Annotated in this window: 57 protein-coding genes, 2 pseudogenes and 1 riboswitch; of the genes and pseudogenes, 42 read left to right on the top strand and 17 right to left on the bottom strand. The window is 38.0% G+C overall.

What is annotated here, in order from left to right:
- Nucleotides 1-75: 75 nt before the first annotated feature.
- From KSHG_RS14405 to gatB, 11 genes and pseudogenes are all read left to right on the top strand, one after another.
- On the top strand, nt 76-399 hold the full coding sequence (locus tag KSHG_RS14405) for a YerC/YecD family TrpR-related protein (protein ID WP_010308579.1): 324 nt from the start codon (nt 76-78) through the stop codon (nt 397-399).
- A 125-nt stretch (nt 400-524) separates the two neighbouring features.
- The gene (gene pcrB, locus KSHG_RS14400) at nt 525-1,214 is read left to right on the top strand and encodes a heptaprenylglyceryl phosphate synthase (protein ID WP_010308577.1); all 690 of its coding nucleotides are present in this window, start codon (nt 525-527) and stop codon (nt 1,212-1,214) included.
- 36 nt (nt 1,215-1,250) lie between these two features.
- Nucleotides 1,251-3,503: a DNA helicase PcrA gene (gene pcrA / locus KSHG_RS14395; protein WP_010308575.1), complete on the top strand. Its 2,253-nt coding sequence runs from the start codon at nt 1,251-1,253 to the stop codon at nt 3,501-3,503.
- A 9-nt stretch (nt 3,504-3,512) separates the two neighbouring features.
- Entirely contained in the window at nt 3,513-5,519 is a 2,007-nt protein-coding gene (ligA, locus tag KSHG_RS14390) for an NAD-dependent DNA ligase LigA (protein ID WP_010308573.1), read from the top strand.
- Nucleotides 5,520-5,535: 16 nt separating this feature from the next.
- Entirely contained in the window at nt 5,536-6,687 is a 1,152-nt protein-coding gene (locus tag KSHG_RS14385; RefSeq protein WP_010308571.1) for a CamS family sex pheromone protein, read from the top strand.
- 231 nt (nt 6,688-6,918) lie between these two features.
- Nucleotides 6,919-8,409 (top strand): DUF6056 family protein, encoded by a 1,491-nt coding sequence (locus KSHG_RS14380; protein WP_010308569.1) that lies wholly within the window; start codon nt 6,919-6,921, stop codon nt 8,407-8,409.
- A 29-nt stretch (nt 8,410-8,438) separates the two neighbouring features.
- On the top strand, nt 8,439-9,434 hold the full coding sequence (locus KSHG_RS14375; RefSeq protein WP_010308567.1) for a glycosyltransferase family 2 protein: 996 nt from the start codon (nt 8,439-8,441) through the stop codon (nt 9,432-9,434).
- Nucleotides 9,427-9,807, top strand: a complete 381-nt coding sequence (locus KSHG_RS14370; protein WP_010308565.1) for a GtrA family protein — start codon at nt 9,427-9,429, stop codon at nt 9,805-9,807. Before KSHG_RS14375 ends, KSHG_RS14370 begins: the two co-directional genes overlap by 8 nt.
- Nucleotides 9,808-9,999: 192 nt before the next feature.
- Nucleotides 10,000-10,293, top strand: a complete 294-nt coding sequence (gene gatC / locus KSHG_RS14365) for an Asp-tRNA(Asn)/Glu-tRNA(Gln) amidotransferase subunit GatC (protein WP_010308561.1) — start codon at nt 10,000-10,002, stop codon at nt 10,291-10,293.
- A 21-nt stretch (nt 10,294-10,314) separates the two neighbouring features.
- A pseudogene (gene gatA / locus KSHG_RS17135) lies at nt 10,315-11,776 on the top strand (Asp-tRNA(Asn)/Glu-tRNA(Gln) amidotransferase subunit GatA).
- A gap of 1 nt (nt 11,777) precedes the next feature.
- Complete coding sequence (gatB, locus tag KSHG_RS14355; RefSeq protein ID WP_010308549.1) at nt 11,778-13,214, top strand: Asp-tRNA(Asn)/Glu-tRNA(Gln) amidotransferase subunit GatB; 1,437 nt, start codon at nt 11,778-11,780, stop codon at nt 13,212-13,214.
- A gap of 361 nt (nt 13,215-13,575) precedes the next feature.
- Here gatB and KSHG_RS14350 read toward each other — a convergent pair whose 3' ends face one another.
- On the bottom strand, nt 13,576-14,733 hold the full coding sequence (locus KSHG_RS14350; RefSeq protein ID WP_042232261.1) for an MFS transporter: 1,158 nt from the start codon (nt 14,731-14,733) through the stop codon (nt 13,576-13,578).
- Between the two features lie 109 nt (nt 14,734-14,842).
- Between KSHG_RS14350 and KSHG_RS14345 the strand changes: the two genes are divergently transcribed.
- The 4 genes from KSHG_RS14345 (at nt 14,843) to KSHG_RS14330 (ending at nt 18,539) form a co-directional block, all read left to right on the top strand.
- The gene (locus KSHG_RS14345; protein ID WP_010308542.1) at nt 14,843-15,403 is read left to right on the top strand and encodes a thioredoxin family protein; all 561 of its coding nucleotides are present in this window, start codon (nt 14,843-14,845) and stop codon (nt 15,401-15,403) included.
- Between the two features lie 142 nt (nt 15,404-15,545).
- The gene (locus KSHG_RS14340; RefSeq protein ID WP_010308537.1) at nt 15,546-16,469 is read left to right on the top strand and encodes a diacylglycerol kinase; all 924 of its coding nucleotides are present in this window, start codon (nt 15,546-15,548) and stop codon (nt 16,467-16,469) included.
- 86 nt (nt 16,470-16,555) lie between these two features.
- Nucleotides 16,556-17,917, top strand: a complete 1,362-nt coding sequence (gene rlmD, locus KSHG_RS14335; RefSeq protein WP_010308533.1) for a 23S rRNA (uracil(1939)-C(5))-methyltransferase RlmD — start codon at nt 16,556-16,558, stop codon at nt 17,915-17,917.
- 106 nt (nt 17,918-18,023) lie between these two features.
- Nucleotides 18,024-18,539, top strand: coding sequence for a YfiT family bacillithiol transferase (locus KSHG_RS14330; protein ID WP_010308529.1), 516 nt, complete (start codon nt 18,024-18,026; stop codon nt 18,537-18,539).
- 452 nt (nt 18,540-18,991) lie between these two features.
- On the opposite strand, the gene KSHG_RS17130 is transcribed toward KSHG_RS14330, so the two are convergent.
- Nucleotides 18,992-19,174 (bottom strand): transposase, encoded by a 183-nt coding sequence (locus KSHG_RS17130; RefSeq protein WP_147630558.1) that lies wholly within the window; start codon nt 19,172-19,174, stop codon nt 18,992-18,994.
- 191 nt (nt 19,175-19,365) lie between these two features.
- Nucleotides 19,366-19,773, bottom strand: coding sequence for a response regulator transcription factor (locus tag KSHG_RS17655; RefSeq protein ID WP_026022623.1), 408 nt, complete (start codon nt 19,771-19,773; stop codon nt 19,366-19,368).
- Between KSHG_RS17655 and KSHG_RS14315 the strand changes: the two genes are divergently transcribed.
- The 7 genes and pseudogenes from KSHG_RS14315 to KSHG_RS14290 all read left to right on the top strand — a co-directional run bounded on the left by KSHG_RS14315 (nt 19,756) and on the right by KSHG_RS14290 (nt 26,432).
- The gene (locus KSHG_RS14315; RefSeq protein ID WP_010308519.1) at nt 19,756-20,121 is read left to right on the top strand and encodes a hypothetical protein; all 366 of its coding nucleotides are present in this window, start codon (nt 19,756-19,758) and stop codon (nt 20,119-20,121) included. The two genes, KSHG_RS17655 and KSHG_RS14315, sit on opposite strands and share 18 nt — an antisense overlap.
- A gap of 259 nt (nt 20,122-20,380) precedes the next feature.
- Complete coding sequence (locus KSHG_RS14310; RefSeq protein ID WP_010308515.1) at nt 20,381-20,734, top strand: hypothetical protein; 354 nt, start codon at nt 20,381-20,383, stop codon at nt 20,732-20,734.
- 136 nt (nt 20,735-20,870) lie between these two features.
- Nucleotides 20,871-21,356 (top strand): YehS family protein, encoded by a 486-nt coding sequence (locus KSHG_RS14305; protein ID WP_010308512.1) that lies wholly within the window; start codon nt 20,871-20,873, stop codon nt 21,354-21,356.
- Between the two features lie 186 nt (nt 21,357-21,542).
- Nucleotides 21,543-23,300, top strand: coding sequence for a protoglobin domain-containing protein (locus tag KSHG_RS19165; protein ID WP_010308506.1), 1,758 nt, complete (start codon nt 21,543-21,545; stop codon nt 23,298-23,300).
- Between the two features lie 125 nt (nt 23,301-23,425).
- Nucleotides 23,426-23,695, top strand: a complete 270-nt coding sequence (fbpA, locus tag KSHG_RS19300; protein ID WP_083844908.1) for a Fur-regulated basic protein FbpA — start codon at nt 23,426-23,428, stop codon at nt 23,693-23,695.
- Nucleotides 23,696-23,811: 116 nt separating this feature from the next.
- Nucleotides 23,812-24,924, top strand: a pseudogene (locus KSHG_RS14295) (DEAD/DEAH box helicase); the annotation flags it as partial.
- Nucleotides 24,925-25,202: 278 nt separating this feature from the next.
- A complete protein-coding gene (locus KSHG_RS14290; RefSeq protein WP_010308498.1) occupies nt 25,203-26,432 on the top strand; it encodes an aminopeptidase in 1,230 nt (409 codons plus the stop codon).
- 241 nt (nt 26,433-26,673) lie between these two features.
- On the opposite strand, the gene KSHG_RS14280 is transcribed toward KSHG_RS14290, so the two are convergent.
- Nucleotides 26,674-27,021, bottom strand: a complete 348-nt coding sequence (locus KSHG_RS14280) for a DUF4870 domain-containing protein (RefSeq protein WP_010308495.1) — start codon at nt 27,019-27,021, stop codon at nt 26,674-26,676.
- A gap of 111 nt (nt 27,022-27,132) precedes the next feature.
- Nucleotides 27,133-27,237, top strand: a riboswitch (TPP riboswitch).
- 103 nt (nt 27,238-27,340) lie between these two features.
- Here KSHG_RS14280 and thiT point away from each other — a divergent pair.
- Nucleotides 27,341-27,895 carry an energy-coupled thiamine transporter ThiT gene (gene thiT / locus KSHG_RS14275; protein ID WP_010308492.1) on the top strand — a complete coding sequence of 185 codons (555 nt, stop codon included), beginning with the start codon at nt 27,341-27,343 and terminating at the stop codon, nt 27,893-27,895.
- Nucleotides 27,896-27,997: 102 nt separating this feature from the next.
- On the top strand, nt 27,998-28,750 hold the full coding sequence (gene map, locus KSHG_RS14270) for a type I methionyl aminopeptidase (protein ID WP_010308488.1): 753 nt from the start codon (nt 27,998-28,000) through the stop codon (nt 28,748-28,750).
- Between the two features lie 57 nt (nt 28,751-28,807).
- Here the strand turns inward: map and KSHG_RS14265 are convergent, their stop codons facing one another.
- Nucleotides 28,808-29,554, bottom strand: coding sequence for a hypothetical protein (locus KSHG_RS14265; RefSeq protein WP_026022622.1), 747 nt, complete (start codon nt 29,552-29,554; stop codon nt 28,808-28,810).
- Between the two features lie 189 nt (nt 29,555-29,743).
- Between KSHG_RS14265 and KSHG_RS14260 the strand changes: the two genes are divergently transcribed.
- Both KSHG_RS14260 and KSHG_RS14255 read left to right on the top strand, forming a co-directional pair.
- Nucleotides 29,744-30,514 (top strand): polyphosphate kinase 2 family protein, encoded by a 771-nt coding sequence (locus KSHG_RS14260; RefSeq protein ID WP_010308480.1) that lies wholly within the window; start codon nt 29,744-29,746, stop codon nt 30,512-30,514.
- A 25-nt stretch (nt 30,515-30,539) separates the two neighbouring features.
- Nucleotides 30,540-31,085, top strand: coding sequence for a GNAT family N-acetyltransferase (locus KSHG_RS14255; RefSeq protein WP_010308475.1), 546 nt, complete (start codon nt 30,540-30,542; stop codon nt 31,083-31,085).
- 135 nt (nt 31,086-31,220) lie between these two features.
- On the opposite strand, the gene KSHG_RS14250 is transcribed toward KSHG_RS14255, so the two are convergent.
- From KSHG_RS14250 to KSHG_RS14240, 3 genes are all read right to left on the bottom strand, one after another.
- The gene (locus tag KSHG_RS14250) at nt 31,221-31,784 is read right to left on the bottom strand and encodes a beta-class carbonic anhydrase (protein WP_010308474.1); all 564 of its coding nucleotides are present in this window, start codon (nt 31,782-31,784) and stop codon (nt 31,221-31,223) included.
- 142 nt (nt 31,785-31,926) lie between these two features.
- Entirely contained in the window at nt 31,927-32,928 is a 1,002-nt protein-coding gene (gene mreBH, locus KSHG_RS14245; protein ID WP_010308471.1) for a rod-share determining protein MreBH, read from the bottom strand.
- 294 nt (nt 32,929-33,222) lie between these two features.
- Nucleotides 33,223-34,455 (bottom strand): aminopeptidase, encoded by a 1,233-nt coding sequence (locus tag KSHG_RS14240; RefSeq protein WP_010308468.1) that lies wholly within the window; start codon nt 34,453-34,455, stop codon nt 33,223-33,225.
- 213 nt (nt 34,456-34,668) lie between these two features.
- Here KSHG_RS14240 and motA point away from each other — a divergent pair, with 213 nt between their 5' ends.
- Entirely contained in the window at nt 34,669-35,472 is an 804-nt protein-coding gene (gene motA / locus KSHG_RS14235; RefSeq protein ID WP_010308466.1) for a flagellar motor stator protein MotA, read from the top strand.
- Nucleotides 35,456-36,226 (top strand): flagellar motor protein MotB, encoded by a 771-nt coding sequence (motB, locus tag KSHG_RS14230; protein WP_010308463.1) that lies wholly within the window; start codon nt 35,456-35,458, stop codon nt 36,224-36,226. Before motA ends, motB begins: the two co-directional genes overlap by 17 nt.
- A gap of 47 nt (nt 36,227-36,273) precedes the next feature.
- Here motB and KSHG_RS14225 read toward each other — a convergent pair whose 3' ends face one another.
- Nucleotides 36,274-36,495, bottom strand: a complete 222-nt coding sequence (locus KSHG_RS14225; protein ID WP_010308458.1) for a DUF1128 domain-containing protein — start codon at nt 36,493-36,495, stop codon at nt 36,274-36,276.
- A gap of 185 nt (nt 36,496-36,680) precedes the next feature.
- On the opposite strand from KSHG_RS14225, the gene KSHG_RS14220 reads away from it, so the two are divergent.
- A complete protein-coding gene (locus KSHG_RS14220; protein ID WP_235728388.1) occupies nt 36,681-37,052 on the top strand; it encodes a YtxH domain-containing protein in 372 nt (123 codons plus the stop codon).
- Nucleotides 37,053-37,152: 100 nt separating this feature from the next.
- On the top strand, nt 37,153-38,058 hold the full coding sequence (locus KSHG_RS14215; RefSeq protein ID WP_042232272.1) for a YihY/virulence factor BrkB family protein: 906 nt from the start codon (nt 37,153-37,155) through the stop codon (nt 38,056-38,058).
- Between the two features lie 92 nt (nt 38,059-38,150).
- Here KSHG_RS14215 and KSHG_RS14210 read toward each other — a convergent pair whose 3' ends face one another.
- The 3 genes from KSHG_RS14210 to KSHG_RS18560 form a co-directional block, all read right to left on the bottom strand.
- Nucleotides 38,151-40,046, bottom strand: coding sequence for a heavy metal translocating P-type ATPase (locus KSHG_RS14210; RefSeq protein ID WP_010308443.1), 1,896 nt, complete (start codon nt 40,044-40,046; stop codon nt 38,151-38,153).
- A 311-nt stretch (nt 40,047-40,357) separates the two neighbouring features.
- A complete protein-coding gene (locus KSHG_RS14205) occupies nt 40,358-41,893 on the bottom strand; it encodes a fumarate hydratase (protein WP_010308439.1) in 1,536 nt (511 codons plus the stop codon).
- A gap of 128 nt (nt 41,894-42,021) precedes the next feature.
- Nucleotides 42,022-42,198, bottom strand: coding sequence for an SE1561 family protein (locus KSHG_RS18560; protein ID WP_010308436.1), 177 nt, complete (start codon nt 42,196-42,198; stop codon nt 42,022-42,024).
- A gap of 527 nt (nt 42,199-42,725) precedes the next feature.
- On the opposite strand from KSHG_RS18560, the gene KSHG_RS14195 reads away from it, so the two are divergent.
- Nucleotides 42,726-43,907: an MFS transporter gene (locus KSHG_RS14195; RefSeq protein ID WP_010308433.1), complete on the top strand. Its 1,182-nt coding sequence runs from the start codon at nt 42,726-42,728 to the stop codon at nt 43,905-43,907.
- A 339-nt stretch (nt 43,908-44,246) separates the two neighbouring features.
- Here the strand turns inward: KSHG_RS14195 and rlmD (KSHG_RS14190) are convergent, their stop codons facing one another.
- From rlmD (KSHG_RS14190) to KSHG_RS19160, 3 genes are all read right to left on the bottom strand, one after another.
- Complete coding sequence (gene rlmD, locus KSHG_RS14190) at nt 44,247-45,629, bottom strand: 23S rRNA (uracil(1939)-C(5))-methyltransferase RlmD (protein WP_010308429.1); 1,383 nt, start codon at nt 45,627-45,629, stop codon at nt 44,247-44,249.
- Between the two features lie 92 nt (nt 45,630-45,721).
- Nucleotides 45,722-46,429, bottom strand: coding sequence for a TIGR01777 family oxidoreductase (locus tag KSHG_RS14185; protein ID WP_315970539.1), 708 nt, complete (start codon nt 46,427-46,429; stop codon nt 45,722-45,724).
- On the bottom strand, nt 46,425-46,619 hold the full coding sequence (locus KSHG_RS19160; protein ID WP_010308423.1) for an NAD-dependent epimerase/dehydratase family protein: 195 nt from the start codon (nt 46,617-46,619) through the stop codon (nt 46,425-46,427). Before KSHG_RS19160 ends, KSHG_RS14185 begins: the two co-directional genes overlap by 5 nt.
- A 122-nt stretch (nt 46,620-46,741) precedes the next feature.
- Here KSHG_RS19160 and KSHG_RS19155 point away from each other — a divergent pair, with 122 nt between their 5' ends.
- Genes KSHG_RS19155 through KSHG_RS14165 form a run of 4 tightly spaced genes read left to right on the top strand, consistent with a single transcriptional unit; the run spans nt 46,742 to nt 48,135 of the window.
- A complete protein-coding gene (locus KSHG_RS19155; protein WP_010308420.1) occupies nt 46,742-47,116 on the top strand; it encodes a regulatory protein RecX in 375 nt (124 codons plus the stop codon).
- Nucleotides 47,113-47,556 (top strand): RecX family transcriptional regulator, encoded by a 444-nt coding sequence (locus tag KSHG_RS19150; protein WP_010308417.1) that lies wholly within the window; start codon nt 47,113-47,115, stop codon nt 47,554-47,556. The genes KSHG_RS19155 and KSHG_RS19150 overlap by 4 nt, the downstream gene beginning before the upstream one ends.
- Entirely contained in the window at nt 47,543-47,866 is a 324-nt protein-coding gene (locus KSHG_RS14170) for a YfhH family protein (RefSeq protein WP_010308413.1), read from the top strand. The genes KSHG_RS19150 and KSHG_RS14170 overlap by 14 nt, the downstream gene beginning before the upstream one ends.
- Nucleotides 47,866-48,135 (top strand): YfhJ family protein, encoded by a 270-nt coding sequence (locus KSHG_RS14165; protein WP_010308408.1) that lies wholly within the window; start codon nt 47,866-47,868, stop codon nt 48,133-48,135. Before KSHG_RS14170 ends, KSHG_RS14165 begins: the two co-directional genes overlap by 1 nt.
- A 56-nt stretch (nt 48,136-48,191) precedes the next feature.
- Here KSHG_RS14165 and KSHG_RS14160 read toward each other — a convergent pair whose 3' ends face one another.
- Entirely contained in the window at nt 48,192-49,163 is a 972-nt protein-coding gene (locus KSHG_RS14160; protein WP_010308405.1) for a metal-dependent hydrolase, read from the bottom strand.
- Nucleotides 49,164-49,262: 99 nt separating this feature from the next.
- On the opposite strand from KSHG_RS14160, the gene mutY reads away from it, so the two are divergent.
- The 3 genes from mutY to KSHG_RS14145 all read left to right on the top strand — a co-directional run bounded on the left by mutY (nt 49,263) and on the right by KSHG_RS14145 (nt 52,969).
- Entirely contained in the window at nt 49,263-50,318 is a 1,056-nt protein-coding gene (gene mutY, locus KSHG_RS14155; protein ID WP_010308402.1) for an A/G-specific adenine glycosylase, read from the top strand.
- A 112-nt stretch (nt 50,319-50,430) separates the two neighbouring features.
- Complete coding sequence (ntdP, locus tag KSHG_RS14150; protein WP_026022619.1) at nt 50,431-50,991, top strand: nucleoside tri-diphosphate phosphatase; 561 nt, start codon at nt 50,431-50,433, stop codon at nt 50,989-50,991.
- 229 nt (nt 50,992-51,220) lie between these two features.
- Entirely contained in the window at nt 51,221-52,969 is a 1,749-nt protein-coding gene (locus KSHG_RS14145; RefSeq protein WP_010308396.1) for an ABC transporter ATP-binding protein, read from the top strand.
- Between the two features lie 313 nt (nt 52,970-53,282).
- Here the strand turns inward: KSHG_RS14145 and KSHG_RS14140 are convergent, their stop codons facing one another.
- The gene (locus KSHG_RS14140) at nt 53,283-54,377 is read right to left on the bottom strand and encodes an FUSC family protein (protein ID WP_010308391.1); all 1,095 of its coding nucleotides are present in this window, start codon (nt 54,375-54,377) and stop codon (nt 53,283-53,285) included.
- A 108-nt stretch (nt 54,378-54,485) separates the two neighbouring features.
- Between KSHG_RS14140 and bcp the strand changes: the two genes are divergently transcribed.
- From bcp to KSHG_RS14120, 4 genes are all read left to right on the top strand, one after another.
- Nucleotides 54,486-54,956, top strand: coding sequence for a thioredoxin-dependent thiol peroxidase (gene bcp, locus KSHG_RS14135; RefSeq protein WP_010308388.1), 471 nt, complete (start codon nt 54,486-54,488; stop codon nt 54,954-54,956).
- On the top strand, nt 54,957-55,901 hold the full coding sequence (locus tag KSHG_RS14130; protein ID WP_010308383.1) for a D-2-hydroxyacid dehydrogenase: 945 nt from the start codon (nt 54,957-54,959) through the stop codon (nt 55,899-55,901).
- 154 nt (nt 55,902-56,055) lie between these two features.
- On the top strand, nt 56,056-56,490 hold the full coding sequence (gene perR, locus KSHG_RS14125; protein WP_010308380.1) for a peroxide-responsive transcriptional repressor PerR: 435 nt from the start codon (nt 56,056-56,058) through the stop codon (nt 56,488-56,490).
- Nucleotides 56,491-56,619: 129 nt separating this feature from the next.
- Nucleotides 56,620-57,483, top strand: a complete 864-nt coding sequence (locus KSHG_RS14120; protein WP_010308377.1) for a nucleotidyltransferase-like protein — start codon at nt 56,620-56,622, stop codon at nt 57,481-57,483.
- Nucleotides 57,484-57,671 lie beyond the last annotated feature (188 nt).

The raw sequence follows: 57,671 nt of genomic DNA, 5'->3' as shown, positions 1-57,671 counted from the left end.
TTTTTAATTAACTTGAAAATGATAAAATATAATAGAATTCTTAAATCCAGATGCAATCGTTAGGGGGAATCTGACATGCAAATTGAAAAAATCCGTGGTCATCAAACGGAACAACTTTTTAAAGCGGTTTTAGAACTAAAAGACATCGATGAATGTTATAAGTTTTTTGATGATTTATGTACGATTAGCGAAATCCAATCGTTAGCGCAACGTTTTGAAGTGGCCCATTTATTACGTTTGAAAAAAACGTATGAGGCAATTAAAAACGAAACGGGTGCTTCTACTGCCACGATTTCACGTGTGCGTCGTTGCCTAGACTATGGGAACGATACATACGATGAAATGTTGGGGCGTCTTTATCCAGACGAAAAAAGTTACGAAGAAGCAAAACGTAAATAATTCCTTTTTTAAAAGGCCAGTCCAGCGATCCATATCGTACCGGATTTGGTCTTTTTCTATTCGCAGTGACTCCGATAACCATGTATACTGAAAGACAGAGAAACAGAGAATAAAGGTGGAGAACGATGGATTTTCAGACTTGGAAACACGTATTTAAATTAGATCCTGCTAAAGAAATTTCGGATGACGTGATCGAACAGCTTTGTACGTCTGGTACAGATGCTATTATAGTCGGTGGCTCAGATGATGTGACGATGGGAGGTGTCGTCGATTTATTGACGCGCGTACGTCGTTTTTCCGTACCGATTGTATTGGAAATATCCAACTTAGAATCCATTACACTTGGGTTTGATTATTATTTTATTCCGAGTGTCTTAAATAGTACGAATGCTTCTTTTTTCAAAGACTTGCATCATACGGCATTAAAGGAATACGGTGCGATGATGAACTGGGACCAAATGATTGTAGAAGGTTATTGCGTTTTGAACGAACAGTGCAAAGTGGCGCAATTAACGAGTGCAAATACGAAATTGGATGAGGACGATGTTGTCGCTTATGCACAAATGGCGGAGCATTTATTCCACATGCCGATTTTTTATATGGAATATAGTGGCACGTATGGGGATTCGGACCTCGTCTATGCAGCGAGTCGAGAATTGAACAATACGAAGCTGATTTATGGCGGTGGTATTACGACTGTCGAACAAGCACGTGAAATGGCTTATTATGCCGACATGGTCGTCATCGGCAATATTATTTACGATGATCCAGAGATGGCAGTAAAAACAGTAAAAGCTGTGCGAGAAATATGTTAAAATAGGAACAAACGTTCGAGAAAAGGATGGTGCCAAATGGACCAACTAACGAAAAACTTATTAAATGGTATGAACCCTGAACAGGCGCAAGCAGTGCAAACGACTGAAGGACCGCTCCTCATTATGGCAGGTGCAGGTTCTGGTAAAACACGCGTACTAACACATCGTATCGCGTATTTAGTTATCGAAAAAGCAGTGAATCCATGGAATATTTTAGCTTTAACATTTACGAATAAAGCAGCACGTGAAATGCGTGAGCGAATTGACGGCTTATTAGGAAATGGCACGGGGCAACAAATGTGGGTATCTACTTTCCACTCAATGTGCGTACGTATTTTACGCCGTGATATTGACCGAATCGGCTTCAATAAAAATTTCACGATTTTAGATTCAACGGACCAATTGACGGTCATTAAAAATGTTTTAAAAGAATTAAATATCGATCCGAAACAATATGATCCCCGTATGTTGTTGAATGCGGTCAGCTCGGCAAAAAATGAATGTACGACGTATCGTGAATACCGTGCTGCTTCTTCTGATGCTAATCCGTATGAAAAAACAATTGCAGACGTGTACGAAGCGTACCAACGCCGTCTTGAAAAAAATCAAAGCTTAGATTTCGACGATTTGATTATGACGACGATTCGTTTATTTAAAGAAGTACCAGAAGTGTTAGAATTTTATCAAAACAAATTCCAATACATTCATGTCGATGAGTATCAAGATACGAACCATAGCCAATATGAACTCGTACAAATGTTAGCATCGAAATTCCAAAATATTTGTGTCGTAGGGGATTCAGACCAATCAATCTACCGCTGGCGTGGAGCCGATATCGGCAATATTTTATCGTTTGAAAAAGACTATCCGACAGCGAAAACGATTATGCTAGAGCAAAACTATCGTTCGACGAAAACGATTTTAGCTGCAGCGAATAGCGTCATTAAAAACAACTCAAGCCGCTTCCCGAAAGAACTTCGTACGGACAACCAAGAAGGTAATAAAATTATTATTAACCGCGCGTACGATGAAAAAACAGAAGCGCAATTTGTCGTAAAAACGATTCAAGAATTAATGCTTTCTGAAGGCTATAAAGAAGATGACTTTGCGATTCTTTATCGTACGAATGCACAATCACGTGTGATGGAAGAAATGCTCGTTAAATCAAACATGAACTATACGATCGTCGGTGGTACGAAGTTCTACGATCGTAAAGAAATTAAAGACTTATTGGCGTACTTACGCTTAATTGCCAATAACGATGACGACTTAGCGCTTGCACGTATTATTAATGAACCGAAACGTAGCATTGGTGCGACATCATTTGATCGCATGATGCAATTCGCTATCGAACAAGACCGTACAATTTTTGATGCTTTACGCGAAGTAGATTTTATGGGGCTATCAGGTCGTGCAACGAATTCTGCGATTCATTTCCGTGCGATGATCGAGCGCTTCACACAAATGCAAGATTTCATGTCGGTGACAGAACTTGTAGAAGAAGTGCTTGAGAAATCAGGCTACCGAGAAATGTTAAAAGCAGAAAAAACGATTGAAGCGGAAAGTCGCCTTGAAAATATCAATGAATTTTTAACAGTAACACAAACATTTGAACAGGCGAGTGATGATAAATCATTAATCGCATTTTTAACAGATTTAGCGCTCGTGGCGGATATTGATAAATTAGGTGACGAGGAAGAGGAAGTATCAGGTGGCACAGTATTAATGACGATGCACTCAGCAAAAGGACTTGAATTCCCTGTCGTATTCATTATCGGAATGGAAGAAAATATTTTCCCTCACTCTCGTTCATTAATGGACAATGATGAAATGGAAGAAGAACGTCGTCTTGCATACGTAGGGATTACACGTGCAGAGAAACAATTGTATTTAAGCTGTGCGCAAATGCGTACGCTTTACGGTCGCTCAAGCTTTAACTCACCATCTCGTTTCTTAAAAGAAATCGATGCAGAATTGTTAGAAGAAACGATTGCGAAACGTTCATCTCAAAGTGGTTCATACAGTGCACCGAAACGTCGCTCAAGTTATCGCCAAGCACCTGCACAAACGAAAGGAAAATCGTTAGCAGCGAAATCGGCATTACAAGATTCGGGTGGTGATAAACTTTCTTGGAAAGTAGGCGACAAAGCAGCGCACGGTAAATGGGGCATCGGTACAGTCGTTTCAATTCGTAACGAAGGCGAAAGCATGGAATTAGATATCGCTTTCCCAGCACCGGTAGGTATTAAGCGTCTTATGGCTAAATTCGCACCGATCACGAAACAATAGGAGGTCCACATGACAGAACAACAAGCAAAAGCACGTATTGAAGAACTGCAACGCGTTCTTACACAGTACGGACATGAATATTATGATTTAGATATGCCGACAGTTCCAGACGGCGTATACGATCAATTGATGCAAGAACTTATTCAGTTAGAAGAGCAATATCCATCATATCGTCAACCGGACTCTCCGACACAACGCGTCGGTGGTGCGATTATTTCAGCATTTGAAAAAGTAGCGCATGACCACCCGATGTTAAGTCTTGGCGATACGTTTAGTCAGGAAGATTTACGTGCTTTCGATGAGCGTGTTCGACAAGGAATCGGAGAGAACTTCCGCTACGTATGTGAATTAAAAATTGATGGTTTAGCGATTTCATTAAAATATGAGAACGGTGTGTTCGTTCAAGGGGCAACACGTGGGAACGGAACAATCGGTGAAAATATTACAGAAAACTTAAAAACGGTACGCTCTGTACCGCTACGATTAACGAAGCCGTTAACGCTTGAAGCGCGTGGTGAATGTTATATGCCGAAACGTTCTTTCAATAAGTTGAATAAGGAACGTGCGGAGCGGGAAGAAAATTTATTCGCAAATCCACGTAACGCGGCGGCCGGTTCATTACGCCAATTAGATCCTAAAATCGCAGCGAGTCGTAACTTATCAACATTCATGTACGCACTCGGTACGAACGGGGAAGAATTCGGTTTAGAGCGTCATAGTGAAGCGCTCGACTTTTTACAAGAGCTCGGTTTCCGCTCAAACGATGAACGTCGTATTTGTCATAACTTAGATGAAGTATTTGCATATATTGATGAATGGACGGAAAAGCGTCCGACATTGCCATATGAAATTGACGGGATCGTCATTAAAGTAGATGATTATCATCAACAACAAGAGCTTGGTAATACGGTGAAAGTACCTCGTTGGTCAATCGCTTATAAGTTCCCTGCAGAAGAAGTCGTAACGACAGTACTCGATATTGATTTAACGGTCGGTCGTACAGGAGTCGTGACGCCAACAGCTGTATTAGAACCAGTATTAGTAGCGGGTACGACTGTACAACGTGCTTCGTTGCATAATGAAGATATTATTCGTGAAAAAGATATTCGTATTGGTGATAAAGTCATTATCCGCAAAGCAGGCGATATTATTCCAGAAGTGAAACAAGTATTATTTGACCAACGTAGCGAAGAGAGTGTCGCATATGAAATGCCGACGCATTGTCCAGCATGTGATAGCGAACTTGTTCGTTTAGAAGAAGAAGTAGCGCTACGCTGTGTGAATCCACAATGTTTCGCACAAATTGCAGAAGGACTTGCGCATTTTGTTTCTCGAAACGCGATGAATATTGAGGGTTGTGGCGAAAAAGTCGTTGCTCAATTATTACGTGAAGGGCTCGTGAAAGATGTATCGGGTTTATACGATTTGAATATGGAAGAATTAATTCAATTAGAGCGTATGGGTGAAAAATCTGCGACGAAATTATTGCAAGCAATTGAGGCATCGAAAGAAAACTCGTTAGAACGTTTATTGTTCGGACTAGGTATTCGTCATGTCGGTTCGAAAGCAGGAAAAATTTTAGCAGAACATTTTGAAACGATGGATGCGCTTATGGCTGCGACAGAAGAAGAATTGACACGTATTTTTGAAATTGGTGAAAAAATGGCAGATTCCGTCGTGACATATTTTGCGAATGAAGACGTACAATTATTGTTAGGCCGTTTACGTGAAGCGGGCGTCAATATGACATATACGGGCAAAAAAATTGATCGTACAGACATCGATAGCAACTTTAATGGCAAAACAATCGTCCTAACAGGGAAACTTGAACGATTGACACGTCAGGATGCAAAGGCGAAAATAGAAGCATTGGGTGGAAACGTAACAGGTAGTGTTAGTAAAAAAACAGACCTTGTCATCGCAGGGGCTGAAGCTGGCTCTAAACTTTCAAAGGCTGAACAACTTGGCATTGAAGTTTGGGACGAAACCCGCTTAATCGAAGAATTATCAGAGTAAAGGAGTTCACACAATTATGAATCGACGTCTTCGCTGGATTCCGGCGATTGTTGCGACGGCTCTATTAGCAGGTTGTAGCTTACCATCTTTTAATAAAGATACAGAAGTAACGACTACGAAAACAGCTAATAAAGGGGCAGAAGAATCTTCAACAATCCCGAGCATGCAAATAGATGAGCAGTATTATCGTACATTGTTACCTTATAAACAAAGTGCAACACGTGGATTAATCGTTTCGAATATATATTCTCGTTACGATATCCAAGAAGCAGAATCTGGTTTAATGCGCTTATCGTTAAACCAATTCCCAACAGATAAATATTATTTCCAAGAAGGTCAGTACTTAACAGAAGACACGGTTAAAAGCTGGTTAGCTCGTAGTAATCAATCTGATGAAGGCTTGAATCCGAGTGATAAAGGCATGTCTCCTACGAAACGTGCAAAAGAAGCACCTATTTATGTAGCACACGTGATCGAACAAAATTATTTAACAAAATCAGGTGACAAAAAAGTTAAATTAGGTGGTATTTCAATCGGTTTAGCAATGAACTCTGTTTATTACTATCAAAAAGAAGAATACGGTGCGACTTACGAAGAAGCGATTCCAGATGCAAAATTATTAGAGAATGGTAAAAAAATAGCTGAAAAAGTAGTTAATCGTTTACGTAAAATGGACGGTTTAGATAACGTACCGATTACAATCGGTTTGTACAAGCAATTAAGTCATAGAGATATTGTTCCAGGAACGTACATGGCGTATTCAACAGCTAAAGAAGGTTCTTCAAAATTAAGTTCTTGGGAAAATGTAGATGAAAATTATGTACGTTTCCCAACGGATGACACGAGCGATACGTATCGCGAAATTAACGATAACTTCGGTACATTTAAAGATGATATTAACTCATACTTTACGAATAGTACGAATGTTATAGGTCGTGGTTTTTACAAAGATGGCAAAATTAAAAAATTAACGATCGATATTCCGATTAAATTTAACGGAACAGGGGAGTTGATTGGCTTTGCACAATATACAGCAAACGCTGTCGTACAGCAATTCCCGAAAGATTTACAAATTGAAGTGAATGTGACATCATCCAAAGCGACAGAAGCATTGATTGTCAAAGAAGCAGGTGCTTCTGAACCGTACGTTCATATTTATAATGATTAATATGTCTTAATATTCTTTACTTCTATCCTGAAATCTAATAAGATTTCGGGATTTTTTTGTTAATTTTCGACTATAAAAAGTGACTTTATGCATTTGTGGAAACTTAAAAAGTATTTTATTGTAAAAAAAGTAAAATAACCATTGTTTAAAATATGCCTTTTGATGTAAAGTTGATGTTAAGATTATTTTTATTTCGTTGCATCTGATTTTAGAGGAGAGTGGATTGACAGCATGAAATATGCCGACAAAATTGAAAAAAATGGACGTTATTTTTTTTATGGGCTAATCATCGTTTATTTTGGTTGGCTTACGTGGAATACGCCACTTACGGGAGATGATTGGACTTGGCAATCATCGCTAGGTATGGATCGACTTCATACATTTTTTGCAAATTATAATGGGCGTTACGTAAGTAATATTTTAGAAATTATTTTAGTGAGGTCTGAGTGGCTACGTATTGTATTCCATGCATTTGTTACATTCGGACTTTTATATTTTATGACGAAAGTGACAACGAAAAAACCGACGAAATCGGTCTTTCTTTTAGCGTTTATTTTAGTATTTTCGATGTCGACGAAAATTTTCGCACAAACATTCGGATGGACAGCCGGATTTGTTAATTACATCGTATCAATCGTTTTAATTTTAGTATATTTAACGATTGTGAAAAGAGTATTTACACAAAATGAGCCGACCTATCATAAATGGACAGTATACGGTATGGTGGCACTTGGCTTTTTCTCACAGCTAATCGTAGAACATGGAACATTATTTTCAGTTTATACAGCGATACTCGTAGTAATCGTAACAAAATATAAGCTGAAGAAAGTATATAAAGAGCACGTAGCGTATTTGATTGCATCGATTGCCGGAGCGATTTGCATGTTTTCAAATGGAGCGTATTTAAACGTTTTATTAGGAAAAGATGATTACCGTAATTTATTAGATCAAAGCTTCACAGAAAAAGTCGTCGACATTTATACGAATCGAATGTCTGGGTACGTTTTTGAATCGAATATGTGGATTATTTTATTCATTTCGGTTGCTGCTATTTTAGTTTGGTCGCATATGAAACCAAAAACCGTCCTACTACAAGTGATTCAAATTGTTTCGATTTTTTATTTTTATGCTTATGGCATCGTCGTTACGTTATCTAGCGTACCATCGATGCATAAAATTTTTGCCGAGCATACGTATACGATGAGTATTTTAAGTTTAGTGTACTTAATCATACTTTGCCTCGTACCGTTAGCGATTGCAGATCGTCGCACGCAAGCGTATAGCTGGTATTTACTTTCAGGCGTCATTCTCATGTCGTTACCGTTCATGTTTATTTCGCCGTACGGTCCACGCTGTGCTTTTGCATCGGTTATTTTCCTCATTTTATTCGGGATGAAATTACTCGACTATTATCGTCATACGACTTCATTCAACTTCGAAAAATTATTCGTTCCTTTGACGATGCTTACATTGGTAGTCGGTGTACAACTCGGCGTACCGATTGCGGAAAATGGGCACGTTGACCGAGCTCGTTTAGAAAAAATTGCGACGGACTTAGAAGCGCATCCGAATCGTAAAACGTTGCGTGTAGAACGTATACCGAATCCGCAATATCATTGGATGCCGAATCCGAGTGAAAAAGTTTTCATGACGCAGTTTTTCAAACAGAACCATGACATTGATGAAGACGTGACAATTAAGATTGTACGTAAAATAAACTAGTTTGAGCACGTAATGGGGGAATGAGTAAAATGGTGAAAATTTCGTTAATTGTACCTTGCTACAACGAAGAAAAAAATTTACAAAAAATGTATGATGCATTGAAAGTGAATGCACAGAAGCTGGCAACTTCTAAAGGGTATAATTATGAATTTATTTTTGTGAATGATGGTAGTAAAGATCAATCTGAAATGATTTTGAACGAATTGGCAGCAGAGGATGAGCATTTTAAATTTATTTCATTTAGTCGGAATTTTGGGAAAGAAAGTGCGATGTTTGCAGGGATTCAATATGCATCTGGAGATGTTTGTGCCATTTTAGATGCGGATTTGCAACATCCTCCTGAACTTTTAGGGCAAATGATGGACCGCTACGAAGAAGGGTACGATCAAGTTATTGCGAAAAGAACACGTACAGGAGAAGCGAAGGTACGTACGTGGCTGAGTAAACGATATTATAAGTTCGTGAATAAAATTATGGATGTGGAAGTGGAAGACGGGATTGGCGATTTTCGCGTGCTGAGTCGTAAAGTGATGGATGCGATTGCAGACTTACCAGAAAATAATCGTTTTTCAAAAGGGTTATTTTCTTGGGTAGGTTTTAAGACGACGACGATTGAGTATGAAAATCAACTACGTGATGAAGGCGAAAGTAAATGGGGATTGAAAAACTTATGGAACTACGCAATTGATGGAATTGTATCATTTAACATTCGCCCGTTGCGAGCGGTTATTTATACTGGGGTCGTTGTGACGTTCGTCAGCCTCCTGTACATTATTTATATTTTTGCGAACATCTTGTTGACTGGGGTGGAAACGCCGGGGTATTTTAGTATGATTTCGGCTGTTCTTTTACTCGGAGGTATTCAGTTAATTTCAATAGGAATCGTCGGCGAATATGTCGGACGTATTTTCTTTGAAGTGAAAAAACGTCCGGTTTATTTAGTAGGCGAAACGAATATCGTCAGCAAGCCTTCCATGAATAAACAAGATCATGATTTAATTAAGATGAGAGGTACACATGAATAATTCCTTTATTCGATTTGCTGTTGTCGGAGTCATCAATACAGCAGTCTATTATTTGTTTTATTTAAGTTTTATTTTTTTAGCGATTCCATACGTTGCAAGCCATGTGATAGCATTTTTAATTAGTATGGTCGGCTCTTTCTTCTTGAATTGTTATTTTACGTATCGCACGAAACCGACGTGGAAAAAGTTTTTGGCATTTCCGTTAACGAATGTTGTAAACTTTGTCATTTCAACGGGTTCATTGTATGTGATCGTAGACTGGCTACATATGAGTAAAGAATGGGCACCTATTATTTCGATGTTTTTACCGATTCCATTTACGTATTTAACATCGAAATGGATTTTAACGAATAAAAAAGAAAAGCACGTATGAAAATAAACTTTTGTAGCGAACCGGTGAGGAAGAATCATCGGTTTTTTTAATATGTGAACAAACTAAAAACTTTTATAAATCCCTTTATTTTCAAGACGTGGGAGGCACTTTACTACACAAAAGCACCTTGCCTACTATATGATAGAAATGATATTATTATCGGTATGGTTATCGAATTTGGAGGTGTAAAAAATGGCAAAACTTTCAGTAGAAGAAGTAAAGCACGTTGCTAAATTAGCACGACTTGCAATTACCGACGAAGAAGCGGAAAAATTCGCGACTCAATTAGATGCGATTACTGACTTTGCGAACGAATTACAAGAACTTGATACGACAAATGTAGAACCAACTACACACGTTTTACCTGTTCATAACGTATTCCGTGAAGATATTCCAGTAAAAGGTTTAGATCGCGATGTAGTGATGAAAAATGTTAAAGAACATCAAGACGGTTTAGTAAAAGTACCACCAATCATCGCTCAATAATTTTTATAAGGAGGGACAATGATGTCATTGTTTGATAAAACATCAGCACAATTACAAGAAGCTCTTAAAAATAAAGAGATGACAATTGCTGATTTAACAACAGAAGCTTATGCACGCATTGACGCTTTAGACGGCGAAATTGGCGCATTTTTTAGCTTTAAATAAAGAAGCAGCAATGGAAGAAGCTGCTGCAAAAGATCAAGTACCATTCGAAGAACGTGGACCATTATTCGGTTTACCAATCGGTGTGAAAGATAATATCGTTACAGAAGGCATTGAAACAACATGTGCTTCTAAAATTTTAGAAGGCTTCAACCCAATCTACAGCGCGACTGTAGTAGAAAAATTACGTAAAGCAGGCATGGTTACTATAGGTAAAGTAAACATGGATGAATTCGCAATGGGTTCTGCCAATGAAAACTCAGCAATCAAAAAAGTTCATAACCCTTGGGACTTTGACCGTGCTCCTGGTGGTTCTTCAGGTGGTTCTGCAGCAGCAGTATCAGCAGGAGAAGTACCATTCACTTTAGGTTCTGATACAGGTGGTTCAATCCGTCAACCAGCAGCTTTCTGTGGTGTAGTCGGTATGAAACCAACGTACGGTCGTGTATCTCGTTACGGTTTAGTAGCGTTTGCATCATCTTTAGACCAAATCGGACCAATTACACGCAACGTACGCGACAACGCTTTATTACTTGAAGCAATCGCTGGCGTTGACGAACATGATTCTACTTCAGCAAACGTAGAAGTTCCTAGCTATGTAGACCAATTAACTGGCGACATTAAAGGACTTAAAGTGGCTGTTCCTAAAGAATACTTAGCAGAAGGTGTTTCTGAAGGCGTAAAAGCACAAGTTCTTGCTGCAATTGAAAAATTAAAAGAACTTGGCGCAACGGTAGATGAAGTGTCATTACCACACTCTAAATATGCATTAGCTGCATACTATATTATTTCTTCTTCAGAAGCATCTTCTAATCTTTCTCGTTTCGACGGTATCCGTTATGGCTTCCGTGCAGAGGCAGATAACTTAGAAGACTTATACTTACAAACTCGTGCGCAAGGTTTCGGGGATGAAGTAAAACGTCGTATCATGCTTGGTACGTATTCACTATCAGCAGGTACGTATGATGCTTATTACAAAAAAGCACAACAAGTACGTACATTAATTAAACAAGATTTCGATAAAGTATTCGAAGAGTACGATGTAATCGTTGGACCAACAACACCAACAACTGCATTCAAACTTGGTGAAAACTTAGACGATCCAATGACTGTTTATGCAAATGATATTTTAACTGTTCCAATTAACTTAGCTGGTGTTCCTGCGATTTCAATTCCATGTGGTTTTGATAACGAAATGCCTGTTGGTTTACAAATTATCGGTAAATACTTCGAAGAAGGCACAATTTACCGCGTAGCAGATGCGTTTGAAAAAGCTACAGATTTCCATAACGCAAAACCTCAAACTTGGGAGGTCAAATAACATGGCTTCAACGAATTACGAAACAGTCGTTGGTTTAGAAGTGCACGTTGAGTTAAAAACGAACTCTAAAATTTTCTCTCCATCACCTAACCAATTCGGCTCTGAACCAAATACAAACACATCTGTAATCGACTTAGGGTATCCAGGTGTGTTACCAGTAGTCAATAAAGAAGTAGTAAACTACGGTATGCGTGCGGCACTTGCACTTAACATGCAAATTAACCAACATACAAAATTTGACCGTAAAAACTATTTCTACCCTGATAATCCGAAAGCTTACCAAATTTCACAATTTGATAAACCAATCGGTGAAAACGGCTGGTTAGAAATCGAAGTTGACGGCGTTAAAAAACGTATCGGTATTACACGTATCCACATGGAAGAAGATGCGGGTAAATTAACACATGGTGCGAACTCATCACTTGTCGATTACAACCGTCAAGGTACACCTTTAGTTGAAATCGTATCTGAGCCAGACATCCGTACACCGGAAGAAGCTTATGCATACCTTGAAAAACTAAAAGCCATCATCCAATACACAGGCGTTTCAGACGTACGTATGGAAGAAGGTTCATTACGTTGTGATGCCAACATCTCAGTTCGTCCTTACGGTCAAGATGAATTCGGTACACGTACAGAACTTAAAAACTTAAACTCATTCAACTTTGTTCGTAAAGGTATTGAGTATGAAGCACAACGTCAAGCAGCTGTATTAAACGCTGGTGGCGAAATCAAGCAAGAAACTCGTCGTTTCGATGAGAAAACAGGTAAAACAATTCTTATGCGTGTCAAAGAAGGTACAGACGATTACCGTTACTTCCCAGAACCTGACTTAGTAGACATCGTAATCGATGACGAATGGTTAGAACATGAAAAAGCAATGATTCCTGAATTACCAGATGCTCGTAAAGCACGTTATGTAGCAGAAATGGGCTTGCCAGCATATGATGCAGGGGTTTTAACGCTTTCTAAAGAAATGGCTGATTTCTTTGAAGGTACTGTTGCAGCAGGCGCAGATGCAAAACTTGCTTCAAACTGGTTAATGGGTGAAGTTAGCGCGCACTTAAACGCTGAACAACAAGAATTACATGATACAGCTTTAACACCAGAAGGTCTTGCGAGCATGATCAAATTAATTTCTGACGGTACGATTTCTTCTAAAATTGCGAAGAAAGTATTTAAAGAATTAATTCAAAATGGTGGCGATGCGAAGAAAATCGTTGAAGAAAAAGGGTTAGTTCAAATCTCTGATGCAGGTGCACTTGTACCAATGATTACTGAAATCCTTGATAACAACGAACAATCAATCATCGACTTCAAAAACGGTAAAGACCGTGCGATTGGCTTCTTAGTTGGTCAAATTATGAAAGCTACTCGCGGTAAAGCCAACCCACAAATGGTTAATAAAATTTTATTAGAAGAAATCCAAAAACGATAATTAAGTGTTGAACACACTCTTTCAGCACTGAAGGGCATTTTGATTTCCTGACAAGTGACGTTTTTCGTCACGTTGGAAGGAAAGAAATGACCCGAAGTGTTAGTGTGTGAAACCGGATAGACTACTCAGGACGAGTAGTCGACAAGCGTTGCCGTCAGGACGACGGTGAAATTAGCTAGTATTCCTTGAAGTGTTGAACGCTACAAAGAAGAAATACGTTTACGATAAGCAATCGGCTATAAGATTCGAACCCTTTATGTCGATTGTACTTTTAATACTCGATGGCCGGAATTTTACCATCCAAATGCGTCTAAAATAAAAGAGGAAGCCTTGTTAATAAGGCTTCCTCTTTTTTATATGGTTAAATAGCTTTACGGGCATTCCGAATTAATAAAAACGTTCCGTACAATGCAGCAACGAGTGATGTAATGGCGATGGCATAGTAGAAAACATCGCCGCCAAAATCATCGTACATGAGCCCACCGATGTATGATGAAATAATACCGGATATACCGAAAAATAGTAAAGCGAGTACCGTTTGCCCAGTTGCGCGCCATTCGCGTGGCATAATACGATATAAATATTGAATGGCAGCTGTGTAATAAACAGGGAATGTTAACATTTGAAGTACTTGAATAATGACAATCATTTTTGGGTTGTCGATAAAGCCTGTAAGGAAAAAGCGTAGTGCGTAACAGAAAATCGCAAATGTAATTAACTGCAGTTCTTTGCCTTTTTTCAGCCATAAATAACTTAGCGCAAAGACGACAATCTCACTCGCACCGGAAATAAAGAATGCGATGCCGACGAGGTTGTTTTCGCCACCAAGTGATGTAATGTGAATACCTAAATAGTTATCGTTCATACGAGCAGGGATAGAGCTAATAAAAATAAGAACTAAAAATAAAATCATCTCTTTATTTTTCAGTACTTGTTTCAAGCTATCCACAGTGACAGGTGCTGTAGAAGTGGGTACTTCTGGAATTTTCCAGACGATAGCGAAGCAAATAATGCCGAGAATCGCAAAGCAAACACCGATTGCCCCCATGCCGAACCAATCGGTAATGTAGCCGATAGCTAAAGAGAGAATGGCATAGCCGAGTGAGCCGTACGTGCGGACAGAACCGTAACTAATACCTTGCGCCTCCGTCGTTGTAAACGTGAGTGACTCTGTTAATGGATCGAGTGGCATCAAAAAGAAGTAAACGAACATCGACAATAAGACGATGAGTAAGAAGCTATCAATTTGATATAAGAAAAAACCACAAATTGCGGTACTCGCTACGAGGATTAAAATGATTTTACGGACAGTTTTTAAGCGATCGCTAATCATTCCCCAAAGCGGTTGCGCGATGACCGTCACGATACCACCGAGGGCAATAATGAGGCCGATTTCTTTCGTTGCTAATCCAACTGATTGAAAATAAATAGGTAAAAAAGGGATAAAGATAGCTAATAACCCGAAAAATAAAAAGTTATAGCTTTTTAATAAAATCGTCGTTCTTTTCAAAAAAGTCATCCTTTCATATTTCTTTATTTTATAAAATAAAGCGCTGTATGTATACGGCATATGATACAATTGTCAAAATTTGATATACTAAAACAAAAGTAAATAAGGAGGGATTTATATGGCGACAGAGCAACAATATTTTGAGCAAGGAACGATTCTTTCGGAATATATGGAAAAAATGTCGAGGCTAAAAGATGATAGTTTCCGCGTATACAACGGATTTAATTTACCGGAAGATGAAGCGTTCTTTACCGCGCTAAAAGAAGCTAATTTACACGTACTCGTTATTACAGAAGACTGGTGCGGGGATGCAATGATGAACAATGCCATTTTACGAAAAGTTGCAGAGGCGACGGATTTGGACGTGCGCTGTGTATTACGCGATCAAAATTTAGAATTAATTGACGCGCATTTAACGAATGGTGGACGTGCAATTCCTGTTTATTTAATTTTAAATGCGGAGGGCGATGTTGTTGGCAAATGGGGGCCACGCGCACCCGAAGTTCAACAATATGTCATGGACAAACGTGCAACTTTACCGCCGAAAGATTCGTCTGATTTCGGTACGAAGCAGACGGAGTTATTCGTAGGGATTACGGAAGAATACGCATCGAACGATCAATTTTGGCAATACGTCTACGAAGACATTCGTCAAACGTTTGAGCAATTAATGAAATAATTCATTTATTTGCAGAATGTCACGTGTTCAGTATAGAATAATAGAGTTGTTAAATAGTCGGGCTGACTCTTCGTGTGAGGCAGCCTATTTTCATGAGCCATTAGATGAAGATAGAAATTTTAAACAGTAAGAAGGTTGAGTTATGAAAAGAGCACGCATCATTTATAACCCTACTTCGGGGAGAGAACTTTTTAAAAAGCACTTACCTGAAGTACTAGCAAAACTTGAAGTTGCAGGTTATGAAACGTCATGCCATGCAACAACATGTGCAGGCGATGCAACGGTAGCTGCAAAAATGGCAGTCGAACGTGGTTTCGATATTATTATTGCCGTCGGTGGTGACGGAACGTTGAATGAAGTTGTCGCCGGTGTAAGTGAGTTTGAAAAACGTCCGAAATTAGGATTAATTCCAATGGGGACGACGAATGACTTTGCACGTGCCGTGAAAATTCCTCGTGATATTTATGCGGCTGTTGATATTATTATTAAAGGAGATTCAATTCCTGTCGATGTCGGTCTTTCGAATGATCGTTATTTTATTAATATCGCAGCGGGCGGACGTATTACCGAATTAACATATGAAGTGCCAAGCAAACTGAAAACGATGCTTGGGCAACTCGCTTATTATTTAAAAGGAATTGAAATGTTGCCATCTGTTAAAGCAACGAAAATGCGTATTGAATATGACGGCGAAGTGTTCGACGATGAAGCGATGATGTTTTTAATCGGCTTATCGAACTCTGTCGGCGGCTTTGAAAAACTCGCACCAGACGCAAGCATTAACGATGGTAAATTCACCGTCTTTATCTTGAAAAAATGTAATGTTGCAGAATTCGTTCGTTTAGTGACGCTTGCTATTCGTGGAGATCATTTAAAAGACCCACACATCATTTATACGAAAGCTGACGAAGTGAAAGTAACTTCAGATGACCGCGTACTCATTAACTTAGATGGTGAGTACGGCGGCGATGCACCTTCTGTATTTAAAAACTTAAAACGTCATATCGAATTATTCGTACCGATTGATGATATTCGTGAACAAGATCGTATTAACGCAAACTTATAATCTTAAACCCTATGTTGAAACGCATAGGGTTATTTTGTGCACATTTCGTGATACAATAGAGAAATTGAAATGGAGGAACAAATTGAATGACAGCACCAGTGAAAAAGAATGATCAGCTTTCTGTTTATATAGAAGATTTAACACATGATGGCGCAGGCGTAGCGAAAGTCGATGGATACCCATTATTCATCCAAGGCGCATTACCTGGCGAAACATGTACAGTACACGTTTTAAAACCACTTAAAAATTACGGCTTTGCGAAAATTGTAGAGATTGAAGAAGCGTCTCCGCATCGCGTAGAACCACCTTGCCCTGTATTCAACTCTTGCGGCGGATGCCAATTACAACATTTATCTTACGAAGGTCAACTTGCTTGGAAACAAAAAATGGTCCAAGATGTGATGCAACGAATCGGTAAATTAGACGTAACAGTGCACCCGACAAAAGGGATGGAAGAGCCTTGGAATTATCGTAATAAAGCACAAATCCCATTCGGTATGAACGGTGAAGTACCGATCGCAGGTTTCTACAAAACGAAATCACATGCAATCGTTGATACGGAACGTTGTTTAATCCAAACAGATGAAGCAGATGCTATTTTATCAGGCTTAAAACCGAAGTTATGGGCACTTGGCTTACAACCATATGATGAATATACGAAACGCGGTCAATTGCGCCACGTCGTCGTTCGTAAAGCACGCGCAACGAATGAAGTAATGGTCGTATTAGTGACGAAAAAACGTAAATTCCCACAAAAAGATGCCGTTGTTGATACGATTCGCCAATTGATTCCGAATGTGAAATCAATTATGCAAAACGTGAATCCAGACAATACGAACGTTATTTTCGGGAATGAAACGGTGAACTTATGGGGAGAAACGACAATTGAAGATCATATCGGCGACGTTCGATTTGAAATTTCAGCACGTTCTTTCTACCAAGTGAACCCAATCCAAACGGAAGTACTGTACAAACAAGCACTTGATTATGCAGCACTAACAGGAAATGAAACAGTTATCGATGCGTATTGTGGAATCGGTACGATTTCATTATTCTTAGCGAAAAATGCGAAGCACGTTATGGGCGTCGAAATTGTGCCTCAAGCGATTGAAGATGCGAAGCGCAATGCGACATTAAACGGCTTCACGAACACGTATTTCGAAGCGGGTCCAGCAGAAGAAGTCATTCCACGCTGGTTCAAAGAAGGCAAAGAAGCAGACGTACTAATGGTCGATCCACCACGTAAAGGTTGCGACAATGCATTACTCGAAACGATTCTTTCAGAACGTCCGAAACGCATCGTGTACGTCTCTTGTAACCCGGCAACACTTGCGCGTGACTTACGCGTATTAGAAGACGGTGGTTACAAAACGAAAGAAGTACAACCTGTCGATATGTTCCCACACACAGCACACTGTGAAGCAGTCGCTTGGTTGGAGTTAGTATAATATATTTCTAAACAGACGACTTACTCGTAGTAGCATGAGTAGGTCGTCTATTTTTCTTTGAATAAGGGTATAACAATCGTAAACTGACTGAAATGAGGGATCAATCATGGATGTGAAATTTCCGATTGGAGAATTACGAGTACCGGACGTTGTAACGAAAAAAGATGTAGAAGGTTGGCTCGAACAAACGCGTACATATGCGTTTCGATTGCGAAAAGTTGTAGATGGATTGTCTGGTGAAGAACTAGAGAAGACGTATCGTGAAGGGGCATGGAGCGTGCGACAGCTCGTTCACCATATTGCAGATTCACAGTTAAATATGTATCAACGATTGAAGCTTGCATTGACGGATGATTGGCCGACAGTACCTGCATTTGATCAAGATGAGTGGGCATTACTTCCAGATATGAAGCTGCCTGTAGAAAGTTCAATTCGTCTATTAGAAGGATTGAATGAGCGCATTGTCGCACTTGGCGAGACGCTTGAAACGTCTGATTTCACACGTGGATTTATTCATGCGACGGACGGCAAAGTGACAGTCGGTAAAAAACTAGCGAAGCTTGCTTGGCACGAGGAACACCATCTTGCACACATTAAAATCGCTCTAAATATACGAGATTAAATAAGAAATAGAGGAGGGAATATCGAATTCGATATTCCCTCCTCTATTTTTATGCACAAATTAGGATTGTCTTTTTTTCTATAAAGAATTTTATAAAAGTATATCAGCTTCGGTCGAAACGAAGAACAACAGACAAAAAAGACATTCACAATCGGAACTGACCAACGAAAGTGAGACAGTGAAAAAGACGCTTCTTTTAAGTCGAATTTGACGGACGCTTTCCTGGGGCATGGCAGAAGCCTCCTCGCTCGCAAGCTCACTGCTGGGGTCTTCTGCTCATGCTTTTCCCATAGGAGTCGCCGTCAAATTTTTATTGAATTATCTTTTTTCGGTATTGTACTGGAGAAAGGTAATTTAACTTTGCTAAAATCTAAGTATTCGTACAGTAGTTGATATATGCTTGAACGGTTTGAACAACAACGTCATTTGTTATTCTCAAAAGCTATTCAAAATCAAACGTTTCGCACGTTAGGCATGGCATGGAACGTTTCAATTAATTTTTCTTCAAACAATCCTTTTCCGATCCGATCTTGTTTACCGAGTAGTTGTTGTAAACGATGTAACTCCCTGTTTTCATACGACTTCACCCATTGATAAAGCTGACTGTCATTTTTAATTCCACATACGTTCATCATTTCCTCTTTATCACTTTCATTTTTGTTTCGTATGAATATTTTTTTCCATCAAAAAACACTTCCAAAGATTTGATACTTTTGAAAGTGTCTTTTTCTTTTTATGTTTTCTCAAATTTTTAGGTCAGTTCCATCTTATTCAAATCGTGAATGTCTTTTCTTATTGACTAGCGTTTTGTCCTAGTCTCGATTTTTTATTGTTGGAGTAATTCTTTGTACGCTTCGGCTTTTTTTATTGCTTGCGCCCGTGAACGTACTTCTATTTTTTGATACAGTGCGGAAATGTATACGCGCACCGTTCCTTCTGATAAGAAGAGAGATTTCGCGATTTCTTTATTCGTCGCACCTTCTAAAATCAGTTTGTAAATCTCTTTTTCACGCTGCGTTAAGTTCGGTAGTAACCACGTACTCGTTGCTTCTGCGACGTGTGCTTTTTGCAGTTTTTGCATATGTTGTAAAATCACATCTTCATCGTCTACTTTGTACGGATTCGTTTCTACGTAGTGATTGATGACGCTGAAAATCGCAGGGTGATCTAAAAAGCTACGAACGTAATTGTACTGTGAAGCGAGCGGCATAATTTGATGACAGAAACGAGACAACGGACAATTGCTAAAATTTTTAGTGACTTATTAGGTGAAACGACGCGCCAACTCGCACAAATTAGTCAAAAATCAGAAATGGTATTACTCGTCGTCGATGAACGGAAAATATCGCCACTATTAGTTTCTTTGTTCGAAGGAATGTTGCAATCAGAAGAAATTTGTCCGTTAATCGTTCGAAAAGAAACGTCTATGGACGAAATTAAAAAAATTATAGAAACGTTTCAAATTCAACAAATTTTCATTTTAGGTAGGGGGACGAGTGATTATTATGCATTTCGTAAATTCGCACGTACGAATTGTTTTACGACGTACGAACTTGAAAAATTGTTAGGGAAAATGAGTTAGGCGGATTTACAACAAGAATCATTCAAAATGCAACTAAAAACATACATTTAAATGCATGATTTATATGTATGATGGAGATTTTTTTAGTGTAAATGCTTGAAAATAGGGAATTAAAGCTGTTAGTATGAAAAAAGATTAGGTGTTTTTGGATAAAAAGTCGACAAAAATCGACGAATTACCTATACTAATGAATAATAAAGTATAATTATTCAAATTTAATAAAACTATTCAAACATTAATAGAAGGGAACGATTGAACGATGTTATTAGTAGATACATTGAAATTCAAAACATCTATTTATGAAGATAAAAAACAAGTTCACGTTCAAATTATCGGCTTTATAAGAAAACAGCTTGTTGAATCCTATTTTGAAGCAGTGAAAGAAACAACAGATAAAGTAGATCACGAAACGTATACGTTAATTGTAGATGCAAGAGAGCAGTCGCCACTTCCTTCGGCGACAGAACCGGAACTCGTAACGGCAATTACGTATTATATTTCATTAAATTTTAGTAAATTGATTATTATGATGCCAAAATCAAATATTGCGAAGACACAAATTTTAAATGCTTTAGAACAAATTGATTACAAAGGTGAACTCGTTTATTCATAAAACATACAGTCGATGTGATTCGTTTTGTCACGTTCATACAATTCGCTATATCATCTATTCAATGGTAAAATGAAATGTCTTATAAATATAAATAATGACCGAACGTATAGAATTTCGAACTTAAAAGGAGAATACGATGACAGCAAATGACTTATTAATTCGCCTACGTTATGCATTGAATATTAAAAATGCAGACATGGCTAAAATGTTTAAATTAGGTGGAGTAGATGTAACGGCTTTAGACGTATCTAACATGCTTCAAAAAGTAGTGGAAGATGAGCCGAAACCAGAAAACTACAAAACGTGTAATAATAAAATGTTCGATGCGTTTTTAAACGGATTGATTACGACAAAACGTGGACCACAACAAAAGAAACCAGGGCAAGAAAAGGTTGTTACGAAGTTGGAACCAATTAATAATATGCTCATTAAAAAAGTAAAAATTGCGCTTCAGTTAACGACAGAAGATGTATTAGACGTTTTTTATGATGGCGGTATTAATGTTTCTAAAGGAGAGCTAGGTGCGATTTTGCGTAACGCTAGCCATCGTAACTATAAAGAATGTGGCGATAAATTCGCACGTAAATTCTTAAATGGTTTAACAATACGTTACCGTAAATAGCCATTCGTAGGTAATAAAGATTAACGCTCAAAATCATTATTGATTTTGAGTTTTTTTATGCAATTTTTTAAGAGTATACGTATGAAAAATTTCTAATTTTTTGTAAAAAGTCATGCAATCGTCACATAAAATTCACTTCGTATAGTATAAAATGTCTATAACAGGATATAAAAGGGAGGCAAATAAATGTTTTTTAAAGTAAAAGCGAGTGCGAAAGAGAAGTACGGTTATTTTAATGAAGTAACAGAGTCTGACATTAAAGTGAGCGAACGTTTTCAGGGGAAGCTAGACTTTTTAGGATTTAATCAAGTGAGAAGAGAGTACGTGAATGAATTACTTGAATTGTACATTGCTAATCATGTACAACTGCTCGATCAATTTTATGCACACTTAATGTCGATTGATCAATTTAGCCAAATTATTACGGAACATTCATCAATCGATCATTTGAAGAAAGTATTTGATACCCATTTCCGTAGCTTATTTGAGGAAGAATTGTCGCTTGATTACGTATTTAAACGTCGTAAAATTGCCTATACACATGCGAAAATTGGTGTGTTACCGAACTGGATGATTTCAGCTTATACGTTATTAAATCAATTGATTATTCCATTGATTGTTGAAAAATATGGCAAAAATCGCGAGAAGATGATGGACGTATTATTGTCTTACGATAGTTTAATTACAATCGACCAACAAATCATCATTGAAACGTATATCGAAATTCAAGCAGGTTCGATCGTCAATGGACTCGGTGAAATTATTCAATACAATACGCAACTTGACCAAATTAAAAATTTAATTCAGTTCCAAGAAGCGCAACAACAAGCTGTATTGTCAGCGAATTCATCAATGGATGAATTAGAAGCATCCATCGATGAAGTATCAAATTCAGTTGGTGATATTTCAAAAGAAACGCAAACGTCTTTGAAAAAACTAAACGAAGACATTACATCACTACAAAACATCACAGACTCCCTACATACGACCGATCAAGAACAAGTGAAAGTACAACAACAAGTAGGCGAATTAGTCGAGCGCGTGCAATCTGTTAATGAATTAATGCGCTTCATTCAAGACATAGCCGAACAAACGAATTTACTTGCATTAAATGCTTCAATTGAAGCAGCTCGTGCAGGAGAAGCAGGTAAAGGATTTGCGGTCGTTGCAGAAGAAGTGCGTAAGTTAGCAGATAATACGAAGCAATCGATTCAAAAAATTCAAGAAGACATTACGAAACTATTATCGATTACGACGAATATTAATAGCCTAACGAAAAAAGCAGCTGCAGAGCTACATCAAACGGTTGGTGACTCAGCGAATATTACGACGGCACTCGTTGACTTGAATCAGACGTTGCAACAACAAGGGGCAAGTTTTGAAACGATTGCGGCAACGACGGAACAACAAACGCAAGCAGCAACAGAAATTACAGCGAATAACCGTGAAATCGCAAAAAGTACGGAGCAAAGTAAAGAAATCGTCAATAATACGGGTGCAGCAATTTATGAATTAAGTAAAAAAATCAATCATTACCGAACAGATACGATTTCTAAAAACTTTATTATCAGCCAAGAAGATATTATCGAATTGGCAATTACCGATCACTTATTGTGGAGATGGCGTATTTATAATTTATTATTAGGCTTCGAGCATATGACAGAAAAAGAAATCGAGTCTCCGAAAGATACGCGTCTAGGGGAATGGTATTACGGGCAAGGGAAAGACATTTTAGGGAAGCATCCTGTATTCGTACAACTCGAAAAACCATTCAAAAATGTGCATGAAGTGGCGAAACTCGCTGTTCGTACATACTATGAAGGAAATTCGCACGGCGCGGAAATTTTATTAGCTGATTTAGAAGAGCAATCACGTGACGTTATTGAGAAGTTACACATTTTACGTGACGAGATTATTTCGCGTAAACAACCGTACGAAAAATAAATACGGTGGCGATAAATACGTTTAAAGATGTAACAAACTTTGAACGTATTTTTCTATTCTGAAAATTTTAGATGAGGATTAAAATGTAAAGAACTGGGGAACAATAATTTTAGTAGGCACGTCTTATTAGTAGAACAAAATGTTCAACTAGTAATTGCGCAAAGACCTACAGCTATGTAAATAAACTGTATCGCTATTATTTAAGGAGTCTTTATGATGAAGAAAAAACGACTAAAATAGAAGAATCAGAAAAAAATCGCATCGTCGATTATTTATTACAACTCGGTATTTTTAAAGTAAACGGTAAGCAACTTTATCAAGTAACCGTGCCAGAACTGCAAAAAAAATTAACACAAGAATTAAAACATGCGCAACGACAATATGCGCTAAAATAAGCTTTTTATGACCGAGAAAAAAGAGGGTGTCTGAAATAACTTTTTAGACGCTCTCTTTTTTTGTATAATAGAAAGAAGTGTTTCAAATAGAACGATGCACAATAAAGGAGACAATTATGTCAGCAATTGAATTATTAAACGAACAACTACAACAAAAATGGAAATTTGCCCAGGAGACGCCGATTCAAGCTCAAATGATTCCGGCTATGTTAAACGGAGAAGATGTCGTAGCAGAATCTCCAACAGGTACAGGGAAAACATTAGCTTACTTACTACCATTACTAGAACGTGTAAATGGCTCAGAAAAGCATACACAAGCATTAATCGTCGCTCCATCTCAAGAGCTATGTATGCAAATTACAGAAGTAATCCGTAGCTGGATAGCTGGTACAGATATGACAGTCGTACCATTGATTGGTGGCGCGAATACGCAACGCCAAATCGAAAAATTAAAGAAAAAACCGACGATTGCCGTTGGGACACCAGGTCGCTTAAATGAGTTAGTGAAAGCGAAGAAATTAAAATTACACGAATTACATTACATCGTTTTAGATGAAGGGGATCAATTATTAGGTCGTGATTCTCGTGAAATCGTGAAACATTTCATTGAAGGCGCTAATCATGACCGTCAAGTCGTAATCGTTTCAGCAACGATTACAGACGAAATTAAAAAAGTAGCACAACGCTTATTAAAAGAACCGAAACATTTCAAAGTGTATTTAGAAGACATGCCACAACAAGCAACAGTTGAGCATTCATTCGTGAAAATGCAAGAACGTGATAAAACGGAAATGTTACGTCGCTTATCTAATCAAGAAGGAATGCGCGGGTTAGCATTCGTTAACAACTTGGATCAATTATTAATGAAAGAAACAAAATTACATTATCGCCAAGCGCCGATCGTAACGCTTCATGCTGATATGAAAAAAGAAGAGCGTAAAGCAGCACTGCAAGCATTCCGTAAAGGCGAAGCAAGCATTTTAATCGCAACAGATGTAGCTGCACGTGGTTTAGATATTGAAGGCGTTACACATGTCATTCACGTAGACGTACCTCAATCAATTGAACAATATACACACCGTTCAGGTCGTACCGGTCGTGCAGGAAACAGCGGTGAAGTGATTACATTATTAGTTGGACCTTCAGAACGTGCATACAAACAAATTACACGTACTTTAGAAGAAAAACCGACTGAAAAAGTTTGGAAAGATGGCGGTCTTGAAAAAGGAAAAGGCTTCTATGCACAAGGACCTGTTAAAAAAGGCAGAAGTTCTGACAATTCTAAAAAGAAAGTTTATAATAAAAATGACGATCGTCCCCGTTCAAACCGCTACAAAGATGACCGAAAATCATCGGATTCACGTGGCTATAAAGGCAACCGAGACTCTTCAGAATCACGTGGCTATAAAGGGGACTCATCTCGTAAAGGAAATAGCCCATCATCTTTCAAAAACTCAAAAGATGGCGCTAAACGTTCTTATAAAAAACGCTAAGGGGTCGATTTTACATGACATTTGAAGAAAAACTAGCTCAATTTGCGGAATTAGCCGTAAAAGTAGGTACGAACATTCAGCAAGGACAAACACTTTTAATTAATACGACTGTTGATACGCTTGAATTTACGCGTATGGTCGTAAAAGAAGCGTACAAAGCTGGTGCAGCACGTGTGACAGTCAACTATTCAGATGATGTGGTAGCACGCGAGACGTTTGAACATGCGCCGGTTGAAGAATTTGAAAAATTCCCTCGTTGGATTACCGCGCAACGAGATGAATTAATTGAACGTGGCGGTGCACTACTTTGGATTGATGCAGCAGATCCCGATTTAATGTCAGGTATCCCTGTTGAAAAAATTACGACGAATCAAAAAGCATCTGGTAAAGCGTTAGAAAATTATCGTGACGCAGTAATGAACGATAAAATTGCATGGTCAATCATTGCGATTCCTTCTAAAAAATGGGCTGCGAAAGTGTTCCCAGAACTTCCAGAAGCAGAACAAGTACCAGCTATGTGGGAAGCTATTTTCAAAACGGTACACATCGGAGAAGGAAATGCTGTTGAAAATTGGCAAAAACATTTGAAAAATCTTCATACACGTGGGGATTTAATGAATGAAAAACATTTCGCAAAACTTCACTACAAAGCACCAGGTACAGATTTAATCGTAGGCTTACCAGATAAACATATTTGGGCAACAGGCTCTAGCAAAACACCGCAAGGTACAGATTTTGTAGCAAATATGCCAACAGAAGAAGTATTTACTCTGCCTTCTAAATACGACGTGAACGGGTACGTATCTTCTACGAAACCACTCGTTTACCAAGGGAATATTATCGACCAATTCAAATTGACGTTTGAAAATGGTGTCATCGTGAAGGCAGAAGCTGCGCAAGGTGAAGAATTATTAAACGAATTAATTAAAGCAGATGAGGGGTCAAAATATATCGGTGAGATTGCACTCGTTCCACACAAATCACCGATTTCAGCATCGGGCTTACTGTATTTCAATACATTATTCGATGAGAATGCATCCAACCATATTGCGATTGGTGCAGCATATCCGACTTGTTATGAGGGCGGCAGCGACCTTTCTGAAGAGGAAATGGATAAAGTAGGTATCAATACATCTATTACGCATGAAGACTTCATGGTCGGAAGCGGAGACATGGATATCGATGGCATTCATGCAGACGGCACAGTAGAAGCTGTATTCCGTAAAGGTGAATGGGCATTTTAATTAGGAATGTAAATAAAAACGAGCATCTTTTCGCATGAAGCGAGGATGCTCGTTTTTTTATTTACGTGATGTTGCTTTCTTTTGATCGATCATTTTTTTGATAATTGGGTAAACGATCGGTGCTAACTTAATTGCCGTACTAATTACTTTTGATAAATTGCTTTTTGAAGCCATGAAAATCACTCCCTTTTGAATTTAAATAAAATAGAGCTAGTTATATTATTGCCAAAAGCTACTTTATTTAAACGTTTAAAACTTTAATGCCTTGAATAATATTCCAAATAATTGTTATGAGTGAGGCAATTACATAAATTCCAAAAAGTAACAACATAATAATCATCATCACTGACATCGTTTCATCATTTTGGCCGAACATAAAGATGGTAAATGGAATTAAAATAAAAATTAGTGGAATAAAAACGATAAGATGCGAAATAAGTGCTTTTTTTGCATGGAATTTTTCAAATGGATTTTTTGAGATGAGCCAAACGATTAACGGGAAAAGAAAACTAGCGAAAAATACGCTAAAGTAGCAAAGTGAGGCGAGTATACGATTTCCTTCGGCTTGTTCATTTTTAGTTAAGTCCATATAAATCACTCCTTTATATTATGTACGGATGAGTCATCAAACCGTTTCAAAAAGGTTGAAATTTAGCTGAATTTTTTTACAATAAAGCTGTTCAATAAAATAAAATGATGTATCGACCACAAGGGGAGCCATTAAAATGGCTGAGAGTGAAGTGTGACTTCTAACCCTTTGCACCTGTAAGTTAATGCTTGCGTAGGAATGTGGATAGAAATCTGACGTATTTAGCGGTGTCGGGGGTCTTTCCCTGGCATCGCTTTTTTTCATATCTATCTAATCCCAAGGCTCTGATTTATACATCGAACATTGGAGGTTGAGGAGATTGAACAATAGAAAATTATTAATGATGGTAGAAGTCGCGATTTTTGCGGCAATTGGAATCATCTTAGATAAGCTGACATTTAGCTTATGGCCACAAGGTGGTTCGATTAGTTTAGTCATGGTGCCAATTATTATAATAGCATTTCGTTGGGGGACAATTGCGGGTCTCGTGACAGGCTTACTAATCGGAACGATGAATGCGATGTTTGGTGGGTTTATTTTAACGCCACTTCAAGGATTTATTGATTACTTCTTCGCATTTACAGTTGTCGGACTAGCTGGACTTATGCGTCCGCTCGTTATGAATACAAAATCAAAAGCAGAAATCGGTTTGTACATTACGATTGGAACGATTGTCGGTGGTCTACTCCGTTACGTAGCACACGCTACAGCGGGGTACGTATTCTTTTCTGAATACGCAGGCGACCAAAATGTTTTAATTTATACGATCGTTTATAACGGTTCGTACATGGTACCGGCAATTATTTTAACCGCTGCAATCGTCAGCTTACTATTTGCGAAAGCACCGAAGCTTTTAAAGCCATATCAACGATAAAAACGAGAGCGAATCACGCTTGAAGTGATTCGCTCTTTTTAATAATTTTTTCAAAGTGTGATATAGTATAAAGAGATATTTATATAAAAGGAGATCGTAAAAATGATTGTTAAAACACAAGAAGAATATGACGCGTTAATGAAAGCTGGTCGTGCGATGGCTGAAATTCGTAACGCTTTAAGAGACGCTACAAAACCAGGTGTCACTACGAAAGAATTAGATGATTTAGCTGGTAAATTATTCGAAGAAAAAGGTGCTGTTTCAGGACCTAAAGCAGAATACGATTTCCCAGGCTATACGTGCATTAGCGTAAACGAATGTGTTGCTCACGGTATTCCAAATAATCGTAAACTACAAGAAGGCGATATGATCAACATCGACGTATCTGGCCATGTAGATGGTTATTATGCAGATACAGGTGTGTCATTCATTGTAGGTGATGTGGAAAAACCTGAATTACAAATTCTTTGCGACGTAGCACAAAGTTCATTCGATCGTGCAATGACTAAAATCAAACCGAGTGCTCGCTTAAACCAAATTGGTAAAGCAGTAGAACGCGAAGCACATGAAAAAGGCTTAAAAGTAATCATGAACTTAACAGGTCACGGCGTAGGTCATTCATTACATGAAGAACCTCAATACGTATTAAACTACTTCGATGCATGGGATGCGACAATTATGAAAGAAGGAATGGTATTCGCTGTAGAACCATTCATCTCTCAAAGCGCTGAAAGCATCGTTGAAGGTACAGACGGTTGGGCATTCTTAACACCTGATAAATCATATGTTGCACAATTAGAACATACGGTAATCGTAACGAAAAACGGTCCTGTTTTAACGACTAAAATTGACTAATTTTTAATAGAAAAAGGACGTATCGTTTCAAGCGATACGTCCTTTTTTTGTTCCATATTATAAGTACGTTGAGTACGTGTTAAGAACGGATGAATATTTTCGAATGAAAAAAGTTCCGATTGCTAGTACACCCATTAAAAATAAAGAAGATGTCGTTACGAGTAGTTCATCAAAACGTGTTGAACAAACGACACCGAGCAACCACCAAATGAAGAGCATCGGAAAAAAAGGATCCGAACGTTTATACCGTATATATAGTGCATACACTGTAGCAATCGTTAAAAAGCTAACTGCCCATAACGGTTTACTGAAACCGATTGTATCGTAGCTATAGTAGACAAAAATAAAAGCGAAGTGCAACGTACATACAATAGCTAACCAACTATAAAGCAGCGTAATTGGAAATCGAGTAGACGATTGTAGACGCGAATCATATGTCATATGGAGCTTAGATAATAAAATAGTGCTTAATACAATGAAACCAAAGGCCGAAATAAAGTAGTGATGTTGGCAAAGGAAAATCCAAACGATGATGCCCATCGCGCTAAAACTAAATAAAGCGACTTGTTTCCATGTGAGTGCGTAAGATGTATGTTGATTTTTCCACTGCAAATAAATCCAATACGTAAGAATTATATAAATTATAAAAATAATGTTAAAAACATAAAAAGCAGGGAAAATTAATATTTGATAGGTATATGCTACATTCATTGAAGAAAGATGTGCTGGTGGAAGGATGAGTGCAGAAAAAGTAGCAATCGTCGTTAAAATGAAAAATAATAAGACGGTTAAAAATCTACTCAAACAAAAGCCTCCTTGATTAGTGCAAAACTTCTTTATTAAGTATAACGTATAGAGCTATCGGACAAAGTTGTAATTCTGTGAACATTCTATGTTTAAAAAAATGAAATATGAGAAAAAAGTATGGTGAATTGCAAGAAAATGGTTAAGAGCTGTAAAATATAATATATATTGTAAATGGAGGCGATCAAGTTGGTACAAAAATTAGAAAACTTAAAAACGAAAAAACATCTTGATGAAAAAACATCGTATAAGAAAGAATTAAAGAAGTTACAGTATGAGTTGTTAAACATTCAACAATTTTTATTTACGCATGATATTGGATTAGTCATTGGTTTTGAAGGGATGGACGCCGCTGGTAAAGGTGGGGCAATTAAACGTTTAACACAGCGTTTAGACCCCCGTGGCTACGTCGTACATCCAATTGCTGCACCGACACCGCAAGATTTGAAATATAACCATTTACACCGCTTCTCCACACGTTTACCGGCGCGTGGACAAATCGGTATTTTTGACCGCACGTGGTATGGTCGTGTACTCGTTGAACGAATTGAAGGATTTGCGACGAAGCAAGAATGGAAACGTGCTTACACAGAAATTAATCAATTTGAAAAATTGTTAACAGATGATAACTATATTCTTCTGAAATTCTGGGTACAAATTTCAGAAGAAGAGCAGCTAAATCGCTTTAAAGAGCGTAAAGAAGATCCATACAAACAATGGAAGCTGACGGATGAAGATTGGCGTAATCGTGAAAAGTGGCCATTGTACGTAGAAGCAGCGAACGATATGTTTGCACAAACTGATAAAAAAAATGCACCGTGGATTTTAATTGCGGGTGATGATAAAAAATATGCACGAATTGAAGTGTTAAAACAAATCATTTCACATGTGAAAAAAGAATGTGAACAGCGCGGTCTGAAAATTACAGACCCGGCAGAAGCGGTTTCAAAAGAAGTATAAATTGAATGTTGGGGTAGGTGTTGAAATGGTTACGCTTAATGGAGAGAGATGTTTTTTACGAACGTTAGGAAATGAGGATGTTCAAGCGATGACAGAACTCGTAATACGCAATAAACGCTATTGGTCTGTTCATGAACCGCTACACCCACCTGAATATTACACAGAGAAAATTCAATTAAGAAAAATACAAGAATCCAATCGCCAAATGCAAATGCGTCGAGAGTTTAGTTTTGGCATATTTTCAAAGACGTCTGAAAAGTTAATCGGTCACATATCGGTGTACGCTATTAAGCGCCTACCGTTCTCAAGTGCGTACGTAGGCTATTCTTTAGATGAGAAGGAAGTAGGGCAAGGCTATGCGACAGATGCACTTCAACGGGTTTGTCAATTTGCTTTTGAAGAGATTGGATTACATCGTTTAGAAGCGTTCGTATCACCGAAAAATCTAGGTTCTGTTAAAGTATTAGAAAAAGCACAATTTCAACGAGAAGGCTTGTTGAAGCAACTGCTTTATGTGAACGGTACGTGGGAAGACCACTTTTTGTATGCACTCGTAGACGAGCAGTTTTGAAAAGGGAAGGCCGTCTGGCGTAAGTGGCGGATGTATTTGAAAACATTTCTTACGTAAAAAAAGAGCTATTCGACCTCTGTCGAATAGCTCTTTTTAAGCGGACATAAACGTACGCATTATTTATTTAATGAACGATTAACCTTCGTAACCGCTCGTTACTAAATCAAGTTTGCCTGTTTTTGGATCGATGACTAAACCGTGAACAGGAATTTCGTTTGAAACAAGTGGGTGATTACGAATAACGTCGACACTATGTTCAACGTTTTTCGTAACATCACCAAAACCTTTTAACCATTGATTTAAATCAACACCAGAGTATTGAACGTTTTTAATTGTTTCAGCAGAAATGCCACGTTCTTTCATGTTTTCAATAACGACATCTGGATCAACGGCACTCATTCCACAGTCGTAGTGACCGACAACGAAGATTTCGTCTGCTTTTAAGGCATAAATCGCTACTAAAAGGCTACGCATAATACCACCGAATGGGTGACTTACTGTTGCGCCTGCACTTTTAACCATTTTGACATCCCCATTATGAATGTTCATTGCTTTTGGTAATAATTCTACAAGACGTGTATCCATGCAAGTAAGGATAACGTAATGCTTGTTTGGATATTTCCCTGCAATATAAGGTTCATATTGCTTTTCTTCTACGAATTCACCGTTAAACTTTAAAATATCATCTAAAACTGCCATTATGATATTTCCCCCTTTATGTCAGATGACTATCTGAAATTGTGCATTAGCACCTCTTTATTGTAACGAAGTAAAATGAAAAAAACACCGCTTTGCCACAAAATAGACAAAAACGATGTTTGAATATACAAAATTTTGCAATTTATTTATGATTTTTCATTAAATGTAACGTTTCAGTTGCACGACCTGTACCAATTGCTACTGATTCTAATGGAGAAGGAGCTAAGTTTACAGGAACTAATAGTTCTGTACGTAACCAATCTTCCATTCCTTTTAATAAAGAACCACCACCTGTTAAGATGATGCCTTCTTCTACGATATCGCCTGCAAGTTCTGGTGGACAGTTTTCAAGTGAACGACGAATTGTTGCCAAAACTTGAAGCAATGATTCATTTAAACATTCACGAATTTCTGTTGATGTAATTGTTACGGATTTTGGTAAACCAGTGACGATGTCACGACCTGTTGTGACCATGCTTTCTTCTGGTAGCTCACAAGGGGCACAGCCAATTTCTTGCTTAATGCGTTCAGCTGTTGGAATACCGATTAAAATATTGTAGTTTTGACGTACGTAATGCACAATTTCTTCATCTAATGCGTCGCCACCCAATTTTAATGTGGCAGAAGTAACGATGCCACCGAATGAAATAATACCAACTTCTGTCGTACCACCACCGATATCAACGACCATACTTGCGATTGGTTCATTAATTGGTAGTTCAGCACCGATAGCAGCTGCTATCGGTTCGTCGATTAAAAAGACTTCTTTTGCGCCACATTGTGTGACAGCATCTTTAATTGCTAAACGTTCTACAGAAGTTGCACCAGATGGTACACAAATGACAACGTTTGGTTTACGGAATGATGCACCATTTTTAATCGCTTTTTCTAAAACGGTTTTTAAAAGGGCAGTCGTTAAATCAAAATCGGCAATGACACCATCACGTAACGGACGTGCTACGGTAATGGCTGGTGGTGTTTTACCTAACATAGCTTGCGCTTCGTAACCGATCGCAAGTACTTGGTTTGAATTGGTATTAACAGCGATTACTGAAGGTTCGTTTAAAATGATCCCTTCAGACTTTGTATATACTAATATGTTTGCAGTTCCTAAATCGATCCCGATTGCTGTAGTTGAAAACATAAAAAAATCCTCCTCGAAAGCATTAAAATGCTATTGTACGGTTTAGTATAGAACAAATTTTGCTTGATTGATAGGAGGGTTTTTTCACTAGGGAAAACACATCATGTATGAACTCACTTATAAATACCTTATTTTTCCTTTTTAAAACAACTTTATGCTCTTTTTGACATAAGAGAGATGATTTTGTCATTAAAACTTAAAATAAATCAATTTTCTTTTATTATGAAAAACGACGATAAAAAACTAGAATGGTTGATTACCCATTCTAGTTTGCAAAAAGTATATTCGAATTATTTAAAAAGCCCAGTTTCCATTGCGGAATACAGGTTCAGTAGAACCATCTTCTAAAATTCCGTCAATGTCCATATCTGCGCAGCCAATCATAAAGTCGACGTGTACGATACTACGGTTAAGGCCGTGTTTTTTTAATTGTTCTTGTGTCATCGTTGTACCACCTTCGATACAAAAAGCATAAGCACTCCCGATTGCGATGTGATTTGATGCATTTTCGTCAAATAGCGTATTGTAAAATAAAATGCCAGAATTTGAAATCGGTGAATTATGAGGCACGAGTGCGACTTCACCAAGATAGTGAGAACCTTCGTCTGTAGCGATTAAATTTTTCATAATATCTTCGCCTTCTTCAGCTTTCACGTCAACGATGCGACCTTTTTCGAATGTTACTGTAAACTGATCGATTAAATTACCGCTATAGTTTAATGGCTTTTTAGCTGTTACATAACCGTTTACGCCATCCCACTGAGGTGCAGTGAACACTTCTTCTGTCGGGATGTTTGCCATGAAGTCGATGCCTTTTTCATTTTTACTACCGCCACCGCTCCAAATATGCGTAGCAGGCAATTCAATTGTTAAGTCTGTGCCTGGTGCTGTATAGTGAAGTGCTTTATAATGTTTCTTGTTTAAAAATTCAACTTTTTCAGAAAGTGTTGCGTCATGTTTATGCCATGCTTCTACGGGATTATCTAAGTCTGCACGTGTCGCTTTAAACATCGCATCCCATAAAGCATCCACTTGCTCTGCTTCAGGAAGTTCAGGGAATACTTTTGCCGCCCATGCCGCAGTAGGCGCTGCCATAACAGTCCAACTAATTTTATTTGCTTGTGAATATTCACGATATTTACTAAGTGCTTGACCGGCTGCTTTATTCGCACGAGCTACATAATCTGGATTAACGCCTTTTAATAAATCCGGGCTTTGAGATTTCACGGTAATGAAAGCTGCACCGTATTCAGCTAATTTTGTTTTTTCAAGCGCTTCCCACTCAGGGAAAAAATCGAATGAATCTTCTGGTGCGTGGTCATAGCGCATACGCGTTACTTGATCATCGTAATATTGAACGAATACTTGTCTTGCTCCAACTTCATACGCTTTTTTCGTTAATGCATGTGCGAGTGGAGTGTTTTCAACGGAAATATTTAAAAATAAATATTGTCCTTTTTGAAGATTTGAACCAATTTTAATACCTAATTCAGCATAATTTTCAAGTTTTTGTTGGAAATCTGTCATGCAAAACCATCCTCTTCATATATAATTGAGTTACATTAATAGTGTAACAATTTCGATAAACGAAATAAAGAGTAGGCATACTGTTTTATTTAAGTTAAAAAATGGCATTTTTATAGTAAAAATGAGAAAAAATTTTTTCAGGTGTGAAACTTTCTTAATATCTGTTCGTTTCTACCGAAATAAACTAAAGAATGAGAACTTGGAGGTACGGATATGGATATATCATCAGTAGTTGGTCTAATACTGGGGCTTGCCGCATTACTTGTCGGTATGACATTAAAAGGGGTAACACCGGACGCATTACTTAACCCAGCGGCCATTTTAATCATTATTGCTGGTACAATCGCTACGGTTGTTATCGCGTTTCCGATGAACGATTTAAAGCGTATACCGAAATTATTTAAAATTATTTTCACGAATCCAAAATTGGCGAGTGACGTTGATTTAATAAAAATGTTTTCAAGTTGGGCTGACTTAGCTCGTCGTGAAGGGTTACTTGCTCTAGAAAGCAAAACAAATGAAATCGATGATCCATTTTTGAAAAATGGTTTAACACTTGCAATTGATGGGCAAAATGCGGATTATATTCGCGATGTTTTAACAGAAGAAGTGGAAGCGATGGAAGAACGTCATCATTCCGGTGCGCACATATTTACGCAAGCAGGTACATATGCACCAACGTTAGGGGTTCTTGGTGCCGTAGTTGGCTTAGTTGCCGCATTAAAAGATATGACCGATATTGAAAAATTAGGACATGCCATTTCAGCAGCTTTTATTGCTACATTGCTCGGTATTTTTACGGGTTACGTATTATGGCACCCATTTGCTAATAAATTAAAACGTAAGTCAGCTGTTGAAGCGAAGCAAAAATATATGATGATTGAAGGTATTCTTTCTGTATTAGAAGGTGAGGCTCCTCGTGTCATCGAACAAAAACTTTCTTCATTCTTGACGAAAGCTGAACGTGCAAAAATAATGGACGAAAGCGAGGCGAATGGCCTTGGCAAAGAAGCGTAAGAAGAAAAAAGAAGAGGAAGAAATTCCAGAAGCATGGCTCTTACCATATTCAGATTTATTAACGCTCCTTTTAGCACTGTTTATCGTATTGTTCGCAATGAGTTCAGTCGATGCACAAAAAATGGCGGCGTTATCGAACGTCTTCAACCAGATTTTTGACGGGGGAGAGGGCGTAATGGATAATCCTTCACCGACAGATCCCGTAACACCAAAAAGTACTGAACTTTCTCAAAAAGCACAAGCATATGTGGAAGATCAACGAGAATTGAATGGTATTCAAGACGATGTTGAAAACTACATCGCTGTGAATGAACTGGAAAATCAATTTTCAACGAAGATGACAGACGATGGCTTGCTTATTACGATTCGTGATAGTGTGTTGTTTGAGTCAGGTCAAGCGACAGTCGCTTCAGAAAATCGCAAACTCGCAAAAGATTTATCTAAACTGCTTGTATTTGATGAGCCACGTCCTGTTATGGTGACGGGTTATACGGATAATATTCCCGCAAGTGGTGAGTTCTCAAGTAACTGGGAATTGAGCGTTATGCGTGCAGTTAATTTTTTATCCGTTTTAATTGATTCGAACAAAAAATTAGATCCGCAATATTTTAGTGCAAAAGGATACGGCGAAAATAATCCAGTTGCTAAAAATGATACGGAAAAAAATCGTTCGAAAAATCGTCGTGTAGAAGTATTAATCCAACCATTAGTTGATCAAAATGGTACGAAAAAACAACCGATTGATACGAAGTAAAACGTAAAAAAAGGACGTGCTGAGGCACGTCCTTTTTGTATAGAATATTATTTACGTAATGAGCCAAGTTCTGCTACGATCGCTTGCATTTCGCTAGGGCTAAATGCATTGCGCTTCATAACCATATGGTATAAGTCTACTAAATCTTCATAGTTTGATTCATCAAAGCTATCAGATTTCATTGCATCAGCATTCACCATACGTAATTTATCTTTTAAGGCATCGATGATGAAATGAATATTTTCCGTTGTTGGTTCAGTTAAATTCACGAAAATCCCAACCTTTCTTTAGTGCTATGAGTATCATTTCACGTGGCTTTCAAAAAGTCAATATTTCCACAAAATGTTCTCATGCTCATTATGCTTTTGTGTAGGCATAATTGGCGTTTTATTGGTAAAGTAGAAGGGTAAACTACTACATAGTAGAATATTTTGGGAAAAGTTTGGAGGAAGCAATGATGACGAACAAACTCGTATTAGGAATTGCATTAGGTGCAGCAGCAGGAATGGTAATTAGTTTGCTAGACCGTCAAACACGAAATGAAACGACTCAAAAGCTGAAAGACGTATCAGCAAACGTACAACACTACGCTAAAAATAGAGATGAGTTAAAAGACACACTCTTAGCGAAAGTGGAATCTGTTCAAAATATCTACAATCAGTTTGCTGAAAATAAAGATTACTACTTAGAAAAAATAGAAGAAGTCAAATCGCTTACACCACAAGTGAAAACATTTATGGATGACACGAAACAAGCATTTACTTCTTCAGCAGACAAGATGAAACAAGCAGATGATTCTTCTGAAGATGAAATCATTCATCTTTAAATTAGGCAAGTAAGGAGGAATGTTCGTGAGTAAGAAAAAGAAGAAGTCCTCGAAAAAGATACGGACGGGACCCTCTTCTGAAGTGTTCGATAAAGTAAAAATGTTACAAATTGAAAAGAAGCACTTAGTTCATGACCAGACACCTCAATTTGATTTATCTACACTGAAAGGGTTCGTTAAAGGATTTATGCAAAAAATTACGCAAGCGAATCTTTCGGGACTCGGTGCGCAACTAGCTTATTTCTTTCTACTTGCACTATTTCCTTTACTTATTTTTTTAATGACACTCGTTCCATTTTTAAATTTACCTCAGGCACAAGTGTTTACGATGATGGAAAATATCTTACCGGAGCAAGTATACAGTTTGATTGAAAGTACATTGAGAGATGTACTTCAAAATCGTAACGGTGGTTTATTGTCCATCGGTATTTTAGGGACGCTTTGGTCGGCATCTAATGGGGTTAATGCACTTATTAATTCTTTGAATTTATCTTACGGTAAAAGTGAAACACGTCCATTTTTAATTGCTCGATCGATGTCTGTTGTTTTCACGCTCGTTTTAATTATTCTCGTTTTGATTGCACTCGTGTTGCCCGTTTTCGGTACACAAATTGGTATTTTCTTAGCGGACACAATTGGACTTGGTGATCGCTTTGCTACGGTATTTAATAAATTCCGTGTGCTATTACCACCGCTCGTTATTTTTTGCGGGCTTGTTTTCATGTACTGGCTCGGACCGAATGTGAAAATGTATTTAAGAAGTGCTATTCCAGGTGCGGTACTTGCAACGATTATTTGGTTAGCCATTTCTTATTTCTTTTCATTTTATATTAATAATTTCGCAAACTACTCGGCAACGTACGGTAGTATCGGGGGGATTATTATTTTAATGCTATGGCTGTATATAACGGGAATGGTATTAATCATTGGTGGAATCGTCAATGCAATCGTCCAAGAGAGAAAAGAACAAAAAGAAAAACGTCGTCGTTTAGAATTAACATCTTAAACGGATGAATAAAAGGTTGGAACATCTTATTTCTTACCTTAGCTAAAAGAAAGAGCCGCTATGATTTTAACATCATGGCGGCTCTTTTTATTTTATAAACGGAGCATGCGCAGTCCATTTAAAATGACTAAAATCGTACTACCTTCATGTCCAACGACGCCGAGTGGTAAGTCGACAGCTTGTAAGAAGTTAGAGATGATGAGTAATAAGATGACGCTAATAGCAAAGATGATGTTTTGCTTGACGATGCGTTGCATTTTACGTGCTACACGGACAGCGTAAGAAATTTTAGATAAGTCGTTTTTCATTAAAACGACATCTGCTGTTTCGAGTGCGACGTCTGTGCCTTCACCCATCGCAATACCTGTCGTAGCCGTTGCAAGGGCAGGTGCATCGTTAATTCCATCGCCGACCATGCCGACGAATTTGTATTGAGTCATTAAATCTTTTACGTGCTGAACTTTCGTTTCAGGTAAACATTCCGCAATGTAACTTTCAACGCCTGCTTCTTTAGCAATTGCTCTTGCTGTTTTTTCATTGTCACCTGTTAACATGACCGTATGGATGCCAAGTTCTTTTAATTGCGCAATCGCTTGCTTCGCTTCTTCACGAACGGTATCTTTCATTGCGGCCATCGCTAAAATGCGTTGCTCATCGCGAATGAAGATAACGGTTTTACCTTCTTCAGCGAGTGTTGCTGCCGCGCCTCCAGCGAAGTGTGTCGCTTCTTCGCGACCGACAAAATCCATTTTGCCGACTTTATAAGTGACGCCGTCAACTGTACCTTCTAAACCGTACCCTGGAATGTCTGTAATTGTCGCATCGATGAGCGAAATGTTTTGTTTTTTTGCGTATGTTGCAATCGCAACAGCGAGTGGATGATTCGAGTTGTATTCAATACTCGCTAAAATTTGGAGCATCGTATTCGGTACTAAATCATCTGCAACGATAAAATCAGTTACTTCAGGTTTCCCTTGTGTTAGCGTACCTGTTTTATCAAAAGCGACAGCTTTTAAAACGCTCAAATGCTCGATGTGTAAACCACCTTTGAATAAAACACCGTTACGTGCACCGTTTGAAATTGCTGAAAGTGTTGCAGGCATGATTGCTGCAACGAGTGCACAAGGAGAAGCCACTACGAGCAATACCATGGCACGGTAGAAAGTAGTCGTCCAATCCCAACCGAGTAAGAAGTGGGGAAGGAACATCATAAGTGCTACAGTAATTAATACGACTTTAACGTATGTGCCTTCAAAACGTTCGATAAATTGTTGGGAAGGTGATTTTTCACTTTGTGCTGATTGTACGAGATCAATAATTTTTTGGAACAATGACTCTGAACTTGGTTTCGTCATCGTCATTTTTACAGCGCCTGTCATGTTGACCGTTCCGGCGAAAACTTCATCGCCTTCGAATTTTGAAACGGGAATCGATTCGCCTGTAATCGCTGCTTCATCGATTGATGTAGCACCATTTGCGATGACGCCATCTGCTGGCACGCGTTCGCCAGGTTTAATCATTAACGTATCGCCAAGTTGTAATTCGTTTACTTTCACACGACGTAAAGAGCCATCTGTTTCTACGAGCCAAGCTTCTTCAGGTTGTAAGTCCATTAAAGCAGAAATTTCTTTATGCGATTTGTTCATTGCATACGTTTCAAGTGCGCCACTTACAGCAAAGATGAAAATTAAAATCGCACCTTCTGTCCAGTAACCGATTATAGCGGAACCGATCGCAGCTAAAATCATTAAAAATTCAACGTTCAATTCTTTGTTTGCTATCGTTTCTTCGATCCCTTCTTTCGCTTTAGCGAATCCACCGATTACGAAAGCGAATACGTACAGTGTAATGCCGATCGAAGTTAATTCGTCACGAGAGACGAACCAAGCAATCACAATTAAAATACCGGCAATAGCCGCAGCAATTAGTTCGTGATGCTCTTTTATTTTCTCAATTAATTGATTATCTTTCTCAATTGTTTTGTTCATTCACATGCCCTCCTGATAATGAAAATCGTTCTTATTTACGATGTAAATCCTTTTTAAATAAGGATTTATAGTCTGTTTAAATTCCTTAATTAGAATCATTCTAAATTTAAAATTAGTATAACATAAGGGGAGGTGGAATGGAAGAGTCATAACTTGAAAAATGCTCTTTTCTTTTTTGAAATGTGGACGTTGCAATTACTTCTCAATTAAAAGGGGATTACGTGCGTTATTCATACGAAAATCGTTAGAAAATAAAAAACGATTTGTTATCAGTCGAGACCGAAACAAATCGTTTTATAAAAGAACTAAGATTAGTTAAATACAGGTTCTGCGTATTGTGCTAATTTTTCAACAGAAGATTTTTGAACGTCTGCGTGTAATGAGTTTCCGTGAGAATCCATCGTTACAACGGCTGTAAAACCTTCAACGCCTAAGTGCCACATCGCTTCTGGAATACCGAAGTCTAATAGATCCACACCATCTACTGATTTAATACAGTCTGCATAATATTGTGCTGCGCCACCGATTGCATTTAAATAAACACCGCCGTGTTCATTTAAAGCTTTCAACGTTTTCGGTCCCATACCGCCTTTACCGATTACCGCACGAATACCAAATTTCTTCATAATATCACCTTGGTAAGGTTCTTCACGAATAGAAGTAGTAGGTCCTGCTGCTTTTACTGTCCATTGACCGTCTTTGTCTTTTGCCATAACAGGTCCACAGTGATAAATGATTTGACCGTTTAAATCTACAGGTGCATCGTGACTCATTAAATGATGGTGAATCGCGTCACGACCTGTGAACATACGACCGTTAATTTTTACGACGTCTCCAACTTTTAAGTTACGAATGTCTTTTTCAGAAATTGGTGCAGTTAATTCAACGATTTTTGAATCTTTTTTCGGTTGAGCTTGTGCTGCTTCTGCGAAGTCGATTTTTTCGCCTTCTTGATAGTGCCAGTCTAAAATTTCGCCTGTTTCAGCATCGATGTTAATCGCTGCACGGCGGAAAGCCCAACAGTTATACGCAACAGATACGTAGAAAGAAGCTGGAATACGGTGCATAACGCCGATTTTACAACCTAGAAGTGTCGCTTCACCACCGAAGCCCATCGTACCGATACCGAGTGTGTTCGCTTTTTCAACGATGTAATCTTCTAATTTTGCAAGATCTTCATTCGGATTCGTATCTTCTAAGTGACGGAATAATTGTTCTTTTGCTAAATCGTATCCTGAAGAACGGTCACCACCGATTCCTACGCCGATAAAGCCAGCAGAACAACCTTGTCCTTGTGCTTGGTATACCGAATGTAAAATACATTTACGAATACCATCTAAGTCACGACCGGCACGACCGAGACCTTCTAATTCGCAAGGAAGGCTATATTGGATATTTTTATTTTCACAGCCGCCGCCTTTTAAAATTAATTTCATTTCGATATAGTCTTTTTCCCATTGTTCAAACTTCACTACTGGTAAACCGTCGCCTAAGTTATCACCAGAGTTTTTGCCTGTTAATGAATCGACAGCATTTGGACGTAGCTTTGCATCGCCAGTCGTGCGAACGATTGCTTCTTTAATCATTTTTTTGATTTCGATTTGGTTTACGCCTACAGGAGTTTTGACTTTAAATGTTGGAAGTCCTGTATCTTGGCAAATTGGTGAAACGTTATCATCCGCCATGAAGATGTTGTTTGCAATAGTGTCTAAACTCATCGCTGCACGTGTACCGGCATTTTCTGCTTCTTTTGCACGCTTTACAGCACGACGAACGTCTTTCGGTAAGTTCGTAGACGTTTCTGTAATTAATGAATAAATGCTTTGTTCTAAAGTTTGTAAATTCATATGAATCCCCCTCAAAAATGTCTTGCTTCCTTTGCATTATACAGTCAAAAGCAGAAAGATAGAATACCTATACAGAAAAATGTGCATAAAAATAGCACACAAAATTTTGTGTGCTACTTTGTCGTAGATTAACGGTTTTTGAATTGATCCATTTTTTCTTCTAAATCATCCACCATCGAAATTAAGCGATCAATATCTTCTAGTTCAGTCGTTTCTGGATCGATTGTATCAAGTACTTCAACGAAAATTTGCAGACGGTTTTTCAAGTATGTTACTTGTTGATCTTTATCAGTAATTGGTTTCATGTGAGGCACCTCCGTTAGTTACGTTTAGCATATCTGAAATAGGTCGTAAATACAACAGCAAAACATATCGTAGGTCTAAATAATGAATTTAATATTCAGATAGTTTTAAATATTTACTTATTTTATGTTTTATGATAGAATTTGTTTCAAGAAAGGAGGTTGTAGTTCAAAAACCTATCTAAATAAAAATGATCGACTTGAACGAATAGGAGTGATGCATTTTTTGAATACGAGATGCTTTCATAGTAAGGTTACTCCTTATTAACAAACCTCTTTACTAACAATCAACACACATCAAAAAAGCGAATTTATTAAAATAACCGGGAAAGGAAGGTGTTTAAACCCGTTTCCAGCAATCAGTACAACCGAGCATCGTATTGCTGCAAGCAGTTTAATACAAATGAATATGATGAAAAGTTAGTAAGACTCAGTGCCAAACAATACCATTGCCACTGAGTCTTTTTCTATGTGTCCATTTTTGGTATAGTAAGTTGAATTCATATTTTATAAAGGGGCGTACGTGCAAAATGCAAGTAGAACAATACGCAAAACGCCGTTTCTGGATACTGGTCATCATCGTATCCATTTCAGGTTTTTCGCAAGGGATGTTACTTCCTTTAATTTCTGTTATTTTTGAAAATGATGGCGTTAATTCATTTTTAAACGGCTTGAATGCAACGGGACTATATATTGGAACGTTATTAATCTCACCTTTTATTGAGAGGCCTTTACGGAAATTCGGTTATAAACCGGTCATTTTAGCCGGTGGAGGCATCGTTTTTTGTGCACTACTATTATTTCCACTTTGGAAAAGTTTATTATTTTGGTTCATTTTAAGATTATTTATCGGAATCGGGGATAATGCGTTACACTTTGCTTCACAAACGTGGATCACATCAACTGCTAATCCAGCAAAACTAGGGAAAAGCATCGCAATTTACGGTTTATCTTTCGGTGTCGGATTTGCGATTGGACCTTTGATGGTACCGTTGATTCATATTTTTGAAGCGTTGCCGTTTATTATTTCAAGCATTCTTTGTTTAATTGCTTGGTCTTTCGTCTTTATGTTGAAAAATGATAAACCGGAACCAATTGATGCAACGAGTGAACAATCGAAAGCATGGCAACGTTACAAAACGACCTTACGTTATGCGTGGGTAGCATTTTTACCGCCACTCATATACGGCTTTTTAGAATCGTCTCTCAATGCAATTTTTCCAGTGTATGCACTACGCAAATCATTTGACGTATCCATGGTATCGCTCATTTTATCTGCTTTTTCAATCGGTGCGATTATTACGCAATTACCGTTCGGTACGCTAGGGGATCGAATCGGTCGATACAAAGTCATTTGCAGCTGTCTTTTATTAGGAAGTGTGATGTTTTTCATCGGAAGCTTTTTCGAACATTTGGAATGGTTCGTGTTGATTGCTTTCTTTTTAGCAGGTAGCTTTTGCGGCTCGATGTTCTCACTCGGCATTTCTTACATGACGGATTTAACGCCGAAACAGTTATTACCTACAGGGAATTTACTATGTAGTATTTTCTTTAGCATCGGTAGCTTGTCAGGTCCATTTGTCGGTGGAGCATTAGTTGAACACGTATCATTTAGCTATTTAGCGATTGTTGCGATTTTATTATTCGTCGTCTTTATCGTTATCGTCATCGGTGGACACAATAAAAAAATTAGTACATTAAAAAAAGGCTAGGACAAGATTTTCGTCAATAATAAAAGACATGCATGATTTGAATTAAATCGTGCATGTCTTTTTTTGTCTACTAGGTAGCTGTTGTTTGTCGTTTCGACCGCCGCTTTTCGCGAGGGAGCAAAAAATGGCAATTCTTGTTGCGGTTTACGTAGCCTACTACTAAATCTGAAACGAAATAAGCTTCGTACGCGTGGCAACAAACTTAGAAAAATACGCAATACGAGAACGGTCATTCCTAATTTGCGCATGAAAAATAAAGAAGAGGATGTCAAATTTGACATCCTCTTCTTTATGAAAGGCTGAATTTTTTACTTATGTCCCAGCCTCTTTTTTTAGTGCTTATATTGTTTCTTTTAATGTAAGCAATGTTACGCTTTCGACATGTGCTGTTTGTGGGAACATATCGACAGGTTGAATGTATGCTACATCATAAAGTTCTGTTAGTTTCGCTAAGTTTTTAGCAAGTGTTGATGGGTTACAAGATGTGTAGACGATTCGTTTCGGACGGATGACAAGCATCGTGTCCATGAAGCTATCGTCTAAGCCAGTACGTGGTGGATCGACTGTTACGACATCTGGAACGTAGCCATCTAAACGCCATGCTTCTAACCAATATTCTGCCGTACCTTGTACGTACGTTGAATTTTCAACATTGTATTTTTTCGCATTTTTCTTCGCGTCGACGATTGCTTCTGGAATGACGTCCATACCGCGGATTTCTTTCGCGCCTTTTGAAAGCCAAAGTCCAATCGTACCAACACCACAATAAGCATCAACGATTGATTCGTTGCCTGTTAGTGCTGCCGCTTTTTTAATTTGGTTGTACAAGTGTACGGTTTGCGTTGGGTTCAATTGGAAGAATGCGCGTGCAGATAAATCGAAAGCGTATTCGCCAAGTTTTTCGTGAATCGTTTCTTTACCGTCTAAGACGATTGTTTGATCTCCGAATACGAGTGGTGAATCGTCTTCTTTAATATTTTGAACGACAGAAACGACGTTTTTATGAAGTGCTTTAATGCGTTCAACGAGTTCATCTTTTTGGTCAAAATGTTTTTTCGTTGTAATAAGGACGATTTGTGTTTCGCCTGTTTTAATTCCTGTACGTACGACGATTGTACGAACGATTCCACGATTTGTTTTTTCGTTAAATGCGGGAATCTCAAGTTCTTGAAGAAGATGCTTCACTTTTGTTGTCATTTTTGTCGTCATCGGTGCTTGAACAGCACATTCTTCAATGTCTAATAGTTTGTGGCTGTTTTCAGCGTATAAACCAGCAAGCACTTTATCGCCAGATTGACGTGCTTGGAATTGACTCTTATTACGGTAGTTCCAAGGTTCGTCCATCCCGATTGTTGAGCGTAAGTCGATTTTTTTCGCTAACGGTTGCACGTATTTTTGAAGTGCTTGTGCGATAATATCGCGTTTCGCTTTTAATTGGAAATCATATTTCATATGTTGAAGTTGGCAGCCGCCACATTCTTCATAAACAGAACATGGTGGTGTCGTACGATATTTTGAACGTTTTTGTACTTTAATAATTTTCGCTTCTGAATAACCCTTCGCGACTTTTGTTAGTTCAGCATAAACTTCTTCGCCTGTGATCGCACCTGGAACGAAGACGATATTTCGTTTGTAGTAGCCGATTCCTTCGCCGTTAATGCCAAGTTTTTTAATGTTCAGTGGAATTCTTTTTCCGACTGACATAATCGTTTGTTGTTGCAAGTTGGACACGTCCTTTTCTGAATTCATTTCTTCATTATAGCGAAAGACGTTCGCGAAAGAAAGATTTCAGATTATATTACGCAGGAGCTGGACTACAACAATTTTTGTAAAGCTTTCGCAATCGTCGGGTAGTTAAATGTAAAATGGGATTCGTTTAAAACGGTTGGGATAACTTTCTGTCCTTCTAAAATAAGCTTACTTTTCTCGCCGAGTGCTACTTTCAAAATAGGACTAGGCACTTTTAGAAGATGATGCGTTTGCAAAGCAGCGGCAATCGTTTCGCCGACTTGCTTCATACGAATAGGGAATGGCGCTGTTACGTTCACGACACCTTCAATCGATGTATCTTCTAAACAATAAGCGAGTGCACGAGCTACATCTTCTACGTGAACCCAAGATACCCATTGCATGCCAGAGCCGAGATTACCTCCGACATGTAATTTGTAAGGTTTGGCGAGTAATGGGAAAGCGCCAGATTCTTTATCGAAAATAACGCCAAAACGGGTTTTTACGACACGTAAAGAATCTTCTTTTGCTTTGTCAGCTAATTGTTCCCACATTGCAACGGTGTTTCCTAAAAAGTCTTGTGCTTTCGCTGTGCTATTTTCCGTATACGTCGCACTTTCTGACGTTGGGTAAATACCGACCGCACTTGCGTTAACGAGTGTGGCAGGCTTTTTATCGAGCGCATGGATAATGCGAAGCAACTCGGTTGTCGCATCTTTCCTACTATTATAAATTGCTTCTTTTTGTTCTTCTGTCCAACGACCTTCATTAAGAGAAGCACCCGCTAAGTTAATAAAAGCATCGAATCCTTCTAAATATTGTTCGGGATTGCTCCCTTCTTTTAACCATTGGATTTTTTGCGGGGCTACTAGATAAATCTGTCTCGCTTCTTGTTAAAATCGTCACTTCATAACCGTTATTTTGCAAAATGTTCGTTAATTTTTTTCCGACTAAACCAGTACCGCCTGTAATTGCTACTTTCATAGAGCAGACCTCCTTATGCAATGTGTACCCCATTATGCAGGTTTATAATACAGTTGTGAAGTATAGGGTCGTGAACTTTCAAAAGAAAACAGGTATACTATCAAAAGAAAGGGGTGGCACGTATGCCGAAAGTGATTACGAAAATTACTCGACAAAAACGCCACGAAGATCGTTATAACATTTACGTAAATGAAGAATATTCATTTAGCGTAGATGAAACGGTTTTAATCCAATACGGTTTGACGAAAGGAAAAGTGTTGGATGAGTGGGCGCTCGGTGATATTGCGTTTGATGAAGAAGTGAGTCGCGCATTCAATCGAGGACTTTCTTATTTGAGTTTCCAAATGCGCAGTGAAGAAGAAGTGCGTAAAAAGCTGACGCAAGCAGAGTTTGGAGAAGCGGTCATTCAAGAATCGATTCAAAAGTTAAAACGATTCGGCTTTTTAAATGACGAAGCCTTTTCAAAAGCTTTCGTGGAAACGAAAAAAATACGATGAAAAAAGGGCCACTCGCCATTAAAAGAGAGCTGAAGCAAAAAGGAATTAATGAAACGATGCAGCAGCAAGCGTTGGAAAATTTCGATGAACAACAGCAAATGAATCTCGCAAAACAACTTGCGGAGAAAAAACAAAAGCAAGAGGCAAGTAAGACCCCTTTGCAACAAAAACAAAAAATTCAAGATTTCCTTATCCGGAAAGGATATAGCTTCTCTATTATTGAACAAGTATTCTCGACGATGGACTTTACGAAAGAAGACGACGAATGGTCGCCACTTCTCGAAAAGCAAGGTGAGAAAATTTGGCGTAAGTACGCTAATAAAGTAGAAGGATACGATTTGCGAATGAAAGTGAAGCAAGCGTTGTATCAAAAAGGTTTTCCGGGGGAAGTTATTGATGAATTTATAGATAAGAAGGAGCAAGAAGATGAAGAAATATAGTCAAATGACAGAAGCCGAATTACGTACTGAAGTCGGTCAATTAAAAGAAAAAGCACGTAAAGCTGAACAACTTGGCATTCTAAATGAGTTTGCTGTGTATGAACGTAAAGCAATTTTAGCAAGTTCATTTTTATTAAATCCAGACGACTTTGAAGTCGGTGGTATTTATCGTATCGAAGGCGACCCAGGTACGTTTTTCAAAATTGATTATTTAAAAGGTGTGTACGCTTGGGGCTATCGTTTAGGTGGTAATACACGTGAAGAAGCGATTCCAATTGCGATGTTAACACCGCCTGAGGAGATGTACTAATGCAACAACAAATCGAGATGATTATTCAACAATTAACAGATGAGCTTATAAGCGTAAGTGGTGAAATTTCAGAGCAAAAAGCACGTGTCTGGATTGAACTTCTTTGGAGTGATTTCGAATCAACGTATGCGAAAGCAGGGTACGATTATAAAGGAATTGAAATGACAGAAAAAATTATTCGTCAATGGATTCAAAGTTACGGCAAAGAATTACATGCATTCGTCGCACGTAATCCGAAGTATGCGGACTTATTAAACGACGTAAAATAACGTAAAAAAATAGGCTGTGCGACTACGGAAAAGTGTAGTGCACAGCCTCTCATTATTTATGCTAATTTACTTTGTAATTTTTCTTCTGTGAAAATCCAACCAGTATACGATTGGATGACGTGATAATCTTCATCCAAATGTGCAACTGCAACGAACGGATACCGATTATTACTACGATAACGAAGGTCGATTAAACGAACTTCTTGCAAGCCATTTTTGAGCGTCCGTACTTCCCAACGATAGATGGGAGAAAAAGATAAAAAAGATTTGAAATTTTCATCTTGTACAGCGGCATTGAATAGTGGTGTCGCAGGAAGAGGTTTAATAACAAACTGATCATAAATCGTAATTGAACGTCCATATGCACGTCCGACGTAATGATGCGTTTTAGAATTAGCAGCGACGCGATATTGTAAAAAGTAGCGCGTCGGTGATAAAATGACATTTTCTGCGTCTGGCACAGTACTTTTAACTGCTTTGATAACAGCGTGATGTAAAAATATACGAACGACGTAATATAAAACGAGTAGTATATATAAAGTGGCCATCGTTGGGACAGGTGGCGCACCGAATAGCCAAGCGAGAATAGCTACGATATGCATACCGAAAATAATCGGGTCGAATGTGTTAATAATACCTAATGCGACCCACCTTTTTGAAATGGGGCGGATTGCTTGTGTTCCGTATGCATTGAAAATATCAACGAATACGTGCAAGGCGACAGCCCCGAAAGTCCAAAGCCACAAATGAAGCACGTTGGCAGATTGGAAAAATAGATGAAGAACGATTGTAATTAAAATAGGCCATATTATAACGGCAGGTAATGAATGTGTAATGCCACGGTGGTGACGAATGTACACAGCGTTGTTTCTCAATTTTAAAATCGTATCAATATCAGGGGCTTGTGAGCCTAAAATAATACCAGTAGCAACTGCTGCAAATGTAACAGGACTTGATGCAACCACAGGGTCAGCGAGTGCTAAACCACTAATGGCGATGCCCATTACTAAATGTGTTCCTGTGTCCAAAAAATCAGCTCCTTAGTGCCAATTTCTACTATTATTCTATTTATTTATTTTACTATAAAACGCTCTTGATAACGAGCAATATACTAAGGAGGAACTCCCTTGTATCGATATACAAAACAATTTCATACGGCGTTAGTTGAATGGTTTGAACGTGAAAAACGTGATTTGCCATGGCGCCATACGCAAGACCCTTATAAAATATGGGTATCTGAAGTGATGCTACAACAAACGCGTGTAGACACGGTCATTCCATATTACGAAAATTTCTTAGAAAAGTTCCCGACGATGCAAGATTTAGCGGAAGCGGAAGAAGAATTTTTACTGAAACAATGGGAAGGACTCGGCTATTATTCACGTGTCCGTAATTTACAAGCAGGGGTTAGAGAAGTCGTTGAAAATTACGGAGGTATTGTACCGAATAACCGCGTCGACATTTTAAAATTAAAGGGTGTCGGTCCTTATACGGCGGGAGCGATACTAAGCATTGCTTATGAAGTGCCAGAACATGCAGTCGATGGAAATGTGATGCGTGTACTAAGTCGCGTCTTAATGATTGACGAAGACATCGCATTGCCAAAAACGAAAAAAGTGTTTGAAAAAGCGGTAATGGATTTGATGGATTACGATCATCCTTCACAATTTAACCAAGGTTTAATGGAGCTAGGCGCGATGATTTGTACGCCGACTTCACCGAGCTGCCTACTTTGTCCGGTACGAGATTATTGTACGGCTTTCCATGAAGGGGAACCTGAAAAATTACCGATTAAAACGAAAAAAATCAAAACGAAGAAATTGTACTATGATGTAGCGGTTGTTGTAGATGAGTCAGGGAAGCTTCTATTAGAACAGCGACCAGAAACAGGCTTACTCGCTTCAATGTGGCAATTCCCGATGGTGGAAGTTCAACCGGAAGTCATTCCAGAAGTTGCTCTATCGCGTACGTATCAATTTGCACTTCGAAATAAAGAAACGCTCATGCCACTTAAACACGTCTTTTCACATTTACAATGGCACATACAAAGTTACGTTCTAGGTGCCGAACGCACTGAAGAAACAACGGGGCAGTGGTTCACGCTAGAAGAAGTAAAAGCACTGCCACTACCTGTACCGATGCAAAAACTATTCACAGCATACGAAAAATCTATCGGTCAATAAATGATGCGCTACATTATATCGGGATAATTGTGTTTTTAACTACACCTTTGTAAGTAGGATTGTTATAATGTTACAAAAGCACTTTTTAGTGTTTCACAAAGGTGGGCTTATCATGTCGATTCCAAAAATAGGGGAAATCGTACAAATACATAGTTATAAGCACAACGAGCATATTCACCGCGTATGGCAAGAAACGATGATTTTGAAAAGTACGAACAAAGTTATCATTGGAGCAAATGAACGCACACTCGTTACAGAGTCCGATGGTCGTACTTGGTTGACGCGAGAACCGTCAATTACGTATTTCCATTCAGAGCTTTGGTTTAATGTTATTTGTATGTTAAGAGAAGATGGCGTCTATTATTATTGCAATATGAGTTCGCCGTTTGTATTCGATCACAATGCGATTAAGTACATTGACTATGATTTAGATTTAAAAGTATTTCCAGACATGTCGTATACATTATTGGATGAAGACGAGTACGAAGAACATCGTGTCTTAATGGATTATCCACCAGTGATCGACACGATTTTAAAAGCGAATGTTCGAAAACTTATTCGTTGGGTAGAACAGCGTCGAGGACCATTTGCGCCTGATTTTATTGAAGCGTGGTCAAGTCGATACAAACTGCAATGTCAGATTAATGATGAAAAGCGCAATCAATGTGAATAATTACGTTGCAGCGTTCGATAAAATAAGCAAGTTGAAAACGTATCTTGTGCGTTTTCAACTTGCTTATTTATTTGATGACGTACTCACCGAGCTGAGCAATAAGTATGAAACTATAGAGTGGTTTGTGGTATAATACTTTCCGCTTGTTTAAAAGCACTACTTCGTAAAAAGTAGCTTTTTTTTGTAAAAAAGCTTTACGAGAGTTCAATAGAGAAAGGATTTGAAGCGAATGGGTAGTATGAAACGCTACATGCAATTTGTTCATCCTTATAAATGGGATATTATTATTACCTTTTTCATCGGGGTATTGAAATTTTTAATTCCGATGGCAACACCTTTTGTGATTAAAATTATTATTGACGATATTATAGGGAATCCTCAACTGTCAAAATCAGAGCAAATGCACGAGTTGTTTTGGTGCATTTTAATTATTGCGGTGATCTTCTTTATCGTAAGACCACCAATTGAATACTTTAGACAATATTATGCACAACGCGTAAGTAATAAAATTTTATACGATATTCGTACGAAGTTATATAAACATCTTCAAAAACTCGGTTTGAAATTTTATTCGAACAATCGTGTCGGTGACGTGATTTCAAGAACGATTAATGATGTAGAGCAAACGAAAGAATTCGTTATGACCGGATTGATGAATATTTGGATTGATATGGTGACGGTTGTCATCGCCATCATCATTATGATGATGCTCGATGTAAAGTTAACGTTAATTACGTTAATTGCTTTGCCGTTTTACATGATTAGTGTGAAATACTTCTTTACGAAATTACGTTCATTAACGAGAGAACGTTCGAAAGCACTCGCTGGCGTTCAAAGTTATTTACATGAACGTGTTCAAGGTATGAACATTATTAAAAGCTTCACTTTAGAAAAACATGAACAAGAAATTTTTGCGAAATCAAACGGAAATTTTTTAGAAAAAGCATTGAATCAAACGAGATGGAATGCGTATACATTTGCGGTCGTGAATACAATTACAGGTTTAGCACCGGTTGCTGTATTAGCTTATGCAGGTTACAACGTAATAAACGGAAATTTAACAGTCGGTACGATGGCGGCATTTATCGGATATATTGATATGCTGTATAATCCACTTCGCCGTCTCGTGAATTCATCGACGACATTGACACAGTCGGTCGCTTCAATGGATCGTATGTTTGATTTGTTTGATGAAAAATACGATATTAGCGATGCAAAAGAAGCGAAAGCTCTACCACCTGTTATCGGGAAAGTCGATTTTCATCATGTGACGTTCCGTTATGATGATAAGGGCCCCAACGTATTAACGAATATCGACTTTTCGATTGCTCCAGGGCAAACGACAGCATTCGTCGGAATGAGCGGTGGCGGTAAATCAACGATCATTAGTTTGATTCCACGTTTTTATGACGTTGTCGCAGGTCAAATAAAAATTGACGGACATGACGTTCGTGACGTTACGATTCAATCACTTCGTTCGCAAATCGGGATTGTCCAACAAGAAAATATTTTGTTCAGTGATTCTGTACGAGAAAATATTTTAATGGGGAACCCAGACGCGACAGAGGAAGATATGATTGAAGCAGCGAAAGCCGCAAATGCACATGACTTTATTATGGCCTTACCAGACGGGTACGATACGGCAGTTGGCGAACGCGGCGTGAAATTATCGGGCGGGCAAAAACAACGTGTTGCGATTGCGCGCGTATTTTTGAAAAACCCACCAATTTTAATTTTAGATGAAGCGACGTCTGCACTCGATTTAGAAAGTGAAGCACTCATTCAAGAATCACTTGAACGTTTAGCACACAATCGTACGACGCTCATCGTTGCGCATCGTCTTTCAACGATTACGCATGCGGATCAAATTTTCGTCATTAATCACGGTGAATTAAAAGAACGTGGTACGCATGACGAACTCATGCAACGTGAAGATGGTATTTACCACGATTTATTCAACGTACAAAAACTTGATTAATAAACAGAAACTCCTGACTATTTACAAGTCAGGAGTTTTTTTGTCTATTAGGCAACCGTCGTTCTTCATTTCAGTCGAGGCTTCATTTATTTTTTTTCGTGAGGGCACGAAAAAAGGGCAATTCTTGTTGGAAATTAAGTGTCCTACTACTAAATCTTAAACGAAATGTCATGCTAATAAGCTTCAAAAAATACGCAATATGGGAATGGTTATACTTAATTTGCGTATAAAAATAGAGAAGAGGATGTCGAATTTGACATCCTCTTCTCTATTAAAGATTGGAATTTTTACTTATGTCCTAGTTTCTTCTTCGTTAAATAATTTTATCTTCATCACGTTCGTTTAATAGCTCGCTTGAGTGGTAGCTTTGGTAAGCGGAAATTAAACGGTCGAGATGTTCTAAGTTTTCTTCGTAATCTAAAATACGCGATAAAATGTGCAATAAGTGATAGCTCGAAAATTCTTCGTCGCCTTCTTTTGCATGTTGTTCGACGATATAGTCTGCGAAGATGTCCATAATTTCATTGCGCTGTAGGAAATCTTCTTGACCGAACCAATGCGTATGAGGTGATTTTAATTTTCCTGTATATTTCAAGAAAAGTTGTTCATGATACGTTAATAAGAAATCTAAGCGTTCTTGAATAATTAAGTGAAGCTTTGGTGGCATGCTCGCTAGTTCATTTTCATGAAGGAAGAGGCGATTCAATGTTTCTAAACTTTTATTCGTCGTAATTAACATTTGACGATAAATGACGAGTTTTCTCTTTTTGATGAACAATGCCTTTTTCGTATACGTTCTTTCTTCTTTATATAATTCATAAATTTTTTCGATTTTCTTTTGATGATTCGTTAACGTACGAAGTGATTGTTTCGTCGACGTATGCTCGGATGCTTGGCGAACAGCTAGGCGGATCCAACGAATGATATCATCTTGCAAAAATTTCAGTGACGCAAACAATCGCGTTTCGTACTTCGGTGGTAAGAACACGAGGTTGACGATTGAAGCAGCGAGTACGCCGACCATAACTGTCGCAAATCGAATAATTGCGAAGAGTAAGAAGTCGTCACTTGGCCCTTCCATAATAACGATGACCGTTACGAGTGCAAGGGATACGCTTCCGGATAATTTTAAGCGCATCATAATTAATAATGTGACGATGACAGCGAAACCAGCAACAATCGGTTCGACACCGAAAATAGAACCGAATACAACGGCACTCATAGCACCGATTAAATTCCCTTGAATTTGTTCAATAATCGTTTTATAAGAGCGGTAAACAGTCGGTTGAATCGCAAAAATCGCAGCGATTCCAGCAAATATAGGCGATGGTAGTTGTAAAAATTCTGCTAAATAAAAAGCAAAAATGATAGCAACACCAGTTTTTAAAATACGGGCACCTAATCTCATAATTGAAATGGGAACCTCTCTTTCTTTCTAATTATAGTCGTACTTTAACGTACTTAATGCAATGTTTCAAGCGTAGGATGTACAATAGAAGAAAAGGGGGTTTTTTTAATGATTAATTTACAAGGTCAACAAGCACCATTGTTTCAAACTGAAAATGAAAAAGGGGAACAAGTTTCTCTACAAGATTTAAAAGGGAAAAAGGTCATTCTTTACTTTTATCCGAAAGATATGACACCAGGTTGTACGACGGAAGCGTGTGATTTTAGAGATGCACATGAAGATTTTTCTAAATTGAATGCAGTCATTTTAGGTGTTAGTGGAGATGCTGCAGCGAAACACGTGAAATTCATTGATAAATATGAATTACCTTTCTCATTATTAGTAGATGAACAACATGAAATTGCAGAAGCGTACGGTGTATGGCAATTGAAGAAAAACTTCGGGAAAGAATACATGGGTATCGTTCGTTCTACATTTTTAATTAATGAACAAGGTGTCGTAGAAAAAGAATGGCGCAATGTACGCGTGAAAGACCATATTGCGACAGTTTTAAAAACGTTAGAAGAAGGAGCCGACTAAATGATTTATTTCACATTTGATCCAAGACCAGATTTAAAGGAAGACTTACTTGCTTCATTTCCAGAAGAACAATTTGTATTTGAAAAAAGTGTGAAACAACCTTTTTTAGCGGAAGCCGAAATTATCGTAACGTATGGAGAAGACTTAACTGAGGAACATATAGCAGAAGCTTCTCAGTTAAAGTGGATTATGGTGACGTCTGCTGGTATTGAGAAAATGCCGAAAGAAGCGATTGCTGCAAAAGGCATTCAAGTGACGAACGTTCGAGGTATTCATAAAGTTCCAATGGCAGAATCTGTCCTTGCTCACATTTTAGCGGACGTCCATGCTTTACGAGAAATATATGCGTACGAAGAAAAAAGTGAATGGAAACGAAATATTAAACAACGTGAACTTTGTGATGCGACCGCACTCATTATTGGACCAGGTGCGATCGGTGGAGAAATCGGTCGATTGTTACAAGCATTCCAAGTAACGACGATTGGGTGCAACCGCTCTGGTCGTGCTGCAGCGTATATGGATGAAATGGTCACGTTAGAAAATATAAAATCTGCACTTCCGAAGGCGGACTTCGTTATTTCAGTTATTCCTGAAACAGAAGAAACGAAACATCTATTGAAGAAAGAACATTTTGAAATGATGAAACGTAGTGCGCTCTTTATGAATTTCGGTCGAGGAAGTCTCGTAGAAACGAATGTATTACTTGAAGCATTGACGAAAGGGATAATTCGTTCGGCAGTATGCGACGTATTTGAACAAGAGCCTCTTCCAGCCGATCATCCATTTTGGGCATTGCCTAATATGACAGTGTCTCCTCACGTTTCAAGTCATTCATCTCGTTATTTAGAACGAAGCTTCGCTATCTTTAAACCGAATTTAAAAAAATGGCGTGCAGGGGAAGTAGCTACGTTACAAAATATCGTGAACTTATCATTAGGGTACTAATTGAGAATTGTAGATATCTAATTGAAAAAAGAAATAGATTTCATGTGACGGATTGTAGAATATAAACAAGAAAGTTGACAGTAATGCTATGCAACGGGTAGACTTATTAATAACTATTATAAATTAATAATTTGTATGAAAGAGGTGCATGGCGATGTCTGAATTGCAATTGAAAAACGCACTCGACACGCTAAAGACAACAGGTGTACGTATTACTCCTCAACGTCATGCGATTTTAGAGTACTTAATCGAATCTATGAAACATCCTACAGCGGATGAGATTTATAAGACGCTAGAAACGAAGTTTCCTAACATGAGCGTTGCGACAGTATACAATAATTTACGTGTTTTCCGAGAAGCGGGTTTAGTAAAAGAATTAACATACGGTGATAATGCAAGTCGTTTTGATTTCATTACATCGAAGCATTATCACGTCATTTGTGAATCTTGTGGCAAAATTGTCGACTTCCATTATCCTGGACTAGATGAAGTTGAACATGTAGCGGCACAAGTAACGAACTTCGCAATTAATACACACCGTTTAGAAATTTACGGAACGTGTCCTGATTGTCAAAGCAAAGAATCATAATTGTATGAACAAAGGTATGGATTGCAACTATTAAAAAATAGTTACAGCATACCTTTTTTTATTTTTGAGTTTCATAATTTTTGATATAATTAACATAATCGCATTCGAAGAAGCTTAGGAGGAACAAACATGGATTTTAGATTACGCCCAATTTATCAAGAACGTGCAAGTGATTCAAATACATTATGTGTTATTTTTGTAGAAAAAATAGACGTCGTAAGCCCGATTACAGATAACTTTGATTCAGTTTTATTTATTATTACGAAAGAGGGCGACGTTCCAGTCTTCACGAAACATTATATGTTTGATGATGAGAAAAAAGCAGCGATGCACATTATTACCGAAAAACAATTACAAAAATGGATTGTTGCTGGCTATAATAAGAAAATCGTTGAATGGTTATTGAACGGTAAAGTGTTGTTTGACCGTAATGAATACATTGAAACGGTTAAAAAAAGTTTGCAGCAAAATTCTTTTGAATGGAAAGAAACGAAGTTGGGCGTGGAATATTCTAAGCTTTTGAGAAAATATCAAGAGTGTAAAGTTTGTTATCGTGATCGAAATTACTATGATGCATACAATCATATGGTGGCAACATTGCATTACTTGGCGCGTATGATTGTGATTCAAGATAATCGTTATCCGGAAGTTATGGTATGGAATCAATTAAAATACGATACGGTGATTTATGAGTTATACAAAAATTTTGTAACGAGTAATTTAGCGATTGAACAACGTATTAAAGGGTTATTTAATTACGTAGAACAATTTATCGAAATGAATCAAGAGCAAAGTGCTAAGCATATCGTAAAAATTATGGAACGTGAAGATCATTGGAGCATCCAACAATTACACGAAGATGAAGACTTGAAAATCTACTCTGTAAACTTAGAGTTTTTCATTGAGTTTCTCGTACAGAAAGGATATATTAATATAGAACGTGTTGAGACGAAGAGTAACGGTGTATACCATCGCTATTATTCTGTTAAATAAAACAAAATAATATTTCGATAAAACTGTTGACATTATTTATGAAACGTTATATTATATTACTTGTCTTTAAGAGATATGAATATCACAAACGAATAAATGACTCAAAAAACTTTTTCAAAAAAGTGTTGACGAATTGAAAGTTATGGTGATATAATAAATGAGTCGTCAAGAACGACACATGATGAACC

The organism is Kurthia senegalensis, from assembly GCF_000285595.1.
Classification (GTDB): domain Bacteria; phylum Bacillota; class Bacilli; order Bacillales_A; family Planococcaceae; genus Kurthia; species Kurthia senegalensis.
This window is presented reverse-complemented; position numbering and strand designations above follow the sequence as displayed.

Excerpts from the sequence above, each read along its gene's own strand:
- KSHG_RS14195 (WP_010308433.1), top strand. The coding sequence starts at position 42,726 with ATGCAAGTAGAACAATACGCAAAACGCCGTTTCTGGATACTGGTCATC.
- KSHG_RS14380 (WP_010308569.1), top strand. The coding sequence starts at position 6,919 with ATGAAATATGCCGACAAAATTGAAAAAAATGGACGTTATTTTTTTTAT.
- motA (WP_010308466.1), top strand. The coding sequence starts at position 34,669 with ATGGATATATCATCAGTAGTTGGTCTAATACTGGGGCTTGCCGCATTA.
- rlmD (WP_010308533.1), top strand. The coding sequence starts at position 16,556 with ATGACAGCACCAGTGAAAAAGAATGATCAGCTTTCTGTTTATATAGAA.
- KSHG_RS17130 (WP_147630558.1), bottom strand. The coding sequence starts at position 19,174 with ATGATGAACGTATGTGGAATTAAAAATGACAGTCAGCTTTATCAATGG.
- KSHG_RS14130 (WP_010308383.1), top strand. The coding sequence starts at position 54,957 with ATGATTTATTTCACATTTGATCCAAGACCAGATTTAAAGGAAGACTTA.
- KSHG_RS14345 (WP_010308542.1), top strand. The coding sequence starts at position 14,843 with ATGGCGACAGAGCAACAATATTTTGAGCAAGGAACGATTCTTTCGGAA.
- KSHG_RS19160 (WP_010308423.1), bottom strand. The coding sequence starts at position 46,619 with ATGAAAGTAGCAATTACAGGCGGTACTGGTTTAGTCGGAAAAAAATTA.
- KSHG_RS14350 (WP_042232261.1), bottom strand. The coding sequence starts at position 14,733 with ATGACTTTTTTGAAAAGAACGACGATTTTATTAAAAAGCTATAACTTT.
- KSHG_RS14215 (WP_042232272.1), top strand. The coding sequence starts at position 37,153 with ATGTTACAAATTGAAAAGAAGCACTTAGTTCATGACCAGACACCTCAA.
- KSHG_RS19165 (WP_010308506.1), top strand. The coding sequence starts at position 21,543 with ATGTTTTTTAAAGTAAAAGCGAGTGCGAAAGAGAAGTACGGTTATTTT.
- ntdP (WP_026022619.1), top strand. The coding sequence starts at position 50,431 with ATGTCGATTCCAAAAATAGGGGAAATCGTACAAATACATAGTTATAAG.
- KSHG_RS14240 (WP_010308468.1), bottom strand. The coding sequence starts at position 34,455 with ATGACAGATTTCCAACAAAAACTTGAAAATTATGCTGAATTAGGTATT.
- KSHG_RS14210 (WP_010308443.1), bottom strand. The coding sequence starts at position 40,046 with ATGAACAAAACAATTGAGAAAGATAATCAATTAATTGAGAAAATAAAA.
- KSHG_RS14375 (WP_010308567.1), top strand. The coding sequence starts at position 8,439 with ATGGTGAAAATTTCGTTAATTGTACCTTGCTACAACGAAGAAAAAAAT.
- pcrA (WP_010308575.1), top strand. The coding sequence starts at position 1,251 with ATGGACCAACTAACGAAAAACTTATTAAATGGTATGAACCCTGAACAG.
- KSHG_RS19150 (WP_010308417.1), top strand. The coding sequence starts at position 47,113 with ATGAAAAAAGGGCCACTCGCCATTAAAAGAGAGCTGAAGCAAAAAGGA.
- KSHG_RS14385 (WP_010308571.1), top strand. The coding sequence starts at position 5,536 with ATGAATCGACGTCTTCGCTGGATTCCGGCGATTGTTGCGACGGCTCTA.
- KSHG_RS14120 (WP_010308377.1), top strand. The coding sequence starts at position 56,620 with ATGGATTTTAGATTACGCCCAATTTATCAAGAACGTGCAAGTGATTCA.
- KSHG_RS14405 (WP_010308579.1), top strand. The coding sequence starts at position 76 with ATGCAAATTGAAAAAATCCGTGGTCATCAAACGGAACAACTTTTTAAA.
- gatC (WP_010308561.1), top strand. The coding sequence starts at position 10,000 with ATGGCAAAACTTTCAGTAGAAGAAGTAAAGCACGTTGCTAAATTAGCA.
- pcrB (WP_010308577.1), top strand. The coding sequence starts at position 525 with ATGGATTTTCAGACTTGGAAACACGTATTTAAATTAGATCCTGCTAAA.
- KSHG_RS14220 (WP_235728388.1), top strand. The coding sequence starts at position 36,681 with ATGATGACGAACAAACTCGTATTAGGAATTGCATTAGGTGCAGCAGCA.
- bcp (WP_010308388.1), top strand. The coding sequence starts at position 54,486 with ATGATTAATTTACAAGGTCAACAAGCACCATTGTTTCAAACTGAAAAT.
- KSHG_RS19155 (WP_010308420.1), top strand. The coding sequence starts at position 46,742 with ATGCCGAAAGTGATTACGAAAATTACTCGACAAAAACGCCACGAAGAT.
- map (WP_010308488.1), top strand. The coding sequence starts at position 27,998 with ATGATTGTTAAAACACAAGAAGAATATGACGCGTTAATGAAAGCTGGT.
- KSHG_RS14330 (WP_010308529.1), top strand. The coding sequence starts at position 18,024 with ATGGATGTGAAATTTCCGATTGGAGAATTACGAGTACCGGACGTTGTA.
- KSHG_RS14340 (WP_010308537.1), top strand. The coding sequence starts at position 15,546 with ATGAAAAGAGCACGCATCATTTATAACCCTACTTCGGGGAGAGAACTT.
- KSHG_RS14205 (WP_010308439.1), bottom strand. The coding sequence starts at position 41,893 with ATGAATTTACAAACTTTAGAACAAAGCATTTATTCATTAATTACAGAA.
- KSHG_RS14250 (WP_010308474.1), bottom strand. The coding sequence starts at position 31,784 with ATGGCAGTTTTAGATGATATTTTAAAGTTTAACGGTGAATTCGTAGAA.
- KSHG_RS14305 (WP_010308512.1), top strand. The coding sequence starts at position 20,871 with ATGACAGCAAATGACTTATTAATTCGCCTACGTTATGCATTGAATATT.
- mreBH (WP_010308471.1), bottom strand. The coding sequence starts at position 32,928 with ATGTTTTCAACTACAGCAATCGGGATCGATTTAGGAACTGCAAACATA.
- KSHG_RS14315 (WP_010308519.1), top strand. The coding sequence starts at position 19,756 with ATGACAGAAACGAGACAACGGACAATTGCTAAAATTTTTAGTGACTTA.
- perR (WP_010308380.1), top strand. The coding sequence starts at position 56,056 with ATGTCTGAATTGCAATTGAAAAACGCACTCGACACGCTAAAGACAACA.
- KSHG_RS14145 (WP_010308396.1), top strand. The coding sequence starts at position 51,221 with ATGGGTAGTATGAAACGCTACATGCAATTTGTTCATCCTTATAAATGG.
- KSHG_RS14310 (WP_010308515.1), top strand. The coding sequence starts at position 20,381 with ATGTTATTAGTAGATACATTGAAATTCAAAACATCTATTTATGAAGAT.
- KSHG_RS14165 (WP_010308408.1), top strand. The coding sequence starts at position 47,866 with ATGCAACAACAAATCGAGATGATTATTCAACAATTAACAGATGAGCTT.
- gatB (WP_010308549.1), top strand. The coding sequence starts at position 11,778 with ATGGCTTCAACGAATTACGAAACAGTCGTTGGTTTAGAAGTGCACGTT.
- KSHG_RS18560 (WP_010308436.1), bottom strand. The coding sequence starts at position 42,198 with ATGAAACCAATTACTGATAAAGATCAACAAGTAACATACTTGAAAAAC.
- KSHG_RS14280 (WP_010308495.1), bottom strand. The coding sequence starts at position 27,021 with ATGGACTTAACTAAAAATGAACAAGCCGAAGGAAATCGTATACTCGCC.
- ligA (WP_010308573.1), top strand. The coding sequence starts at position 3,513 with ATGACAGAACAACAAGCAAAAGCACGTATTGAAGAACTGCAACGCGTT.
- KSHG_RS14170 (WP_010308413.1), top strand. The coding sequence starts at position 47,543 with ATGAAGAAATATAGTCAAATGACAGAAGCCGAATTACGTACTGAAGTC.
- KSHG_RS14290 (WP_010308498.1), top strand. The coding sequence starts at position 25,203 with ATGACATTTGAAGAAAAACTAGCTCAATTTGCGGAATTAGCCGTAAAA.
- KSHG_RS14370 (WP_010308565.1), top strand. The coding sequence starts at position 9,427 with ATGAATAATTCCTTTATTCGATTTGCTGTTGTCGGAGTCATCAATACA.
- KSHG_RS14140 (WP_010308391.1), bottom strand. The coding sequence starts at position 54,377 with ATGAGATTAGGTGCCCGTATTTTAAAAACTGGTGTTGCTATCATTTTT.
- KSHG_RS14255 (WP_010308475.1), top strand. The coding sequence starts at position 30,540 with ATGGTTACGCTTAATGGAGAGAGATGTTTTTTACGAACGTTAGGAAAT.